This is a genomic window from Chromobacterium sp. W521 (genome assembly GCF_052805975.1).
Genome location: NZ_JBRBAF010000010.1, coordinates 1 through 55,504, shown reverse-complemented (window position 1 = coordinate 55,504; position 55,504 = coordinate 1). Strand labels below are relative to the sequence as shown.

The following is a 55,504-nucleotide window of genomic DNA, read 5'->3' as shown; positions in this document are numbered from 1 at the left end:
CGACATCAATCTGCTGACCATCCTGCCCGCCGCCAACGAACCTGGCCTGCAAGTACAGGACAAGCAAGGCGAGTGGCTGGACGTGCCCTGTGATTTCGGCACCCTGGTGGTCAATATCGGCGACATGCTGCAAGAAGCCTCCGGCGGCTACTACCCGTCCACCCAGCACCGCGTGGTCAACCCCACCGGCGAAGGCGCGACCAAGAGCCGTATCTCGCTGCCGCTGTTCCTGCACCCGCGGCCGGAAGTAGTGCTGTCCAGCCGCTACACCGCGGACAGCTATCTGAACGAGCGCCTACGCGAACTGGGCGTCAAACAGTAAGCCCCTGCCGGCGGAAGCCCCACTCTCCGCCGGCGGATTCCACAATTAAGATCAAACATTCATTAGTGTTACGCTATCGACTTGAGCAAAAGAATCAACTGGCATACAGAAATGAGAATGACTATCATTCAGTTAATTCTCACCGAGGAGCCTAGCCATGCTCAAGACCATCACCTTCGCCATCTGCCATTTCACTGTCGCCTTCAGCGTGGCCTATCTACTGACCGGCAATATCGGCGTTTCCAGCCTGCTGGCCCTGGTGGAACCGCTGGTCAACACCGTGGCTTATTACTTCCACGAAAAAGTGTGGGACCGCATCCGCGGCCGCAAGGCCCAAGCCGCCGAAACCGGCGCTGCCGGGCACAACGCCCTGTTCCATCAGCACTGACTTCTTCGACGCCGTGCCCGCTCACCGGGCACGGCCCCTTCCCCTCCGCTCCCTTTTTTTTCATCATGCCAATGAATTTCTGTGTTGACAGAAATTTCGGAAACAAATATTGTTAACCCCATGGAACTGACACCCGTATCTCAACGCTTCGTGCTGCACTGGGGCGAAATGGGCACCCGCTGGGGCGTGAACCGCACCGTTGCTCAAATACACGCGCTGCTGTTCATTACCGGACGCCCGCTGAACGCCGAGGAACTGGCCGACACCCTCAACGTGGCCCGCTCCAACATCAGCAATAGTCTGAAAGAGCTGCAAAACTGGCAACTGATCCGCACCGTGCATGTGCTGGGCGACCGCCGCGACCACTTCGAGACCTCGGGCGATGTCTGGGAACTGTTCCGCATCATCGTGGCGGAGCGGCAACGCCGCGAAATCGAACCCACGCTGCTGGTGCTGAAGGAATGCATGGACAGCCCAGACTTTCAGCAGGAAAGCCCGCTGGCGCAGGAACGCATCCGCAACACCTGGCAGTTCATGGACACGCTGACCTCCTGGACCCGTGAAATGCTGCGGCTGTCCACCGCCACCCTGAGCCGGGTATTGAAGATGGGCGCCAGTATCCAGAAGCTGCTGGGCCGGGACAAGTAAACACACGGCGCGGGTTGGATCGGCGCAGCCACAATGCCCGCCCTTTTTTTTTGCCACTATATTTCTGTTTTGACAGAAATTTCAGAAACCAAGGAGAACACCATGAGCGGATTCATCATCAGCATGATCATCATCCCCCTGTTGTGCGGCCTGCTGTGCTGGTGGCTGCTGGCCGGGCCTTTGCGGCAAGTGACCCAAGCGCTTTGCGAGCACGGCGCTGGCGGCCCGTTCTGGCAACGCGCCTTCTTGATCCTGATCCTGGCCGGCCCGCTGCTAGCCGTGCAGCTGTTCGCGCCGGACGTCCCCTCCGCCTCCTTATGGCTGGACATCCGCGGCATCCTGATGTGGGCCTTGCTGGGCGTAGTGGCGCAAATGCTGGTGCTGTTGCGTCTGGTGTGGCGACAAGTGGCGCCGCGTACCGGCGCCCATCAGGTCCAAACCGCGCCGGCCGCTCCCCGGGAGGCTGCGCAATGAAGATACTGCTCTTGGGCGGCAGCGGCTTCATCGGCCGGCCGCTGCGTCAGCGCCTGGAACGAGACGGTCATCACGTCAGCGCGCCCAGCCGTCGCCAGTTGGATCTGCGCCAGCCGCGCGCCGATTGGCGTTACTGGCTGGAAAACGTCGACGTGGTGGTCAACGCCGCCGGCCAACTGCTGGACCGCCCGACCGGCGCGCTGGAAGCCATTCATCACCTGGGGCCGCTGCAGTTGGCCAGCATGGCCTATCAGGCCGATGTCCGCCGCTGGGTGCAATTATCGGCCCTCGGCGCGGATCCGCAAGCGGACACCCTGTTCCTGGCCGGCAAGGGCCGCGGCGACGCCGCCCTGCTGGCCAGCGGCCTGGAGGCGCGCATCGCGCGCCCCTCGCTGATCTACGGTCCACAAGGCGCCAGCAGCCGTCTGCTGCTGCAACTGGCGCGGCTGCCGCTGTGGCTGCTGCCCGACGGCGGCAGCCAACGGGTGCAGCCGGTCGCGCGCGACGACGTGATCGACGGTCTGGCGAGGCTGGCCGCGGCCGATGAAGCGCCGGAGGGCGTCGTCGATTTCGTCGGCGCCGAAGCGCTGACGCTGGCTGACTATCTGCGCCAGCTGCGCCAACTGCAAGGCCTGTCCTCGCCCGCCTACATACTCAACCTGCCGCCTCAAGCCAGCCGGGCGCTGGCGACGCTGGCCGAACGCTGGCCGGCCAGCCTGATCAGCCGCGATACCCTGACCATGCTGAACCGCGGCAGCTGCGGCGACCCGGCCGCCCTCGGGGCACTGCTGCAACGCGCCCCGCTGGCCAGCAGCCAATTCCGGGAAGCGCCATGAATCCGTCCACACGCAATATTGAATACGCGCTGGCGGCGCTGTGGCTGTGGAGCGGCCTACAGCCGCTGCTCAGCGCCTGGGACGCGTCCATCGTCATGCTGCAGCGTTTGCCGCTACCCGTCGGCTGGGCAGCGCCGCTCTTCCTCGCCGCCTGCGGCCTGGACCTCGCCTTCGGTCTGCTGACCCTACTGCGCCCCTGCCGCGCCTTGTGGCGGGCCCAAGCCGCAGCGGTCGCCGGCTATAGCCTTACGCTGGCGATCTGGCTGCCGGAAAACTGGCTGCATCCGTTCGCGCCCTTAATGAAGAACCTTCCCATTCTGGCCATGCTGCTTTGGCTGGGCGCTCGCCGGGAGACTCTCTCATGAACGTCTATCTCGTGGTCAAAACCTTGCATATCCTGTCCGCCACCCTGATGGTGGGCACCGGCTTCGGCTCAGCCTTCTACATGTTCTTCGTCAACCGCGGCCGCCAGAGCGCAGCCCAGGCCGAGGTAGCGCGGCTTGTGGTGCGCGCCGACTGGTGGTTCACCACTCCAGCAGTGATTTTTCAGCCGCTGTCCGGTCTGTGGCTGGCGCGGCAGGCCGGTTGGCCTCTGGCCAGCGGCTGGCTGCTTGCCTCCATCGGACTGTTCCTGTTCGCCGGCCTATGCTGGCTGCCGGTACTACGGCTGCAAATCCGCATGGCGACGATGGCGCGCGCCGCCGTCGCCGCCGGCCAACCGCTGCCGGCGCGCTACTGGCGCTACGCCCACTATTGGGAATGCCTGGGCTATCCGGCCTTTCTGGCCATGCTTACCACATACTTCCTTATGGTGATAAAACCGGCTGGTTGAGCTGAAAAGCAGATAAAATGCCTGGTTTTTATTATTCAAGCCCGAATCACGGCTTGATCTCTCTGCAATATGTCGCTCACTCCTCATTCCTGCATCGATGCCAAAGCTTACCGGCCGGACATCGACGGCTTGCGCGCACTGGCCGTGCTCAGCGTGGTCGCCTTCCACATCGGCCTGCCTGGATTCGGCGGCGGCTTTGTCGGCGTAGACATTTTTTTCGTCATTTCCGGTTTTCTGATCAGTGGCCTGCTACGTCAGGAATTGCTGGCGCAAGGCCGCATTGACTTCAAGGCATTCTACGCGCGTCGCATCCGCAGACTGGCTCCGGCCCTAGCGCTGGTGCTGGCCGCCAGCCTGGTTCTGGCCTATTTCGTGATGCTGCCGGACGACCAGATAAAACTGGGACGAGAAGTGCGCGCGGTTGCCACGTTGTCCGCTAACCATCACTTTCTCAAACACGCCTTCGATTATTTCGACTCCGACGCCGACCTCAAAGTCTTCCTTCACACTTGGTCGCTGGCGGTGGAGGAGCAATATTATCTGGTCTGGCCCTTGCTGCTATGGGCCGTTTTCCGTCTGAGCAAGGCGGATCGCCATGTTACCGACTCGCGCATGCGCTTGGTGCTGGGTGCGGTCCTGCTTGGATCACTGTGCTTGAGCTTATGGCTAAGCTATCGCGATACGCCGCAAGCCTTTTATCTGATGCCCGCCCGCGCCTGGGAATTCGCCGCCGGCTCCTTGCTGGCTTTGCTACCACCCCCGCGCGGAGGCCGGCGTCTGGCTTTGCCCATCGCTGCTCTCGGCCTGGCGCTGTTGCTGGGATCAATCGCGCTACTGAATGAGCGTATGGTCTTTCCCGGCGTCATTGTGTTGCTGCCGGTCATCGGCAGCGTGCTATTCATTCTGGCCGGCATGCTGGACGCATCCAATCCGATAAGCCGCTGCATCGGCTCTCGTCCGTGGACCAGCATCGGTCTGCTGTCCTACGGCTTTTATCTGTGGCATTGGCCACTGCTGGCGCTGGGCCGCTACTGGGGCCTGGGCGAGCGCGACCTCACCCGCGACATGCTCTTGGGCGGAGTCCTGGCGCTGGCTCTGGCCTGGCTGAGCTACCGCTATGTGGAGCAACCACTGCGCCGAGGGCAATGGCGAAAGCTGCGCGACGTCAAATCCACGCTGCGGACCGGCCTGAGCATCACTCTCGGCCTGTGGCTGCTGGGGACTGCCGCTATGTACCTGCCCAAGCGCTTCCCTTGGCCGGGGCAGCAAAATATTCTGCAGGCCAAACGCGACGCTTTTCATTTTGTTGGCGATTGCGGCATGCCGGCCGACGGTGCCCCTTTGCCCTCACGCTCGCAATGCCTGATCGGCTCGCCCGGCGCTCCGCTTAAACTGCTGGCCTGGGGCGACTCCCATACCGATCATCTGATGCCGCTGTACGACACACTGGCCAAAGAGAGCGGCGTCGCCATCCTGCGCCGGGTCTACCACGGCTGCCCGCCCCTGGCCGACGCCATGCCCGTGGGCGAAGGCAAAAAACGTAGTTGGTGCCCCAACTTCGCCCGAGCCGTGCGCGCGGAACTACCTCAGTTGGCGGCCCAAGGCGTCACCGGGGTACTCCTCAATGCGCGCTGGAACAGCTACACCGCACAAGACTTGCCGGGCAGGCCCGCCATGACCGGGCTGGTTGCCGCAGGCCTTGACGGCACTCCCAACCTATCCGGCGGCATGAAGGCCGGCGTCGCTCCGCTAGACCGCGCCACCTCGCTGCAAGTCCTGGAACAATCGTTGAACCGCAGCGCGCAAGACATGGCCGGCCTGGGACTGAAGATCGTCCTAGTGCTGCCGGAAGCGGAGATGAGCAAGTCGCCGCCGGAATGCGTCGCCCGCTTGGGCGCTGCGGGCTGCGATGTTCCGCGTGCTGAAGTTGAGAGCCGTCGCCTGCAAATTGTTCAGCTATTGCAACGCGTCGCCGCCCGTCACGCGAATATCCGCCTGTGGGAGCCTTTGGACCAGTTCTGCGACGCCAAAACCTGCTTCGCCAGCCGTGATGGCAAAGTGCGCTATCAAGACAAGGACCACATCACCGCCAGCATGGCGCTGACCTTGACGGAAAGCTTCCGTCCCAGCTTCGACTGGGCAAGAAGCGCCGAACGCTAAACCCTCCCCTGCGAATGGCAGCCTCTTGGCTGCCATTTTCGCTTTTCCCCACGCAATGCCGACGACGTCGACGCCTAGTGTAAAATGGCGTTTTGCCTGAACCAGATAGACACCTCGCCATGACAGATCTCCTCGCCGGCCTCAATCCAGAACAACTGCGCGCCGTCACCTGGCCCGACAAGAGCGCGCTGGTGCTGGCCGGCGCGGGCAGCGGCAAAACCCGGGTGCTGACCACCCGCATCGCCTGGCTGCTGTCCACCGGGCAGACCAGTCCCAGCGGCATTTTGGCAGTGACCTTCACCAACAAGGCCGCGCGCGAGATGCAAACCCGGCTGGCGAGCATGGTTCCTGTGAACGTGCGCACCATGTGGATAGGCACCTTCCACGGCCTGTGCAACCGCTTTCTGCGCTCGCACTACCGCGACGCCGGCCTGCCGCAGACCTTCCAGATCCTGGACTCCGCCGACCAACAAGTGGCCATCAAGCGCCTGCTGAAAAGCCTGGAACTGTCCGACGAGAAATTTCCGCCGCGCGCGGTGCAAAGCTTCATCAACGGCAGCAAGGAAGCCGGCCTGCGCGCCGACAAGCTGCCGCCGGCGCTCAATCCCTACGAAGCCAAACTGGTGGAACTGTACGCCGCCTACGACGCCCAGTGTCGCCGCGAAGGCGTGGTGGACTTCGCCGAGCTACTGCTGCGCAGCTACGAACTGCTGAACGCCAATCAGGCCCTGCGCCAGCACTACTGCAGCCGCTTCCGCCACATCCTAGTGGACGAGTTTCAGGACACCAACCGTCTACAATACGCCTGGCTCAAGCTCCTGGCCGGCGACGACGGTTCCTTGTTCGCCGTCGGTGACGACGACCAGAGCATCTACGCTTTCCGCGGCGCGGAAGTGGGCAATATGCGTTCCCTTCTCAACGATTTCTCGGTCAGCGAGCCGGTGCGCCTGGAGCAAAACTACCGCTCGATGGGTAATATCCTCAACGCCGCCAACGCGCTGATTGAGCAGAATGACGGCCGGCTGGGCAAGAATCTGTGGACCGACGCCGGCGAGGGTGAAAAGATCCGTCTGTTCGAGGCCTATTCCGACGGCGAGGAAGCCGAATTCATCACCGACGAGGTGCGCAGCCTCAAGCGCGATGGTTTCAACCTCTCCGACATGGCCATTCTCTACCGCTCCAACGCCCAGTCGCGACTGCTGGAGCATGTGCTGGTCAACGCCCAGATTCCCTACCGCATCTACGGCGGCCTGCGCTTTTTCGAGCGTCAGGAAGTCAAGCACGCGCTGGCCTATCTGCGTCTGATCGCCAACCCGGAAGACGACAACGCGCTGTTGCGCGTGATCAATGTGCCGGCGCGCGGCATCGGCGCGCGCACGGTGGAAGGCCTGCAGGCGGTCAGCCGCGAGCAAGGCGTCACGCTGTGGCAGGCCGCCTGCGCCTCCGGCGGCGGCCGCACCGCCGCCAAGCTGGGCGAATTCGTACTGCTGGTGGAGCGCATGCGCGAGCGCAGCCGCGAACTGAAGCTGGCCGAGGCCGTCAGCCTGGCCATAGACGACTCCGGCCTGCGCGCAATGTACGAACAGGACAAGAAGGAAGGCGAAGAACGGCTGGCCAACCTGGACGAATTGATCAACGCCGCCGCGGGCTTCATGCCGGACGATCCAGCGCAGGCGCTGACCGAATTCCTCAGCGCCGCCAGCCTGGAAGCCGGCGAGCACCAGGCCGAAGCCGGTAGCGACGCGTTGCAGCTAATGACGGTTCACGCCGCCAAGGGGCTGGAATTCGACGCCGTATTCGTCTCCGGCCTGGAAGAAGGCCTGTTCCCGCACGAAAACAGCATGAATGACGGCAAGGGCCTGCAGGAGGAACGCCGGCTGATGTACGTGGCCATCACCCGCGCCCGCCAGCGGCTCTATCTGTCCAACGCGCAAAGCCGCATGTTGCACGGCCAGAGCCGCTATCCGATCCGCTCTCGCTTCGTCGACGAAATCCCGACGGAGCTCACCCACGACCTATCTGCTAAAGTGAAAGCGCCGGCCAAGACAAATGCATCGACAAACACATCCTGGCGCACGGTCCCCAAAGTCGGCCGCGTGGCCGCTGACAACAGCCAGGGCTTCCGCATCGGCCAATCCGTCGAGCACGCCAAGTTCGGCAGCGGCGTGGTGATCAACGCCGAAGGCGGCGGCGAGGATGTGCGTCTGCAAATCAACTTCGCCGAACACGGCGTGAAGTGGCTGGATCTGCGCTACGCCAAACTAAGCGCCGGCTGAGCCTCTTCCCGCCGCAGCCGCGGCCGCTTGAGCGATTTTTATAAGTCACACTAATGACAGTTTGCGGAGAATCGTCAAAGATAGCGAGATGAGCACAGCCAACACCAACTCGACCACGTTCCAAAGCGTCGCCGCCGCGGGCAAGAGCAGCGCCTCGCCACGAAAAGGCTACGATGACCCGTACAGCAAGCGCCTGTTCCTGATCATCGACAGCCTGCCGGAAATGCAGCGCGCGCTGGCGATGACCCTATCCTCCTTCGGCGCCGACAAGGTGGAGTACGCCAGCAAGGCCGGCGACGCGCTGGCCAAGATGGGCAAATACGAGTTCGACGTGGTGCTGTGCGACTACGATCTGGGCAACGGCTACGACGGCCTCTACCTGTTTGAAGAGGTCAAGGAACGCAACCTGATCAAACAGTCTTGCGTCTTCATGATCGTCACCGGCGAGCGCCGCTCCCAACGCGTCATCTCCGCCGCGGAACTGGGGCCGGACGACTACCTGCTCAAGCCCTTCACCGGCGAAGTGCTGCGAGAACGGCTGGAGAAGGCGATGCGCCGGCGCGAAGCCTTCCGCCTCGTGGACGAGGCCATCATGCGCCACGAATACCTGAGCGCCATCGAAGTCTGCTCGCGTCTGATCAGCGAGCGCGGCGAATTCACGCTGGACTTCATGAAACTCAAGGGCTCGCTGGCGCTGAAGATTGGCGACTTCGACAGCGCGCGCTCCTTGTACATGGACGTGCTGCGCATCAAGCCAGTGCCCTGGGCCAAGATGGGTCTGGCCAAATCGCTGACAGGGCTGAAAGCCTACGACGAAGCGAGGCTGCTGTTCGAAGAAGTGCTCACCGACAACGACCGGGTGATGGAAGCCTACGACTGGCTGGCCAAACTTTACCGCAGCAACCATAACCTAGACGAAGCCCAGGCCACCTTGAAGCAGGCCACCGACATCTCCCCGGTCGTGTTCCGCCGCCAGCAACAGCTGGCGGAAGTGGCCCTGCTCAACAATCAGTTGGAAGTCGCGGAAGACGCTTGCCAGACCACCCTGGACATTGCCAAATACACTTGGCACCGCAGCCCCACCCACTACGCCGCGCTCGCGCGGGTGCAATTGGCGCGCGGCGACACCGCCAATGTCGGCCGCACCTTGTCCAACCTCCGCCGCGACTACCGCTACAACGAAGAAGGCGAATGGATGGCTTCCGTAGTGGACAGCCAGTTGCAAAACAAGAAAGGCAACCGCGACAAGGCCCGGCAGTTGTTCAGCGACGCCGAAGCGAAATTCCGCCAACTGGCGCCCAAGCTCAGCAGCGACGCGCAGATGGAGTTCGCCCGCGCCTGCTACGCCCAGGGGCACAAGGACGCCGGCAACAATGTGATGCGCGATCTGGTGCGCAACCATCACGACGACGAGGAACTGCTCGCGCGCTTCGGGGACATGTTCGAAGAAGTGGGCCTGGGCGAAGACGGCCGCCAACTGATCGCGGACAACGTGCAATCGGTGCTGGAACTCAACAACCAGGCGGTGCGGGAAGCCCAGGCCGGCCAGTTCGACTCCGCCATCGAACGCTTCGTCAAAGCCCACGAGGAAATGCCCCAAAACATTCAGGTCATGCTCAACCTGATCAACGCCACCATGGCCTACGTCCACCGTCAAGGCTGGCACGAAAGCCATATGCGCCGCGCCCACGACATGCTGAGCAAGGTGCGCGACATCGCCCCCACCAACAACAAGTTCCAGAAAATCCTTCAAGCCTGGCGCATGCTGGTGGAAAAGCTGGGCAAGCCGCAATGGGTGCTGTAAGCCCCTGGCAAGACTGGCGCGCGCTGGTGGTGGACGACGAGCCGCTGGCCTGTGAACGACTGCGCCAGCTCTTGCGGGAACAAGGGCTGCAACACGTCTACTGCCTGACCGATAGCCGCCAGGCCATGGCCTGGCTGGCGCAGAACCTGGCCGATATCGTGCTGGCCGATATTTCCATGCCCGGTGTTTCCGGCCTGGAACTGGCCCAGCAGCTGCGCCGCCAGCCGTTGGCGCCGCAGCTGATCTTCACCACCGCCCATGAACAGTACGCGGTCAACGCCTTTGAACTGGAAGCCATAGACTACCTGCTCAAACCGGTGCGTCGCGAACGGCTGCGCCAGGCGCTGGAACGCGCCTGCCGCCAGCGCGGCGAAGCGCCGCAGCCGGAAGCCTGTTTCACCGTGCGCCAGCGCGACCGCCTGCTGCCCATCCCTTTCTCCCAGGCCCGCTATCTCAAAGCCGAACTCAAATACGTGACCCTGGTGACGCCGGACGCGGAATACCTTCTGGACGAAACCCTGATCGCGCTGGAGCAAAGACTGGGCGACGCCGCCGTGCGCATCCATCGCAATTGCCTGGTGATGCGTCACGCGCTGCGCGAACTGTTCCGCGCCAACGCCGACGGCGAAGAACAATGGCAAGTACGCCTGGCCGATATCGGCCAACCTCTGCCGGTCAGCCGGCGGCAACTGGCCGGCATCAAGCAATGCCTGAACCAGCAGGACTAGGCCCCCTCCCTCTCAATCCGCCGCAAAAATACACAGCTCACAAAAACACAGCATCTGTCATTATTTTCGACAGAATAATGCGTTCTGATTTTCAATCGCATCAAGCTTGACATTAATCATTTGTCATTATTCGGACTAAAACTATCATCCTCGCCCAAGCACATGGCCGAACTGGCGCTCCGCCGCCGGCCATGCATTCCATTTAGGGCAAGGAGCGGTCATGCGGTCATTGAAAATCATCCTGTTATCGTCGGCGTTCAACGGACTCACCCAGCGCGCCTGGCTGGAATTGCGCCAGTCCGGCCACCAAGTCAGCGTGCAACTGTTCACCAACGAGCAGGAAGTCAGCGCCAACATTCAGCAATCCGGCGCCGACATCGTCATCTGCCCCTTCCTCAAGGACCGGGTGCCGGAAACCCTGTGGCGCGACAGCAGCCGGCCGGTGGTCATCATCCACCCCGGCATCGTCGGCGACCGCGGCGCTTCAGCGCTGGATTGGGCCATCACCCTGCGAGAAAAACGCTGGGGCGTCACCGCACTGCAAGCGGTGGCGGAAATGGACGCGGGTCCGATCTGGTCCAGCTGCGAGTTCGACATGCCGCCGGAAACGCGTAAATCCGAGCTCTACAACGGCCCGGTGAGCGACGCCGCCATGTATTGCATCCGCGACGTGGTGGAAAAATTCGGCACCGGCTTCGAACCGGCGCCGCTGGACTACGGCCAAGCGCATGTGCGCGGCCGGCTGCAACCCAATATGAAGCAAAGCGACCGCGCTTTCCTGTGGCAACAGCCCGCCGTAGAGATCAAGCGCCGCATCGACGCCGCCGACGGCCAGCCCGGCGTGCTGACGCAATTGGCCGGCGGGGACTACTACGTCTACGACGCCCATCTGGACTACCGCGCCGGCCAGCCGGGTCAACTGCTGGCGGTGCACGACGACGCCGTGCTGGTGGGCGCCGGCGAGCACAGCCTGTGGCTGGGCGCGCTGCGCCGCAAACCGGAGGCCGGCGAGGAAACCTTCAAGCGCCCGGCGCGACATGTGCTGGCCGGTTTGCTGGACGGCGTGCCGCGGCTGGACTGGTCCATCAACACCCACCCTCACTGCGAGGAAAACTACCAGCCCATCCGCTACCGCGAATACGGCCGCGTAGGCGAACTGACCTTCGAGTTCTACAACGGCGCGATGAGCACCGAACAATGCCAACGGTTGAGCGAGGCGCTGCGCTGGGCGAAAGCTCAGGACACCAGCGTGCTGCTGGTGCGCGGCGGCCGCGGCAGCTTCAGCAACGGCGTCCACCTCAACGTGATCCAGGCCGCGCCCAAACCTGGCTTGGAGGCATGGGCCAATATCCAGGCCATCGACGACGTCTGCCAGGAAATGTTGACCGCGCGCCAGCTGGTGGTGTCCGGCCTGACCGGCAACGCCGGCGCCGGCGGCGTGATGCTGGCCTTGGCCGCCGACCTGGTGTTCGCCCGCGGCGGCGTGGTGCTTAACCCCCACTACAAGACCATGGGCCTGTACGGCTCGGAATACTGGACCTACAGCCTGCCGCGCGCAGTAGGCGAAGAACAGGCTCGCCTGCTCACCGACGCCTGCCTGCCGCTGAGCGCGCGCGAAGCCTGGCGCCTGGGCATGGTTCACGACATCGGCCCGCACGACCCGCACGACTTTGGCGTCTGGTTGCGGCAAGCCGCCGGGCTGGCGTTGAACGACGACCGCTTCCGCCCGCAGCGCGCGCGCAAGGCCGAGCTGGACTTGGAGCGGATGGAACGCTGCCGCCAGACCGAGCTGCTGGAAATGCGCCAGGACATGGTGGAAAACCGCGGCCAGTTTTTGGAGAAATGCCGCAATTTCGTGCTCAAGCGTAAAGCCTGCGGCACGCCGCAGCGCCTGGTCGCCGATTGGGCCCGGACGCGCTAAGAACCGGTTCATAATCTGCCGCGCGTTGGCGATACGGCGTTGAAACCGTCTTCGAAATGCTCATGTGCCACTCGTACATTCCGCTTTCTCAGCCGTTTTCGCCCTCTCCCGCCCTTGCTCGCGAGACCGTAAACAGGTTCTAAAACCCATCACGCTGTTCTCACCCTTAAAACGGCCCGCCTCAACGGGCCGTTTGATTTCAATTTCATGACGAAAAACAACAGCATTGTTTTACGTACAACTACTTAAAAACCGCTTTTTCATCAGTCAAAGCTAAAAAATAACCGCGCCTTCTTATAAAATCTGACATCCCCTCTTTCCCCCTTCCTAACGGTTGCTACATGCGGACACGGCTGGTTTATGCAGGATGCATCGCGATATGGCTGGTGCTGAGTGCGCTAGTCGCTCTGTCGATCGCCAGTCACGCGCTGCTAGGCGCCGAACAACAATTCAACCGCGACGCTCTGCTGCTGTCAGAACAGCTCAATCAAAAACTGCAAAGCCATGAAACCGTGCTGGACAGCTACGCCACCTTTAGCGCGCTGGATCGCCGCCAGGATCTGCCATCCGAAAAAAGGCTTGCCCGGCAATTACTGCGCCGCTATCCGCAAATCCAGTGGCTGGGTCACATCGAACGCATCAGCCCCGACCAGTTGCCAATGTTCGGCCAACGTCTGAAGCAACTGTACGGCCAAACGCTCCCCATGCCCGCGGCCAGCGGCGACGGCTGGGAAAGCCGCTTTGGCCTGTTCCCGCTCGCCTTCATCGAACCCATGCCCCAGCCCAACCTGCTGGCCGCGGACCTGGGTCGGCTGCAAGCCGCGCGCCAGACTCTACAGAACGCGCTGGAAAGCGGCCGGATGGAAATTTCCAGTCAGATCAAACTGCCCGGCCTCCCGGCCGGCTACCTGCTCATCCGCGCCGTGGACGATATGCTGAGCAAGCCCCTGGCCGCCTCCTTGGCACCAGCGCACTTCGCCGCCATGGCGATACGCGCCGACAGTCTGCTGCCCAGCCCGCTATCGCTGCGGGAAGGCGTGGAAGTTCGCCTGTTCCACCGCAACGATCCGCCTCCAGGCCAACCCGCCCTGCTGCGCGGCCCCGAGCGCGCCAGTGCCTTGGAAACCCTGCTGTTCCCACGCCTGGAAGCCCGCCACCCGCTGGGCGGCGCCAACCAGCCGCTCTTGCTCACCATCAACCAGCAACTGGGCTGGCGGCAGATCGGCACATTCGAATGGGGCATGCTGCTGGTCCTGTCACTGGCTCTGCTGACCGGCCTGCTGTTGGTGTCCCATCACTATCTGCAATTGGCGCATGGCCGCCGCCAGCGGGAAAACCAGCTATTCTACCTGGCCAACCACGACCGCCTGACCGGACTGGCCAACCGCAACCTGTTCTACGACCGGCTGCAGCACGCCATCTCGCGCGTGGATCGCAGCGGCAAGCGGCTGGCCCTGCTGTTCCTTGACTTGGACCGCTTCAAGCCGGTCAACGACACCTACGGCCACATCACAGGCGACCGCATCCTGCAACTGATCGCAGCCCGCATCAAGGAAGAATTGCGCAGCGAAGACACGGTGGCCCGGCTGGGCGGCGATGAATTCGTGGTATTGATGGAAGATATCGAATCCAACCGCGAGGCGGACAAAATCGTCAATCGCCTGAAGCAGGTGATCCATCAACCCTACGAGGTCAACGATCATTTAATTTCGGTGGGCGTCAGCATCGGTATCGCCTATTACCCGGAGGACGGCTTGTTGATCGATGAGCTACTGACGGTGGCGGACCGGAAGATGTATGGGAATAAGCGCGAGATCGCGGCGGCCGGCGCTGAAACCGCCTAAGAGCCTGTTTACGATCTCGCGAGCAAAGACAAGATAAGGCGAAAAACCCTGAGAAAGCGGAATGCGCACAGGGCACATTAGCATGTCGAAGCGGGTTTCAACGCCTTCTTCTATTCATCCCGATAAAGCGCAGCAGACTTTGAACAGGCTCTGAGCCCGGGCCGTCTCAACACGGCCGCTGGCATGCGGCCTCCCCAAGCTCGGCACCTTTGGACGCCGTTTCCCGTGGCCGCGCCAGGCCGTTGAACCAGACATTCAGCACCACCGCGCTGACCGTGGCCAACAGAATGCCGCTATGCAGCAAGGGCGCCAGCACTTCCGGCAAGTGCCGAAAAAATCCGGGCGACACCGTCGGAATCATGCCCAAGCCCAGGCTGATGGCCACCACCAGTAAATTATGCCGCTGCGTCTGATAATCCACCTTGCCCAGAATCTTGATCCCGGTGGCCAGCACCATGCCAAACATCACCAGGCCGGCCCCGCCCAGCACAAAGGGCGGAATCGACGCCACGATCAGCGACATCTTGGGCACCAAGCCAAATACGACCAGAATGCCGCCGGCCATCACACACACCCAGCGGCTGCTGACGCCGGTGACGCCCACCAGGCCCACGTTCTGGGAAAACGAAGTATGCGGGAAGGAATTGAATAGACCGCTTATCACCGTGCCCAACCCATCCACCCGCAAACCGCTCACCAAGGCAGCCCTGTCCACCGGACGCTCCACAATGTCCCCCAGGGCCAGGAACATGCCCATGGACTCCACAAAAATGATCAGCATCACCACGGTCAACGTCAGGATGGACCATAGCTCAAAGCGGGGCATGCCGAAATGGAAGGGCGTGATGGGCGCGAACCAGGACGCCTCGCCCAAGCCGCCCAAATTAACCTTTCCCAGCAGCAGGGCCAGGGCAAAGCCGAACAACAAACCCAGCAATACCGCGATATTGCAGAAAAAGCCTTTCAGATAACGGGTGACTAGCAGAATGAACACCAGCACCGCCACCGATACCCCAAGATAGAGCGGATGGCCGTAGTCCGGGTTGCCTCTGCCGCCGGCGGCCCAATCAATGCCGACCGGGATGATGGACAGACCGATGGCCGTGATCACCACCCCGGTGACCAGCGGCGGAAACAAGCCGATCAACCGCCCCATCAGCGGTACCGCCAACAAGCTGAGCACCCCGGCGCCGATGGTGGCGCCGAAAATGCCGGGCAGGCCCAATGCCGGATTGCTGCCGATGGCCACCATCGGCCCCACTGCGGCGAAAGTCACCGCCATGATGACCGGCAGGCGGATGCCCAGCCCGCGGACGCCCACGCACTGCAATAAGGTCACCACCCCGCAACAGAACAGGTCCGCGCTGATCAAGAGCGCGATTTGCTCCTTGGGCAAGCCCAGGGAGCTGCCGATGATCAGCGGCACCGCCACCGCACCGGCGTACATCACCAACACATGTTGCAGGCCCAGGGTGAACAGCTTGCCCAAGGGCAGGCGTTGATCCACCGGGTGCACCGACAGCTTGGAATCCATGCTCGTCTCCTTTGTAGATGTCGGGCCGCTTTTTAAAACATCGCCGCCCTGACGACTTGCTGGTATTACACAATCGACTCCTTGACCGCTAAAAAAGAGATCGACGCAGGCTAGCCCGCGCCGACCGATTGGATGAGATAGGACTGCGACAACATTGCCTCGTCGCAATTGTCGCCGGCGCCGATGCGGTCCAGCAGGATGAAATCGCCGGCCCGCTCCAGACAAGTCAGCGGGTGATGCCAAGTGCCGCGATGGTAGTTGACGCCCTGATCACCGCGCGCCAGAAAGGCTCGGATCCGGCTTTCGTCCGGCCGGTCGCCGACGCAAGCCGGCGCCACCACCACCACGCAAGGGACGCCGTTGCAAGGGATGAAAGCCTGGCTGCCCAGCGGGTGCCGCTCCAGCATGCGGATCTCCAGCGGCAGATGATGCGCGTCACCGCGCGCCATGCTGATGCCGGGCAGGCCGCCGTCGCCGGCGACATCGATCAGACCCAGCCGGTGATAGCGGCGAGTACTGCCCTGGTTGATGGGAAACCAATCGCTGCCATCGGCTTCAATCACATCGCCAAACGGGGCGAAAGCCTGTTTGGTCAAAGGCTCCAAGCTTAAAATCGTCATGCCGCGCTCCTCCGTGGGGTGGCGGACCAAGGCGGCTCAATCCGCCAACCGTCCCCAGATTCGCAGCCGGCTGACCCCGCCGTCAGGGAAAATGTTCAGGCGCACATGCGTGACAGCGCCCAGATCGCGCAGCAACTCCTTGCCGTAAAAATGCTGCCGATCCATTTCCGTTTTCTGCTCCGGCAACAAAACGTCCCAAAACATTGCTTGGGTCACGACGGACTGGTCGGTGCCATGGTGGACATAGGCGGCCTGCACCGAGATCCGGTCCGGGTAATTGCCCTTGAAGTGAGCGGTGTCGACTTCGATGCTCTCCACAAGCGCCGCATGCCCCAGCTCAACGATGCACCAATCGTTGCCCGGCTCCCGCCGACGGCGGGTTTCCCAGCCGTCGCCCATATTGACGCCGCGCCCCGGCATGATCAGCCGGAAGGGCACGCCGAAATGGGCGTCGTTATAAGCGACGACGCGGCCGCCCTTTGCCAGCGCCGACACCTCATGCAGCGCGGCCGGGTCCTGCCGCGCCCAGTCGCAGGCGGGTTGTCCGTATACGCGGAAGCGCGCCACACCGCCGTCCGGATAGATATTCAAGCGCAAATGGGTCCAATCGCGCGCATCCTCAATCGCGATGAAATGATGAGCGCTGGGGCCCAAGGACACAGCCGGCAGAATCTCCACCCACTCTGTCCGTTCGTCAGGATCGTCGGCCGATCGGCAGGCCTCCACCGAAGCCGCCGGCGGATAGTTGCCGCTGAAATGGCTGGTATCGATGTCCAGCCCTTTGATCACGCCGGGCAGGCCCAGCTTGATCACCGCGTGGTCGTAGCCTCCGTTGCGGCGGCGACGGGTTTCCCAGCCGTCCATCCATTTGCCGTGATCGTCGAACTCGCCGACGATAAACACCGGCTCGGACGCTTGCAGCATCCGCTCCGCCGCGGCGAACCACTGATCAGAACAGGTCAGGACCCTGGCGCCGAAATCGGCGGCGGCCAAGTTAGCGTAACGCCGAGCGAACTCCGGCACATCGGCCGCCGGTGCGTGCAGCACCGTTCCCGCCGGGTGATTGACAAGCGCCATCAGATTTTCTCCTTCTCAGTGCGTCGGCGCGCGCCGGCAGGCCGCGCCGTCCGCCGTTCACGCCGCTAGCCGGCCCCAAATCAGCGCCAGCCCCAAGGCGAGGAAAAACAAGGCCGAAGCCTTGAGAAACACGATGCGCAACACCGCCATACGCTGGAAGAACAACTGCGCCAACACGCCGTAAGCGGTCTTGCACGATAAATCAACCACCACCCAGCCAGCCGCCATCCACCCCAATTGCGGCGCCAGCGGCGCTTGGGCGTCGATGAACTGCGGCAGCAGCGCCACGAAAAAGGCGATGTCCTTAGGGTTGCTGATGCCCAACAGAAAGGCATGGGAAAACCATTGCGTCGGAGCGCCGCTCCGGCCGTCCTGCGCGCCCGCGGCCTGCCCTGCGCCCCGCCAGGCCTTGAGACCCAGCCACAACAGATAAGCGGCGCCCAACAACTGCAAGCCGGCGAATAGGCCGGGCGACGCCAGAATCAGCGCGCCCACGCCCAATGCGGACAAAAGCAGCAGCGACAAAGAAGCCAGCACGCCGCCGGCAAACGCCGGCCAGGCGCGCAGCAGGCCATGTTCGGCGCTAGTGGTTACCATGAACAGGGACAGCGGTCCGGGCACGGCGATCACCACCAGGATGGACAACAAATACATAACGAGAATCTGGCTGGACATGGCCGCTCCGGCTAAGCAATCAGTTGGGCCAGACGTAGGCCGGCGATCCGGTATATCTGCTGCAAACAAGCCTGCCGTTCCGCCTCCGGCTCAGCGGCCAGCCGCCGCTGAAACTCGGCGATGATGCCCGCGCGCTCATAACCGCGAACGGCCATAACGAAGGGAAAACCGAAGCGGGCCCGATAGTCGGCGTTCAAGCGCCGCAACAGTTCCAGTTCCTGCGGCGAGCATTGATCCAAGCCGGCGTCGCCTTGCTCGGCGGCGGACTCGACGGTCAAGTCACCGTGCTGCGCCGCCTTGCCGGCCAGTTCCGGATGCGCGCGGATCAGACGCAATTGCGCCTCCACCCCCGCCTCCTCCACCTGTCGCCGCATGCAGTCGTGTAAGTCAGCCATGCTGGCGAATGGCCGCTGATCGGCTACCTGCGCCGCCACCCAGGGCGAATGCTCGAAAATACCGCCCAGCGCGGCGACGAACTGCTCCGTCGGCAGCGCGTTCAGCTGCGTCAGCGTCAAGGACATGATCCGACTCCGGTGAAAGGATGCGCTTCCCGCCAATGCCGGGCGATATCCACCCGTCGGCACACCCACACTCGCGGATGCCGCTCCAGATAATCGAGAAAGCGGCATAGGCCGGCAAAGCGGCCGGGCCGGCCAATGAGACGGCAATGCAGTCCCACCGACAACATGCGCGGTTTGTCGACGCCCTCGGCGTAGAGCACGTCGAAAGCATCTTTCAGATAGCTGAAGAAGTGCTCTCCGGTATTGAAACCCTGAGCGGTGGCGAAACGCATATCGTTGGTGTCCAGCGCGTAAGGCACGATCAGATGCGGTAGCTCGCTGCCATCGCTGCGCCGCGCCAGGGTCCAGAACGGAAGATCGTCGCCGTAGTAATCCGAGTCGTAGAGAAAACCGCCGTCGTCCACCACCAGCCGGCGCGTGTTGGGGCTGTCTCGGCCGGTATACCAACCGGAAGGCCGCTGGCCGGTCAGGCGACGAATCGCCTCCACGCAGAGCCGCATATGCTCGCGTTCCACCGCCTCGTCCACCTGCTGATAATGAATCCAGCGATAGCCATGGCCGGCCACCTCATGGCCCAACTCCGCCAGCGCGCTGGCCAGCTCCGGGTGTCGCTCCAGCGCCATGCCCACGCCGAATACCGTCAGCGGCAGGCCGCGCCGTTCAAACTCGCGCAGGATGCGCCACACCCCGGCGCGCGAACCGTACTCGTAAACAGACTCCATCGACAGATGCCGCGCCGGGTACGCCTCCGCGCCGATGATTTCCGACAAGAACTGCTCTGAGCCGGCGTCGCCGTGCAGGACATTGTTCTCGCCGCCCTCCTCGTAATTCAGCACGAACTGCACCGCGATGCGCGCCGCCCCCGGCCAATTGGCCTCCGGCAGCTCCCGGCCGTAGCCGATCAAATCACGTGGATAATCCGCCTGCATGGCTATCCTTCCCTTGGTCAGCGTTTAAGGTTGAATACCGTCCACGGGTCCAGTCGGCTAGGGGCCTCCACCTTTAGCCGCCGTTCGCAGTCTTCCAGATGATGGTGCATCGCCGCCGCCGCGCCGGCGCGGTCACCCGCCTCCAGCCGCGTCAGAATCGCCTCATGCTCGTCGAAGGAGCAGGCGCTTCGGCCGGGCACATCGTACAAAGCGATGATCAGCGAAGTGCGCGAACACAGGCCGTGCATCAGCTCGGTCAACACCTCGTTGTCGGCCAGCCGCGCCAGCTGCACGTGAAAGGCGTTGGACAGGCGAATCCAGCTGACCCGGTCGCCACGCTCGAAAGCCGCGCGCTCGTCGGCCACCATGCGCCGCATAGGCTGCAAACGCTCGGCCAGATCGGGCAAGACCAGCAGTTTGTCCAGAATCGCCGCCTCAACCATGCGTCGGGCCTCGAACACATCTCGGGTTTCCTTCTCGTCCGGCTTGGCGACGAAGGCGCCGCGGTTGGGCTGGATGTCCACAATCTTGTCGTGCGCCAACTGAGCCAGCGCGCTGCGGGCGCTGCTGCGCGAACACTGGAAGGCGTCGCACAGCACCGCCTCGGTCAGCTTCACCCCCGGCAATAGCCGCTGGTCAATCACCGCATCAAAGATTTCCCAGTACAAGCGGTCGGCGTCATTGCTCGGCACGCCGTCACCCACCAAGGTAGACGCCCTGGGCGCGGCGGCGGCCTGGGTGCCGTTAGCCGAATGCAACATGTCTCCTCCCGGTATTTCCATATCCTGCTCTATGCTTTCAGAATTTTGTTGACAATTATTGTCGTGAGCAAACACTATCGTCAACACAAATTGTCGACAATTTCAAATCGCCATCGCGAATAACAAGATCGACGATAACAGGTCCGCCAGATCGGGCCCCACAACAAAGGAGAAACCACTGTGGGCAAATTGACCACCCATGTGCTGGACACCATGCACGGCAAGCCGGCGGCGTGCGTGCGCTGCCAGTTGTACCGGCTGGACGGAGAGCAACGCCTGTTGCTGGCCGATGCGACGACCAATCGCGACGGCCGCTGCGAGCGCCCGCTGCTGGAAGGCGAGCAGCTGCGCGCAGGCGTGTACGAACTGCTGTTTCATGCCGGCGATTACTTCGCCGCCCAAGGCGTGAAGCTGCCAGAACCGCGCTTTCTCGACCAAGTCGTGTTGCGCTTCGGCATCGCCAAGGCGGACGAAAACTACCATGTGCCGCTGGTCGTCACGCCTTGGAGCTACTCCACCTACCGCGGCAGTTGACGCTGTTCCCGTTCCCCACCCGGAAACCTCGCCATGGAAAACTACCTGCTGGAGCTGGGCAACCTACTGCTGCGCTGGTTGCACGTGATCGCCGCCATCGCCTGGATAGGCGAATCGATTTACTTCGTCATGCTGGACAACAGCCTGTCGCCGCCCTCCATCGCCGATGCCCGGCGCGGCCTGCACGGAGAGATGTTCGCCGTGCACGGCGGCGGCTTTTACCACAACCAGAAATACCTGGGCCAGCCGCCCTTCCCGCTGGACGACAAGCTGCACTGGTCGTTTTGGAAATCCTACGCCACCTGGCTGTCCGGCTTCGGCCTGTTCTCCCTGCTCTACCTGTTCAACGCCTCCTTCTACCTAGTCAACTCCGCCAGCCCCTGGGCCTGGGCGGCGGCCTTGTCCGGCGGCCAGGCCGCGGTGATCGCCACCGCCTTCCTGCTGGGCGGCTGGCTGGCCTACGACCAGCTCTGCCGCCGCATCAGCCCGGACATGAACCGCGACGGCCCGCTCAGCCTCGCCGTGGCGCTGCTGATGGCGCTGGTGGCCTACGCCAGCAGCCAAATCTTCCAGGGCCGCGCCGCCTTCCTGATCACCGGCGCGGTAATGGCCACCTGCATGTCGGCCAATGTCCTGTTCTGGATCATTCCCGGCCAGCGCCGCATGGTGCGCGCCATCCGGGCCGGCGAAAAACCCAATCCGCTGGACGGCCTGCGCGGCAAGCAGCGCTCGGTGCACAACACCTATTTCACACTGCCGGTAGTGTTCCTGATGATCAGCAACCACTACTCCTTCACCTACGGCAACCGCCATGCCTGGCTGATCATGGTGCTGTTCATCCTGTCCGGCGCGCTGATCCGTCAATACTTCGTGCTTCGTCATTCCGGCCGCAAGCGGCCGCTGCTGCCGGCGTTGGGCGGCCTGTTGCTGGCTGGCGTGGGCTTCTTGGCCGCGCCGCCCCCGCCCAATATCGCGCCAACCGCCCCGCAAGCCGCGGCACCGGTTGCGACGGGTTCCCTGGCGGCGTCGACAGCGCAAAAAACAGCCGACAACCTGCGTCAGATTCACGCCATCATTCAAAACCGCTGCCAGTCCTGTCACTCAGCCACGCCCAGCCAGGCCGGATTCGTGGCGCCGCCGGCCGGTTTGAAGTTTGACGATGCGCAGGAAATCCTCATCAACGCGCGCAGAATCAAGCAGGCGGTGGCGTCCAAATACATGCCGCTGGCCAATTTGACTCAGATGACCCAAGAGGAACGAGAGATCTTGTCCGCATGGGGGCCAGCGCCTAATCACTGACGCCGCGCCGACACGTTTGAAAAAGACGAGAGGCTTAAGAGCCTGTTCAAAGGCTCGCGAGCAAGGGCGAGACAAGGCGAAAACGAGCGAAAAAGCGGAATGCACAGGTGGCGCACGAACATTTCGAGGCGCGACCCACCTTGCCGCGTCTCACGACGCGTAGCCGATCGTAAACAGGCTAAGCCCGGCCCGGAATGAAAACGCGCGTCCTGTCTTTCAAGACGCGCCGCCCTGCCAACAAACCCCGCCGAGCAGCGGTTCCGCCCAGAAAGGCGGACGGGCTCCCTCATCCGGGGCTTTAGCCATTTCCACCCAGGCCTCCTGCTTGCTCCATTCATACAAGACGCCAGGCTGGATAAGATGCAGGTAGACGCGCTCGAATGCCGACGACTCCAGCAAATCATGGGTGGCGGCGGTCAGCGCCGCTTCCTGGATAAAGGCGGGAAACAGGGTGGTGGCGGCCACGCCGCCGAACTGCGGAATATTGGCCGCCAGCAGCAGGCTCAATTCATAGCCCGGCTTGGCCGCGTAACGCTTCACGCATTTGGCTTGAATCCGGTATTTGATCGCGGCGATGGGCGCGTTGGGCACGCTGATCGGCACATCCTCGCCCTGCTGCGCCTGGCGCACTTCGCGCGCGCGCAGACAGCCTTTGCCGCCGCCAAAAAGATGTTCGTCCGCATGGACTTCCGTCACTTCAAAAGCGATCCGCCGGCCGTCGCTGAGGGTGGCGCCGACATCCGGCAGCGGCGGCGGCCAGGACTGCCGGTCCACGGCGTGCAAACCCTTGCGCTGCAATAACCGCAGCACCAGCTCCAGCTCCTTCTGCGCTTTTAACGCCATCGGCCTCCCCCAGCGCACGTCCGGCGGCGTTGCGGCGCGGCGGTGGCCGAAACGCCGAGACGCGGTTATTTTGGCTATCGCTCAACCCAACCCGGCACAAGATATTTCTTTTTAGCACAAAAAATAAGCTATTCAGATTGGATTTAAAGTTTGATAAGCGATGCCGCGCTACAGGGGGGACGCTTTCAGTCCGAGGGGGCCTCTTCGCCGGGCAGCACCACAAATTCGCCATCCAGGCCGCCCACCGCTTCGCCGTCGCATTCCAGCGCCACCGCCAGCCGCAGCCGCCCCATGCGTCCGCGTCGCAAAGCACGTTCGAGCTTGTCCCAGGCGGCCGGCTCCGGCGCGGTCGCTCGTGCCAGAAAGCCTGCGGCGATGGGCTTGTCGTAACGCATGCTATTGCCGTGGATGATGACGCGGCCGGGTAAGCCGCGCTCGCGCAGGCGCATGAACACCAGGCTCCAGGCGGCGAGGATGGCCACCGCCGAAGCGCTGCCGCCAAACACGGTAGCGCGGTGATTGATATTGGGCGCCAGCGGCGCGTTCAGGATCACGCGCTCGCCGCTGGCCTCGGCCACACCGACCTTCATCGCGGCGGACAGCGGGATGTGTTGGTGGAGATAATCTTCAAGCGCCTTTGGACTCATGTTTTTCTCCTGGTTCGGCGCGGCCGGCTTCGGCGGCGCCGTCTCCATTCTGCCCCAACAGGTGGCGCTGGAAAAACCACAGACTATGCCCCAGTTGCAGGACCTGGTTTTCGCGCTTGGCCGCGCCGTGGCCCTCGTCCGGGAACAGGATCAGGCCCCCGTTCACTCCCTTGCCCGCCATGGCGCGATACATTTGCAGCGCCTCGCCCACCGGCACCCGCGGGTCGCTGACGCCCTGGATGATCAGCAGTGGATCGCGCAGCTTGTCGATGTGATTGATTGGCGACAATTGCTCCAGCGCGGCGCGGTCGCGTTCCAGGTCGCCATACTCGGCGGCGCGCAGCGCGCGTCGGTAAGGCGCGGTGTTTTGCAAGAAGCTGACCAAGTTGGCGATGCCGACATTGGACACGCCTGCATCGTAGGCTCCGGCGAAGATGGTCATCGCCGCCAACGTGGAGTAACCGCCGTAGCTGCCGCCCATCACGCCGATCTTGGGCGCCGCGCCGGCCGCGCCCCACTGGCTGCGGATGTAACGCGCGGCGTCTTCGATGTCGGACAGCACTTGCAGCCGGCGCGGGCCGTTGTCGCTGTCCAGCCAGGTTTTGCCGTAGCCGACGGAACCCCGCACATTGGGCTGCACATAGATGAAGCCGGCGTCGACGAACAATTGCGCCTGCGGAGAGAAGCCGGCGCGGCTCTGCCCTTCCGGGCCGCCGTGGAAGTTGACCACCACCGGGCAGGGCGTGGCCGCGCAGCGAGCCGGCCGACGCACAAACATCGGAATCGGCGTGCCGTCGCGCGCCGGATAGCTTTCCAGGCTGGCTTTGGCGAAGCCGCGGGTGTCCAGCTCCGGCGCGGAGGGCAGCAGCCATTGGCCGAGCTTGCCGCTCTTGCTGTCCCAAACATGGCTGCTGGCCGGAGCAGTGTCGGTTTCCACGCTGAAATTGACGTAGCGGCCGTCGCGGCTGAGATTCACCACATTAACTTGGGCCGCACCGGGGAAGGCGGGCAACTTCAGCGCGCGGTAATGGCGGCGGCCGTCCAAGGCCAGCGCTTTGCCGTAGCCGTCCTGGCTCAAGGTGTAGTACACGCGGCCCTGCTCGCGGTCGATGTTGAGGTTCTCCACATCGCCGCGCGTCTCCGGCGTCAATGGCTTGAATACGCCGGCGCGCCACAGATAGAGACGGTGGTATTCGCCGAACTTATTGGTGCGCACCAAATATTCACCATCGCGCAGGCCGAAGTCCATCCGGTAGTCGGTGGTCTCGCCCTTACCCAGCAGCGGCTGCAAGGGTTTTCCGTCCGGCGTCCACAGATAGAATTCCGCGCTGGCGTTGCTCAGCGTCTTTTGCAGCAGCAGACGGCCGTCGTCGCGATGGCCGGCGATGCTCCAGGCGCCGCGCTCGCCGAACAAGCGCTCGCGGCGGCCGTCTGCCAGCCGGTAGCGGTATAGGGTATAGCTGTCGGCCCGCTCGTCGTTGCTGCGGTAGTACAGCCATTGGCCGTCCTTGCTGAGAAACTGGAACTGGGTTTGCACGCCGGACTTGTGCTGTACTTCGCGCAGCGCGCCGCCGCTGGCGGCTTGCAGATAGAGGCCGGGGTTTTCCTCGCCCTTGCGGTCGCGGCTGAGCACCAGCCAGCGCCCATCCGGGCTGACGTCCTGAATCAGGGTGGCGTCTTCGCCGCCTGTCAGCTGCACCGGGAAGCGCTGCGGACCATCCAGTTTCCAGACCTGCGGCACGCCTGTGACGCGCCAGCTGAAATACAACGCCTTGCCGTCCGGAGCCAGCACGCCGGCGCCGGGCGCGCGCAGGTCCAGCATATTCTGCACTTTGCGGCTCAGTTCCGCCGGCAGCGGCGCGGCGCGGTAGCGCGCCACCTCCTCCGCGCTGACACTGGCGGCGCCGAGGCCGCTGTAGCCGCCGGCGGCCCAGCCATGAGTGGAAAGCATCATTAGCGTTGCCGCGGATAAAGCACGAACCATCATGACTGCTCCTGAGCGATTGGGCGGGCCGACCAGTATAGCGGCCATGACAATGACGTTACAACTTGCATTATTCTCATGCCGACTCTGCGACACTTTGTCGCACTCGGAAGCAAATGCCGCACGCTAAACTGGTGCGACTCATCATTCGCATTTGCCGACCTTGCCCGGCCATGTTCCAACCCTGATCTAAAAAAGCGCTCTCATGAAAAAACTCGCCCTGCTAGCCTTGCTAACCGCCTCCGGTTCCGCCCTCGCCCACGTCACCCTGGAAACCCCCACCGCCGCCAGCGGCAGTTATTACAAAGGCGTGCTGAAAATCGGCCATGGCTGCAACGGCAGCCCCACCACCGCCATTAGCGTGGAGCTGCCGGAAGGCGTGCGCCTGGCGCAACCGATGCCGAAAGCCGGCTGGGAGGTGGAGGTGAGCAAGAGCGCGGTCAAGCCTTTCGACAACTATGGCCGCAAGGTAAGCGAGGATGTGAGCCGCATTACCTGGAAGGGCGGCAAGCTGCCGTCCAATTTCTACGATGAGTTCGTATTCCAGGCCAAGATCGCCGCCCAGCCGGGCAAGCTCTACTTCAAGGTGAAGCAGCAATGCGAACAGGGCGAAACCAACTGGGCGGAGATTCCGGCCGCTGGTCAAGACGCGCATGACTTGAAGAGCCCGGCAGCGGAGCTGACGGTGACGGCAGGCGTCGCCGGCCATCATCATTAAGACCCGCTAACAAAACCCCTGATCCTGCGTTGAGCCTCCTGGTCGTACCACTTGTACTGCCTGCGTCGGCGCGCCTTGGCTCAGGTTCTCTGCGAGGTTTTGTTAGCGGCTCTGAGCCTTCTCCTCTTATCCCATGAAAAACGCCGGCGGCGAGTGTCTCGCGGCCGGCGTTGTTGCATGGACGGGTCAGATCAGCGGAACAGGCCCTTGAGCAGGTCCGTCCCCTGGGACAACAAATCCTCGCCTTGCGGCACCTGGCCGTTGGGGGTCAGCTTGTCCACCAGACCAGGCAAGTGCTCGGCCACCAGCTGCGACAGTTGGCTCTGATCCAGGCCAAACTTCTCGGCCAGGCCGGACAGCTGCTCCGAACCCAGCACTTGCTGAATCTGCTCGGCGGACACCGGCAAATTGCCGCCCTGTCCTACCCAGGAGGACACCAGCTCGCCCAAACCGCCTTGCTGGAATTGCTCCAACAGGCCGGACAGGCCGCCCTGCTGTTGCAGCAAGGCCTGCAAGGCTCCGCCAGCGCCGCCTTCCGCGCCGCCGGACAGCAAACCGCTCAAGGAATCGAATATAGCCATGGTGCTCTCCTGTTTGCCGCGCACTGTGCGCGAATCTCGGTAAAAACGGCAGCGCTTGCGCGCCGACTCAAGCCGCCAGCAAGCCCGCCAACCCTCGCATGGTCTGCCAGGGATCGCCGGTTTCCACGCCTTTGATCTGGCGGTCTATGCGTGCGCACTCGTCCAGCGCGGTCATCAGCTTGCGCGGGCCGATGCGGCGCAAGGCCGGCTCGGCCAAACGCTGCTTGTCGCCCCATAACCGCAGTTCGCGCGCCATGTCGCGCGCGTTGCGTCCGTCTTTCAGGCCCTGCCGCAGGCGCAGCAACATACGCACGTCTTCGGTCAGCGACCACAATACCAGCACCGGCGCCTCGCCTTCGGCCATCAGGCCGTCCAGCATGCGCAGCACCCGCGGCACATCGCCGGCCAGCCAGGATTCGGACAAATGGAACACGTCGAAGCGGGCCACATTCGCCACTGCGGCGCGCAGTTGCTCCAGCGTCAACTCTCCGGCCGGGTACAGCAGGGCCAGCTTGTCCACTTCCTGGCGCGCGGCCAGCAAATTGCCTTCGACGCGATCGACGAAGAAGGCCAGCGCCTCGCCGCCCAACACTTGGCCCTGAGCCTTGAGGCGGCGCGTGATCCAGCTTGGCAGCTCGGCGCGGCCTACCAATCGGGCCTCCACGGTTACCGCCAGCTTTTCCAGTGCCTGGAACCACTTGGACTGCTGCTGCGCGCGCTCCAGCTTGGGCAGGGTGATCAGGGTCACTGTGTCCTGCGGCGGCTGGGCCGCCAGCTGTTGCAGCGCCTCGGCGCCTTCGGTGCCGGGCTTGCCGTTGGGAATGCGGACTTCCAGCAGCTTTTGCTCGGCGAACAGCGAAACGCTGCTCATCGCGTCGCGCAGCTGCGACCAATCGAAACCCGCCTCCACCGTCAACACTTCGCGCTCCTGATAGCCTTGATCGCGCGCCGCCTGACGCAGCGCGTCGGCGGCCTCCAAGGCCAGCAGCGCTTCCTCGCCGTGGATCAGGTACAGCGGCGCCAGGCCCTTGCCCAGCGCCGCGATCAGCGCGTCAGGGCTTAGGCTGGGCATCGGCGGGCTTCAGGCTTTGCGGGCCTGTCAGCGGCGCGGCGGCCGGCTTTTTCAGGTAAGCCAGACGACGGACGATCTGCTCCGCCGCGTCGCGACGGGCGTCGGTCCAGATCAGGGCCTCCTCCTGCTCCTTACCGAGGATGGCGCTATCCGAGTAGTTCATGCTGCGGCGCACGACCACGGTCATGTCCGGCTCCACCGGCACGCCGAACAGCACGGTGCGCACCACGGCGGTATAGGTCAGCTGGTACTCGTTGATCTTGCCGCCCACGTTCAGGGTCAGGATGTCCTTGGACTGGTTTTCGCTGAGGATGGTCACCACCGCCTCGGCCTGCTTGGGATTGTCCAGCACTTGCAGGCGCGGGTCGCGCGCCAGCACGGTGCGCACATCGCCGGCCACCGCGGTGCCGCCGCCGTCGAAATACAGCGAGGCGAACGGCAGCGGCTTCATCGGGCCGCCCAGGCCGCGCAGGTGGAAGCCGCAAGCGCTCAGCGTGACGGCCAGCAGCGCCAGCCACAACCATTGCAGGGAAAGTCTCATTCACGATTCCTTATCGGGAAACAATGCTTGCCTGGCCCGGTCCAGCGCGCAGGCCGCGCCCAGGACCGGTGCCACGTCGGTTTACACCACGATGTTGACCAGGCGGCCCGGCACTACGATGATTTTTTTGGCCGGCTTGCCTTCCATGAACTTCTGCACGTTTTCATGTGCCAGCGCCGCGGCCTCGATCGCGTCCTTGGCCGCGTCCGCGGCCACGGTGACGCTGCCGCGCAGCTTGCCGCCCACCTGCACCATCAGTTCGATCTCGCTCTTGACCAGCGCGCTCTCGTCTACTTTCGGCCAGGTTTGTTGCAGCAGTTCGCTGCCCGGGCGCAGCGCGTTCCACAGCGCGTCGCAGATATGCGGCACGATGGGAGACAGCAGCAGCACGACGGTTTCCAGCGTTTCCTGCGCCACCGCGCGGCCGGCGTCGCCGGACTTGTCGGTTTTGTCGTAGGTGTTCAGCAGTTCCATCACCGCGGCGATGGCGGTGTTGAATTGCTGGCGGCGGCCGTAGTCATCGGCCACTTTCTGGATGGTGCCGTGCAGCTTGAAGCGCAGATCCTTCAGGCCGGCGGACAGATCGCCGCCGCTGTAGGCCGGAGCCAGGCCGGCGGCTACATGCTCGTTCGTCACTTTCCACAAACGCTTGAGGAAGCGGAACGCGCCTTCCACGCCCGCGTCCGACCATTCCAGGCTCTGTTCCGGCGGAGCCGCGAACATCATGAACAAACGTGCGGTGTCCGCGCCGTAGTTTTCAATGAATTCCTGCGGGTCCACGCCGTTGTTCTTGGACTTGGACATCTTCTCGATGCCGCCCACCACCACCGGCAGGCCGTCGACGCGATGCTTGGCGGCGACGATCTTGCCCTTGGCGTCGCGCTCCAGCACCACGTCCTGCGGCGCGATCCAATCGGAGGCGCCGTTGGGCAGTTCGCGGTAGAAGGTTTCGCACACCACCATGCCCTGGGTCAGCAGGCTCTTGAACGGCTCGTCGCTGGACACCAGGCCTTCGTCGCGCATCAGCTTATGGAAGAAGCGCGCGTACAGCAGGTGCAAAATGGCGTGTTCGATGCCGCCGACGTACTGGTCCACTTGCAGCCAGTAGTCGGCCGCCTTCTTGTCCACCATCGCGGTGTCGCACTTGGGCGAGGCGTAGCGCGCGTAGTACCAGCTGGACTCGACGAAGGTGTCCATGGTGTCGGTTTCGCGCTTGGCCGCGCCGCCGCATTTCGGGCAGCTGGTTTCGTAGAATTCCGGCATTTTGGCCAGCGGGGAGCCTGCGCCGTCCGGAATCACGTTTTCCGGCAACGTCACCGGCAGGTCTTTTTCCGGCACCGGCACATCGCCGCAGCTCTGGCAGTGGATGATGGGGATAGGGCAGCCCCAGTAGCGCTGGCGCGAAATGCCCCAGTCGCGCAGACGGTACTGGGTTTTCTTCTGGCCGGCTGCCTTGGCTTCCAGATCGCCGACGATGGCGTCGAAGGCGGCGGCGAAGTTCAGGCCGTCGTATTTGCCGCTGTTCACGGTGCGGATGCTGTCATCCTTGGCCGCGTACCAGTCCTGCCAAACGGCGGCGTCGAAGTTGTCGTCGCCGTTGGCCGGCGCGTAGACCTGCTGGATCGGCAGCTGGTATTTGTTGGCGAATTCGAAGTCGCGCTCGTCGTGCGCCGGCACCGCCATCACCGCGCCTTCGCCGTAGCCCCACAGCACGTAGTTGGCCACCCATACCGGCAGCTTGGCGCCGGTCAGCGGGTGGACAACGAACAAGCCGGTGTCCATGCCCTTCTTTTCCATCTTGGCCACGTCGGCCTCGGCCACGGAGCCGGCCTTGCATTCAGCGATGAAGGCTTGCAGCTCCGGCTTGCCGGCCGCGGCCTGGGTGGCCAGCGGGTGTTCGGCGGCCACGGCCACATAGGTGGCGCCCATCAGGGTGTCCGGGCGGGTGGTGTAGACCTTGAGCTGGCCTGCATGGCCGATGCTGGCTTCATCGTAGGCGAAGGCCACGTCGGAGCCAAAGCTCTTGCCTATCCAGTTGCGTTGCATGGTCTTGACCTGCTCCGGCCAGCCGTCCAGCTTGTCCAGGTCCGCCAGCAGCTGCTCGGCGTAGTCGGTGATGCGGAAGTAATACATCGGGATTTCGCGCTTTTCCACCAGCGCGCCGGAGCGCCAGCCGCGGCCGTCCACCACTTGTTCGTTGGCCAGCACGGTCTGATCCACCGGATCCCAGTTGACCACGCCGTTTTTCTTGTAGATCACGCCTTTTTCAAACAAACGGGTGAACAGCCACTGTTCCCAGCGGTAGTAGTCCGGTTTGCAGGTGGCCAGCTCGCGTTCCCAGTCCAGCGCAAAACCCAGGCTGTCCAGTTGCTGCTTCATGTACTCGATGTTGGCATAGGTCCAGGCAGCCGGCGCGCCGCCGTTTTTCATCGCGGCGTTCTCGGCCGGCAGGCCGAAGGCGTCCCAGCCCATCGGCTGCAGCACGTTGAAGCCTTGCAGGCGCTTGAAGCGGGCCAGCACGTCGGTGATGGTGTAGTTGCGCACATGGCCCATGTGCAGCTTGCCGGACGGATACGGGAACATCGACAAGGCGTAGTACTTGGGACGCGAGGCGTCTTCCACGGCTTTGAAGGCGGCAGTCTTCTGCCATTTCTGCTGGGCGGCGGCTTCAACCGCGCGCGGGCTGTATTGTTCTTGCATGGCGATCTTTGTCTGGACTCTGAAATTCAAAAGGCGGAAATACAAAAGGCGGGCTGCCCGGAGGCGCCAGTGATGAGCCGCGCTCCGGATAGCCCGTCCGCAAAAAGGTTGCCCCCATTATAACGGCGTCTTCGCTCCCGCGATAAGACCCCAAAAAAACAAATGCTTGGCCGGCTACTCAGCCTAGCGCAATCACGGGCAGAGCTTGACGCCCCAGCCTTTGCGGCCGCGCCAGCAGGAGAAGTCCTCCTTCACCGCGCGTATGGTCCAGACATTGTTCTCGCGGCTAAGCTGGAAGCGCTGGCGCGTGCCCTTGACGCTGTCGTCCATCAGGCCTTCGCGCAGCAAGGCGATGCTGGCTTTGTCGAACGCTTCCGGCTGGCTGGTCTGGATCACTTTCAGGCTGCGGTATTCGAACTGGCCGTCCTCGCCCAGGCGGTTCTTGGCAAAGCGCAGCACCACCTCAAGCGGCAGTTCGCCCGGCTGGCCGGCAAACGGCAAGCGCGCTTCGTCGCTGTAGGCAGAGGCGGCGGCGGGAATCGCGGCCAAGGCGGCGGCGCAGAGCATTATCGCTTTCATGTCCATCCTTGAGTTATCCGGGGAAAGTGGAAAGTTGGGTTCGACTCCTGCTGCGGCTAATTAGTTGCTCAGCTTAAGGGCCGCTCCCCTCCCTGATGCTGCATTGCGCCGACTGGTCGTACTCAAGCACTGCCTGAGTCGGCGCGGCTTGCCTCAGCCATGAAACTGAGTTTTGTTAGCCACTCCAAGAACCTGTTTACGATCTGCTGTGCGTCGGCGGGATGAATAGAAAGGGGCATTGAAAACCCCTTCGAAATACTCATGTACCCTATGTACACTCCGCTTTCTCAGCGGTTTTCGCCTTGTCTCACCTTAGCTAGGGAGATCGTAAACACGTTCTAAACCCGGCCGGCCAGATGGGCATCGCGGAAACGCTCCAGTTGCCGCAGCAGCGCGTCCAGGATGTCCGGCTCCCACAAAGAATGGCCGGCGGCCTCCACCAGTTCGTAGTGGGCTTGCGGCCAGGCCTGAGCCAACCGCAGCGCGGTGACCGGGGGGCAGACCACATCGTAACGGCCTTGCACAATGGCGGCGGGGATATGGCGAATGCGCGCAAGCCCGGCCAGCAAGGCGCCCTCCGGCAGAAAGACGCGGTTGACGAAGTAATGAGCTTCCAGCCGCGCCAGCGACAATGCCACGTATTCGCTGCCGGCGCGTTCGGCGGCGTCGGCGTTGGGGCGCAGCGCGACGCAAGCGCCCTCGTAACGTCCCCAGGCGCGACAAGCGGGCAGGTGCACCGCCGGGTCGGGATCGGTCAGACGCCGGTAGTACGCGGCCAGCAAGTCTCCGCGTTCAGCCTCCGGGATGGGCGCGACGAAACGCTGCCACTCCTCGGGAAAGAACTGGCCCATGCCGTGCAGGAACCAGTCGATCTCGCTGCGCTCGCCCAGGAAGATGCCGCGCAGGATCAGCCCGCTGACACGGTCCGGATGCGCCTGGGCGTAAGCCAGCGCCAGCGTGCTGCCCCAGGAGCCTCCGAACACCAGCCAGCGCTCAATGCCCAGGTGCTCGCGCAGCCGCTCGATGTCCGCCACCAGATGGGCGGTGCTGTTGTCGCGCAGCTCGCCGCGTGGCGTCGAACGGCCGCTGCCACGCTGATCGAACAGCACCGCGCGGTAAAAGCCGGGGTCGAACAACTGACGGCAGGCCGGCGCGCAGCCGTCGCCCGGTCCGCCGTGAAGATAGAGCGCCGGATAGCCCTGCGGCAAACCGCATTGCTCCCAGTACATCGCATGCAAGCCATCCAGCGGCAACATGCCGCTGGCGAACGGTGCTATAGGCGGATACAACATGGCCTCTCCATACGGGGAACAAGGGAAAACGCGCCGCGCTCAACCGCGCAGCAGGTTGTATAGCATCTCGCTGGCCATTACCGCCATCAAGGCGGCGAACACCTGCTTCAAGCGGGCCACCGGCAGCTTGTGCGCGGCGCGCGCCCCCAAGGGGGCCATCAACACCGTCATCAGCATCAGCGCCAGCATGGCCGGCAGATAAACGAAGCCCAAGGCGCCGGCCGGCAAGCCGGTCGCGCCCCAGCCGCTATAAAGGTAGCCGACGGCGCCGGATACGGCGATGGGCCAACCCAGCGCCGCGCTGGTGGCGATGGCGGTGCGCACCGGCACATTGCACCAACTCATGAAAGGGACGCTCATTGAGCCGCCGCCTATGCCCACCCAGCTGGAGATCATGCCGATCAAGCCGCCTGCGCCCCATTGCCCGGCCGGGCTCGGCATTCCGCGGCTGGCTTGCGGCTTGAGGTTGAAGAACATTTGCACCGCGACCAGGTAGGCGTAACCCACAAAGAACCATTTCAGCGCCAGCCCGGAGATCGCACCGGCCACCAGGCTGCCCAGCAAGGTGCCGATCACCATCGCCGGCGCCATCGCCCTCACAATGCGCCAATCCACCGCGCCCTTCTTATGATGGGCGCGCACGCTAGACAGGCTGGTGAACACCATGACCGCCAGCGAAGTGCCCACCGCCAGATGCTGGGCATGATCGCCGCCCAACTGCGCGGCGGACAAGACGCCCAAAACCACCGGCACAATGACCAGGCCGCCGCCGACGCCGAGCAATCCGGCCAGGAAGCCGGCCACCGCGCCGCAGGCCAGCAGCGCCAGAATCAGCGGAACGCTCAGCATGCCAGCAACTGTTCAGTGATATAGCGCCATTCGTCTTCGCTCAACGGGGTGATGGACAACCGATTACCGCGCTTGAGCACCGTCATCTCAGCCAGGGGCGGGTGTTGACGCAGCTCCACCGGCGACAGCAGCCGGGTCTTGCGCAGAAAACGCACGTCCACCGCCAGCCAACGCGGCGCGTCGGGTAAAGACTTGGGGTCGTAGTAAGGGCTTTCCGGATCAAACTGGCTGGAGTCTGGATGAGCGGCGGCGGCGATTTCCGCCAGACCGGCCACCCCCGGTTCCGGACAAGACGAATGCCAGAACAGCAGCCGGTCTCCCACTTGCATGCCGTCGCGCATGAAATTGCGCGCCTGATAATTGCGCACGCCGGTCCACTCGAACAAGCGTTCGGGCTCGGCGGCGAGATCGTCGATCGAAGTATCGTCCGGTTCGGACTTCATCAGCCAATATCGCATGGGCAATGTCTGTTAATTAGTCAGGAAAAGGGTTAACGCTTGCTCAATCTTACTGGAAAGATTGCCGTTTATGCTGACATTGGCATCCCAAGGGGATATGGCGATAACTGAAAGAAAGGATGAAGGCGATGAATACCCGTGCCAAACAATGTCTGCTGGGACTGGCGCTGGCCGCCGGCTTAAGCGCTTGCGTAGTAGAACCGCCCAGGGTGGCCGTCAGGCCGGTGGTGGTCAGGCCGGCCCCGGTGGTGGTGACGCCGGTTTACGGCTATTACTACGGCGGCCGCCACGACTGGCGCTGATCGCTCAATGTGTCCGCAAATACAGCCAGCCGCCCAGCGCGGCCAGATTCAAGGCCGCGCCGCACCAGAACAAAAGCCGAAACGGCTGCTTGACGGTTTTATGGCGGAACAGCCTGCGCGCCATCAGCCCGCCCGGCCAGCCGCACAACACGCCCAGCCACAACAACCTGGCCTCAGGCGTGCGCGGCCCGCCGCGCTCCGCCGCCCGCTTGTCCCGCCAATACAAAACAAAGCACAGCAGGCTCAGGCTCAGATACAGCCACGCCACCGCCCATTCCAAACGCCCCAGCAGAGCAAGCGCCGGCAAAACGGCCAGAAAGACGACGGCTAGGGGCATAAGGGCAGCCTGCGCAGGCCGGATTCGGTCAACAAATAATCGAGCCGGACGTCCCACGCTTCGCGCGGCACCCGCTCCACGCGTTGGCAATCATAGGCCACGCCCACCAGCAAGGGCTTGCCGAACTGGCGCGCGCGCTGGCGGAAGGCCAGCGTGGTGTCGTAGAACCCCCCGCCCTGGCCCATGCGATAGCCATCGTCGTCAATGGCCAGCAGCGGCACAAACAACACGTCCAGCCGTTCCGCGCGCAGCGCCGGGCCATCGTATTCGACGATCCGGTAACGCGGATGCAGATACCAGCGGTCCGCCGCGCCCAAGCGGCTGAACCAGAGCCGACGGCCGCGCCGCGGGATCTGCGGCAGATAGACTTCCGCGCCGCGCCACAGCGCGGCGCTCATCAGGACCTCCAGATCCAGCTCAGAACCGGCGGCCAGATAAGCGCCCACGCGCTTGCCGCGTTTGAGCAGCCGCGAGGCATGACAGGCGATCGCCCTCATCGCCTGCAAACGATAGCCAGGGCTCAGCGCCTGGCGCGCACGGCGAATCCGCCTGCGCAATGCGGGCTTGTCTAGGGAAACCGGATCGGAAACAAAGGAAAGTGCGGTCATGGCAGAGGGGGGAGCCCCCGCGAGTGTCGTTCGGGCAAAATTCGCTTGTACCCTGTTTCCAGGGAGGGCCGCCTGCCAGTCATTTCGGGCGCATCCTCAAGAGGACGCGGCACGCCCATGACTCACGCTAGCAGCCTGAAGCGAACGCATTGGTACAAAGGAATTGTGTGCCTTCACAAACACCGCAGGGGGTACTGACCTTGGTGTTCGCCAGCGGCTCTGCGTTTAAAACAGCGCTTGCTGGCTTTCGCGAAGCGCTTGGTCGGCGGCTTCGCTCATACTGCGTATTTTACGCTGAAACGCCGCCATCTCCAAGCCCTCTCCCACTTTTGTCTTCAACAAATCGTGGGCAATGTTCAGCGCGGCCATGATCGCTATCTTGTCGGCGTCCATTACCTTGCCGTGCTGCTGAATCATTTCGATCTTGCCGGCCAGCAGACGCACCGCCTCTTGCAGCGTTTCCTTTTCTTCCGCCGGGGTGCCAATGGTGAAGGAACGCCCCAGCAGTTCGATTTCAACCTGAGCCACGTCGCTCATTCCGCATCCTCCGACGCCTTGGGCAGGCGCTCGACCAGAGCCGCCACCCGCGCGCGGGTTTCGTTGACTTTGAAGTTCAGCTCCGCATTTTCCCGCAACGCTTCGGACAGCGCTTCGGCAAAACGGCCGTTTTGTGTTTCAAGTTCGCGAATGCGCGCCACCAACGCCGTCACCCTCGACTCGAGATATTCCAGTTCCTTGTCCATGGCGGCGAGGATAGCCGGCGCTCACTTGGCCGTCAAACCCAGCCGCTGCCGCGCTGTGTCCAGCGCGAGACACAAGGCCTCCGCGCCGTCCACCAGCCGCGGACCGGGCACGACCATGGCGTCGCCCGGCAGGGCGAACAGCGCGTCTTTGGCCACAGCCGGCAGCGTTTGCCAACGCCGCCACATCCGCAGGCTGGCTTCGTCTCCAGCCAGAATCACCTGCGGACGCGACGCCACCACAGTGGCGGCGGACACTTGCGGCGCGGGTTGCCGGACATCGCGAAACACATTGACCCCGCCGCACAGGCGGATCAGCGGACCCATGAAGCTCTGATCGCTGACGGTGAAGATAGGCGTCTGACTAACTTGGTAGAACACCCTCACCGGGGCGCGCTCGCCGTAACGCCTGCGTAGATCCGCCAAGCGCTGGCGATATCCCCCCGCCGCCTTGGCGGCGCTCTCGTTGACGCCGGCCAGCCGTCCCAGCGCCAGCATTTCCTTGGCCACGTCGTCCGGCTGCAAGGGATGGCTCAGATAAACGGGAATGCCCAGGCCGCGCAAACGCTCCAGTTCACGCGGCGCTCCACCGTCGCGCCAGGCCACCACCAGGTCCGGCCGCTGACGCATGACCTCCTCCAGACTGAAGCCGGTGAAGCTGCCCACCCGCGGCAAGCGCTTGGCGGCGTCCGGGTGGTCGCTATACTCCACGGTGGCCACCAGCTTGTCGCCAGCGCCGATCGCGTACAACATTTCCGTGGCGTGCGGCACCAGGGTCAAAATCCTTTGCGCCGGCTGCGCCAACGTGATGGTCTGGCCGCTGCCGTCCTGAGCGCTGACCGCCGCCGTCGCCTGCAGCGCGCTCAACAGCAGCGTCAAACCCAACAACCGTCTCATGCCTCCCCTTTCAACACCAGCGGCAAGCCGCAGGCCACCAACGTCACCCGCCGACAGGCCGCCGCCACCGCTTGGTTCAAGCGCCCCAACTCGTCGACAAAGCAACGAGTCTGGACATTGGTCGACACCACGCCCCAGCCGATTTCATTGCTGACCAGCAGCACCTCGCCCCTCGTCTGCTCCAGCGCGGCCAGCAACTTAGCTCGCTCCTGCTCGAAACCGACTGCGTCGAAACCGCCGTCCTCATCGAAAAAACGCATCAGCCACATGCCCAGACAGTCGATCAGCAGCAGGCCGCCGACCACGTCATGACGCACCAACTCAGCGGCCAGCCCACGACCGGCCTCCGCTTGTGACCACTCGGCCGGACGCCGCCGGCGATGATGCTCGACGCGGGCGGCGAACTCGGCGTCGCCGCCGCGCAGCTCCGCCGTGGCCAGATAGCAAACCGGGCCGGGATGGGCCAGGGCCAGGGTTTCGGCGTAGCGGCTCTTGCCGCTGCGCGCGCCGCCGGAGATGAGGTGGGGCATACTCCCTACTTTTCTGCGCTATTGCGCCTGATATGTCACACCGATATAACCGCCCAAACCACTAGTGTTGTAACCATAAGCCGTGGTGTAACGCTTCTCGAAGATATTGCTCAGGCGCATTGTCGCCGTCCACTCCTTGGCCAAACGATAGTTGGCGAACAAATTGGTCAATGAGTAACCTCCCAAAGTGACAGGCGCAGATGGGAAAGGCCGGTAATCTACATCCGGCCGCTTAGCGCTAGCCTGCCATTCAAGCCCAGTAATCGCTTTACCCCAATCATAGGCAGCGCTCATCTGCGCAAATGCGCGCGCACGGCGTTGCAATTGCAGATGGCTGCTCTCATCGATCGGGTCCTGATACGTGGCCGAACCGGCAAGATCCCACGCGCCGTATGTCACAGCGCCAGACAAAGTGACGCCACGAATATGAGCATCACGATTGAGGGATTGCTTTTGCTGATAAACAATCAGATTTTCGATTCGATTATCAAACAAAGACAACTCCAAGCGACGGCCTTTCCCAAGCCACTTCAGGCCCAGTTCGATATTGCGCGAAGTCTCGGGCTGCAGGAGCGGGTTGCCGTAGTTAGGCCAATACAAGTCATTGAAGGTGGGTGCCTTATAAGCTGTTCCGTAGCTTGCTCGTGCGGTCAGCTCATCGCTAAGACGGTAACCATAAGCCAATTGCCCTGTGGTCTTGCCACCAAACTGGGAATCCTTATCATTGCGCAGATTAGCCTGCACTAAATGATGACCAAACTCTCCAGAGTAACCGATAAACCCGGCATTATTGGTACGTTGGGTCACAGAGTAACCATTCGGCAAATAAGTCGACTTACCATCAACATTCTGCTGAGTATGCACCGCACCAGCCAAGAACGTACCCATACTCGTCTTGATATCGTTCTGCCAGAACCATTCATTCTGGCGAGTCTCTATCAAGCTGTCTCGGTTCACCATATCACTGCCAATCCAAGTTTCCTGGCGATCAACCGTGTGGCTGAAACGTAAAGTACTGACCCAATGCTCCATCAACGTATTTTTGGATTGGATAGTAAAACCGTTTTGACGGCTTTTCTGCAAATCCTCGCCAACAAGCGACTGGTCATAATCGAATTTGCTAAAAGTCTGGAAAGCACGCACCGTCAGATCATGACCCGGCAACAGTGTTTGGGTGACATTGGCGCTGTAAGAAAGGTTGCGATACGGATCCCGGTCTGGGTTGTAGTTGGAACTGTCTCTGTTAGTGGCGGAAATCCCTTCATTGATTTCATGGTTTAGATTCAGGCTAAACGCGGTATTCTCGACTTTACCGCTAACCCCAGCCCCAACCTTCACCAAACCATGATCGCCAATACCAAAACTGGCATTCAACTTGGGACTGCCTTTGCCCTCGCGGGTAAAGATCTGGATCACCCCTCCAATTGCATCCGCGCCATACAGACTGGAACCCGACCCTCTCAAAATCTCTACTTTCTCGATCTGTTCGAGAGGAATGTTCTCAACTGCGCTGACGCCTGTTGTGGCCGAAACAATACGCACTCCGTCCACCAACACGACAGTCTGATTGGAATTGGCCCCACGCATGAAAATACTGGATGGCGCGCCACGCGCTCCTGTACTGACAATCTCCAAGCCCCCTTGACGCGATAACAATTGAGGCAAGCTGGTTGCAGCTGATTGTTCGATCTGTTCACGCGTGATCACACTCACGTCGGACAAGGTCTTGGAAATCTCCTGCGGCTGGCGCGTGGCGGTCACCACCACCGGATCGCCGGCGAACTCGGGCACATTGGTGGCGTAGGCCTGGCCGGCACAAGCCAGCGAGACCAGCAACGCGCATTGTTGGGGCTTGAACATGAAACACACTCCACTTTTATGATCTGGCCGCCGTGGCGGCATTGTTAGGAAGAGTGCGAAGAAGGCATGAAAAGGGGGACGCCGCGGCAGAGCGCCGGGCAGTCTGTCGGATCGCCTCCCCGCGATACTCCAGTGCGGCCACCTTCCGGGCGGCCATAGCGCGTGCGCATTGTCTCCATAATCGCGCATGCCAGCAGGCCGGTCTCCGGGCTGGGCCTTGCGGCGATGCGCCTTCCCATCCCATGGACAGTGGCCATTGCATCGCCTGGGCGTTTAGGTTCAAAAGCTCGCGAATCAAACGCGACGCTATTGAACAGCCTCATACGCCAGGCCTTACCGTTGCGGGGGCAGCGCCGGTTTTTCACCGGCTTCCCGTTTCATCCGCACCATTGAGACGCGGACACCTGCTAGGCTCAGGATTATACCGGAGAGCATCCCGACGGGATGGTGCCAAAAGAAATATGTTTAGTTAGGATCAAATCGCCCATCGGCTGCGGGTTGCCCCCGTGCGCGGCTATCGCTTAAAGTCGCCGCTGAATCACTTTCTCACCCAGGCTGGAGCTGGCCATCTCATGACATTCACCGACACCTTTCGCGCACCCGACTTCGCCGCCTATCAAGCCGCCCGCGTCCGCCAGGCCACACTGACCAAGCCGGCGGGCAGCCTGGGCAGGCTGGAAGAGCTGGCCTGCCGCTTCGCCGCCTGGCAGGGCAAGACCTGCCCGGACGCGCTGCGGCCGGCCATCACGGTGTTCGCCGGCGATCACGGGGTAACGGCGGAAGGCGTATCCGCCTATCCATCGGTGGTCACCGGCGAGATGGTGCGCAATTTCGCCAATGGCGGCGCGGCCATCTGCGTGCTGGCGCAAAGTCTGGACGCGCGCCTGGAGGTGGTGGACGCCGGCGTGCTCAGCGACGTCTCCGCGCTGCCCATCGTCCACGCCAAAGTGCGGGCCGGCACCGGCAATCTGGCCAGGGAGGCCGCGATGACGCCGGCTCAGGCCGAGGCCGCGCTGGAAGCGGGCCGGCTGGCCGCGCGCCGCGCCTTGGCCGGAGGCGCCAATCTGCTGATCGCCGGCGACATGGGCATAGGCAACACCACTGCGTCCGCCGCGCTAATCTGCCGGCTGGCCGGCTTGCCGCCGGAACGCATCGTCGGCCGCGGCACCGGCCTGAACGAGGCCGGCCTGGAAACCAAGCGCCAAGTGGTGCGCGCCGCGCTGGCCCGTGTCGCCGGCCGCGAGTTGTCCGCCCTGGAAACCCTGGCCGAGCTGGGCGGCCTGGAAATCGCCGCCATGGCCGGCTTCTACCTGGAAAGCGCCGCGCAAGGCGTGCCGGCGCTGGTGGATGGCTTCATTGCCAGCGCCGCCGCGCTGTGCGCGCAGGCGCTGGAGCCGCGCGTGGGAGATTGGCTGCTGGCCAGCCACCGCTCGGAGGAAACCGGCCACCTGCTGGCGCTGCACGCGCTGAAACTGGAGCCGGTGCTGGACCTGGGCATGCATCTGGGCGAGGGCTCCGGTGCCGCGCTGTGCGTGCCCTTGCTGCAAATGGCCATCCGCCTGCATAACGAGATGGCCACCTTCGCCGAGGCGGGCATCACAGGGAAAGCGGAATGAATCCCTACACGCTGACCCTGCTGCGCCACGGCGAAATCGACCATGAGGGCCGCTTGATCGGCAGCAGCGATTTGCCGCTGAACGCTGCGGGGCACATGCAAATGGCGCAAAGCTGGCAACGCATTTGCGCGCTGGCGCCGGTCACGGCGATGGCCAGTTCACCCTTGCAGCGCTGCCGCGAATTCGCGGTCCGGCACGCCTTGCATGGCTCGTTGACGCTGAAAGTGGACCCGCGGTTCGCGGAAATGGACTTCGGCGACTGGGACGGCATGGACGTACAGGTTCTGGCGCAACGCTATCCGGACTGGCGCGCCAAGCTGGCCGCCGGCGAACTGACGCCGCCCGGAGGCGAGCCCTACGAAGCTTTCCGCACTCGGGTACTGGCCGGCCTGTCCGAATGGATGACGACGGCCAACGGCAGCCACCGGGTGCTGGTGACCCACGGCGGCGTCATCACCACCTTGCTGGCGGAACTGCTGGGCGCGGATTTCTCGGTAGCCAAGCTGATGACGGTGCAGCGCGGCGGCTTTGCCCAATTGTCCATCCTGGAAGGACATCCGGCCTACCTGATGCGTCTGGAAGCCCCGTGCGCGGACTGATTCTGGCGCTGCAATTCCTGACCCGCCTGCCCACGCCTCAACTGCGCGAATTCAAACAGGAGTGGCTGGCAGACAGCGCGCGCTGGTTCGCCGCGGTGGGCCTGATCGTCGGCGCGCTGCTGCTGGCGGCGCTAAGCCTGGGCCGCCTGAGCGACCCCTGGCTGGCGGCGCTGTTGGCGCTGTTGATGTGGACCTGGGTCACTGGCGGCCTGCACTTGGATGGCCTGGGCGATCTCGCCGACGCGCTGGGCGCGGCGCACCGCTCGCGCGAGCGTTTCTTTGAAGTGCTGAAAGACCCTCACGTCGGCAGCTTCGGCGCGCTGGCGTTGATCCTGGCCATCGTCGCCAAACTGGTCTTGCTGATGCTGCTGGCCAAACAATCGGCGCCGGCTTGGGGCCTGCTGCTGATTCCCGCCTGGTGTCGCTGTTTCGCGGTGTACTGGTCGGCCAGTCTGCCGGCGATCGCGCCCGGCAGCGGCGAACGCTTCGCCTGGCGCCGCCACTGGCCCAGCCTGGCCATCAACGCGACGCTGCTGGCAGGGCTGTCGGCCTGGCTGGCTCCATCCTTATTGCTGGCGCCGTTGGCGGCGCTGGCTTGGCGTCGCTTCCTATTGCGCAAGCTGGGCGGCATGACGGGCGATTGCCTGGGTGCGGGTATAGAGTTGTGCGAAATCGGCCTCTTGCTGCTGCTGACGGTCCGCTGGCCAACGCTCTAGCTACGCTGTAAAGATTCCGCCATTTCCCTGTCATCCGGCGGAGATGCCCAGCGTGGATACTGGCGGCGCCTTCATCGCACGGAGCCGCCATGGCCCACCTGGAGATCAGCTGCGAGCGCGGCCGGCTGGACCGCGACATGATTCTGCGCTTCCTGACCCAGACCCACTGGGCGCAAAACCTGACTCGGGCGCAGTTGGACAAGGCCATCGAGCACTCTCTGGTGTTCGGCGCCTACAGCGGGCAGCGGCAACTGGGTTTTGCCCGCATCGTCACTGACTACGTTAGCTTCGCTTATCTGTCTGATGTGTTCGTGCTGGCCGAGGCCCGCCGTCTGGGCGTCGGGCGCGCTTTGATGGAGGCGGCGCTATCCCACCCCGATCTACAGCAACTGCGCCGACTCCTGCTGGTGTCGCGCGACGCGCGCCCCTTCTACCGCCGGCTGGGCTTCACCGAGCTACGCGACGGGGAACGCTATATGGAACTGCGGCGCGAGCAGGGGACCATACCGACGCGCGCGTGGTCCTGGTGCCGCACAAGTAAAAACGCCGCTTGATGAGAGCGGCGTCCTTACATGCAGAAAAGCTTGCTTACAGCGTGCCGGCCAGCTTCTTGTTGCGCATCAGGCACAGCATGTCACAGGCCAAATGCGCGGCGGCGATGGCGGTCACTTCGCTGTTGTCATAAGCGGGCGCCACTTCCACCACATCCATGCCGACAATGTTCAAATCACCCAGATTGCGGACGATCTTCAAGGCCTGGGCGCTGCTTAGGCCGCCCGGAACCGGGGTACCGGTGCCCGGCGCAAACGCCGGGTCCAGACAGTCTATGTCAAACGTCAGGTAAACCGGGCTGTCGCCGATGACTTCCTTGATGCGCGCGATGGTGGCATCCACGCCGTTATCGTGTACCCAGGGCGCGTCCAGCACATTCATGCCCATGAAGTCGTCGTTCCAGGTACGGATGCCCACCTGCACCGATTTCTCAGGATCAACCAAACCCTCTTTCACCGCTTTGTAGAACATGGTGCCGTGGTTCAGGCTATCTGGTTCATCGTCCGGCCAAGTGTCGCAGTGAGCATCGAAATGCAGCAGCGCCAGCGGCTTGCCGTATTTCTCGGCGTGCGCGATCAGCAGCGGGTAGGTGATGAAGTGGTCGCCGCCGAAAGTCAGCATCTTGGCGCCGGAGGCCAGGATGGTGCGCGCGTGTTCGATGATGGAGGGCTTGATGGTCAACGGATTGTGCGCATCGAACCAGCAATCGCCGTAATCGATCACGGCCAGGTCGTCGAAGGGATTGAAGCCCCAGGGGAAGGGACTCAACTCGGCCAGCTGCACGCTGGCGGCGCGGATAGCCTGCGGGCCCAGACGCGCGCCGGAGCGGAACGTGGTGGACAGGTCCAGCGGAATGCCGGACACCACCACGTCGGCGCCGGTCAGGTCGCGGCTATAGTTGCGGCGCATGAAGGACAGCACGCCGGCATAAGTGTTTTCAATGGAAGAGCCGTATAGGCCCTGACGGCGGATCGCGCCGTCGCCGAAAATGGTTTCGCTCATGAATACTCTCCGCGAGAGAGTACGCCGGGCCCAGGCGTCCCGACGATTACCGTCCATCTTGCACAGCCGACGGCTTGAGGCTGCCGCCCCCCTTGGGGCGGAACCCCGGAGTTTGCCGCGATGCGCGCGCCCGCACAAGAGCCAATCGAATCAATGGCTTTCCAGCTGGATGCGCCACAACCGGAAACGCAGCCGAACGTCGTACCAGACCGGGCGCAAGCCCAGCAAAAACAAGAGCAGCGCCAGCGGCAGGGTGAAACTGTATCCCATATGCTTGAAGCCCAGCGCGCCCACCACGCCGCCGCCGAAAAACGACAGCAGGATCAGCAAATAAGTGCGCAGTTTGACGCGGTTGGCGCGCACGTCCTTGACCTTGGGCATGCTTTCCCGGCCGTAGTAGCTGAGCTTGGCCAGTTCTATGCCGATGTCGGTGGCGATGCCGGTCATGTGGGTACTGCGCAACAGGCCGCCGGACAGCTTGGTAACGATGGTGTTGTGCATGCCCATGATGAAGCAGAGCAGCATCACGGTTAATGGGGTGAAAAAACCCTTGTGCAAAGAAAGCGCGGCCCCCAGCAAGCCAAACAACAGCAGCAGGCCGGCCTCCTCCATCATGGACACACCGTAGCCGCCGCGCAGCCGCTGCCGGCGCGCCCAAAGAATCAGCCAGGAGCTGTGCATGGCGCCGGCGATGAAGCACAGCAGCATCACCAGCAGGGACAAGCCCAATGTCACCTCGCCCAGCGCGAACTCGTCGGCCATGCCGGACACGATCCCGGACATGTGCGAGGTGTAGCGGTGCACGGCGAGGAAGCCTCCGGCGTTGAGCGCGCCGGCGATGAAGGCCATGGACCATCCCAAATGCCGCAAGGTGTGGTCGTTGAAACGGCCCCGGTCCAACAGCCGGGTGATGTTGGTTCGTCTGGACATATCCTGCTGACAGAATGAACAACGGCGGCCAATGGCCGCCGCTATCTGAGAAATGAAGACACTGCGCCTGCGCCCTGCCGCGGGCGATGCTTGATAGTGCATCGCCGCGTCGGCGCTGGCAAGCAGTCAGATCAAGACTAGCCGCCTCATCCGCAGGATTTCAGGCCGATTCCCGGGGTCAGCCGCTTTTGCAGCGCCTTGAGCTTGTCGGCCTGCTGCGCGTCCAGCGTCTTGAAGCTCAGCGTGGTCTTGCTCGCCTTCTGCCCCTTTTGCTGCACCAGCGCCTTGTCGTAACCCGCCGCCTTCAGTCGCGCGGCCAAGCCCTTGGCCGCCTCTTCCTTGCCGAACAGGCCCAGCGACAGGTGGCCTTTGAAATCGTCGCTTTTGACGATGTAGTTGTCAAAACCCTTGCCTTTCAGCTCCGACGACAGCGTCGAAGTCTCCGCCTGGGTCGCCAACGGCGGGTAATAGACCCAGAAGCGCCCGCCTCCGCCGGCCTCCTCCTTGCTGGCTTCGCTCAACTGGCCGGCCTTGAGTTTGAGTTGAGGCACGCCGCCCTTGACTCTGGCCAGCAGCTTTTCATCCAGCGGCCCCCATTGCAAGCAAGCCGCTGCGGTTTCCGCCGGCTTGGCCGCTTCGGGCTTGGCGTCCGCTTTGCCCGGTTCAGGCTTGGCGGCTTCCGCTTTGGCCGCCGCTGTTTTCGGCGCGGACGCTTCCTGAGCTTTCTTGGCCGCTGCGGGCTTGTCCGCTTTGGGCGCGGAGGATTCGCGCAAAGGCTCCGCCGCAGGAGCGGAGGCGGCCGGCGCGGAGGCGGCGTTCGGCTTCCAGTTGGCCGGCAGCAGTTTGACCAACTCCGGGCTCACTTCCTGCGCCCGCACATCCGCCGGCGGACGCTGCTTGAACGAGCCATACATCGCCACCAACAAATTCAGCACCACGACCAAGGCTAGAAACCACTTCATTTTTTGTCGGCCACTCTTAATAAGCCCAATAACACCAGATTATCCACGATCTCGACCGGCCCGGCGAGCCAAGGCGCCAACTTCGCGGCGTCGCCGCCGGTCAGCAGCACCCGCACCGGGGCGCGTCCGGTGCGCGCTTGCAATTGCCGGCGCTGGGCTTCCACCGCGCCGGTCAGCGCGTATACCGCGCCGCTGGCCAAGGCGTCTTCGGTCCCTTGCGGGAACGGCGTCACCACACCGGCGGAGCGGTCCAAATTAGCGGTGTTCCGCGCCAGGCTGCTCAACATCAGATTCAATCCGGGCACAATCAACCCGCCCAGATATTCGCCCTCCGCCGTCAAGGCTTCCACGGTCAAAGCGGTGCCGGCGCAGGCAACGATCACATCACCCTGATGCAGTTGCCGCGCGGCCAGCACCGCCAGCCAGCGGTCGGCCCCCTGCTCGGCCGGATTGCGGTAAGCATTGCGCACATCGCCGAAACCCGCCTCCGCGCGCACCCAGCGCAAGGGGCAGGGCGCCGCCGCCGCCAAGGCTTTAGCCACCTCGTCGCGGGCCACCGACGCGCCCCAGGCTGCCGTAATCGGCCATTGCCGCCAGACTTCTGCCAGGCTGGCGATCTCGCAGTGCTCCACCGCGTCCTGCGCCAACCAGCCGCGTCCATCATGCACCGCCCATTTGACCCGGCTATTACCGGCGTCGATCAACAACTTCATGCCAGCTTCCTCAAACTGACCTCGCCGGCGTGATAGGTCTTCATCCCGTCGACGGTGTCCACCAGCAAGGCGCCGCTCTCAGCCACGCCTCGGGCTATGCCCTGTACCGGATCGCCATGGGAAAAACTCAAACAGACCGGCGCGTCCTGATGCGCGGACAAACTCATCCACTCCTGGCGCAAAGGCATAAAGCCATGGCGGTCAAAATCGCTCAGCACGCGGTGCAATTCGTTCAGCAGCTCCGCCAGCAGCGCGCTGCGCGGGAGCTTGACGCCAGCCTCGGCCAAAAAGGCCACCGGCTGGTCCACTTTGCCCGGATCGCTCACATTCATGCCAACGCCAATCACCACCGCGGTCGGCCCCAGCGCATCGCCGGACAGCTCGATCAGGATGCCGGCCAGCTTGCGCTCGTCCAACAACACATCGTTCGGCCACTTCAAGGCCACCGGCGCGCCCAAGCGCCGCAACGTCCGCGCCAAGGCCACCCCCACTGCCAAGGAAAGCCCGGCCAGCTGGGACAGACCTCGGTCAAAACGCCACAGCAGGGAGAAGGTCAGGCCCGAGCCCAGCCGAGCTTGCCAGCGTCGCCCCAGCCGGCCCCGGCCGGCTGTTTGCAGCTCCGTCGCCAACACCAAGCCATGCAAGCCGCCGCTGGCGGCGCGCGCCAACAGTTGGGAATTGGTGGAATCCGTACGCTCCGCCACCGCCAGCGTGAAGGTGTCCGCAGCCGCTTCGTCCAGGCCATCGCGGATAGCCGCCACGTCCAGCCATTCAAACGGCGCCGCCAAGCGATAGCCCTGGCCGCGCACGCTGAACACGGTGACGCCCAAATCCTGCTGAATGGCGTGCACCGCTTGCCAGACCAGGGTGCGGGAACATCCCAATTCGCCGGCGATGTCCTCGCCGGAATGGAAGCGACCGTCGGCGAGACGGCGCAACACCGCGAAAGCGTGCTCGCTCACTGCTTGGCCTCGTTGGCCCGGATCTTGTGCAAGGTAGCTGTGGTGGAAGTATCGAACAGGAAAGGTATGGAATGCACCGAGCCGCCTCGCGCCAGCGTCTCGGCGCTGCCGACGATTTTATCCGGTGTCCAATCGCCGCCTTTGACCAGCACGTCGGGACGCACCAGCTCGATCAATTGCGCCGGGGTGTCTTCGTCGAAACAGATCACCAGGCTCACGCTTTCCAGCGCGGCCAATACCGCCGCTCGGTCGTCCTGATGATTGATGGGCCGGTCGTCGCCCTTGCCCAGGCGACGCACCGAAGCATCGGTGTTCAGACCCAGCACCAGGCTGGCGCCCAAGGCGCGCGCCTGCGCCAGATAGGTCACATGCCCGCGGTGCAGGATATCGAAGCAGCCATTGGTAAAAACAATGGGGCGCGGCAAGGCCGCCAGCTTTTGTTGCAATTGCTCTGCACTGCAGATCTTATTTTCAAACAATGGGGCCGGATACGACATTCGTTTCCCTGAGACAATTTGGTGGGCCCGAGCAGCGTAGGTCAACACACACGCACACCCTGCGGACAGCATCCCTATAATTGAAATGCCACCAAGGATACCATTCGCGGCGCCACTTCCCCAACCGCAACACCTACTTTAACGCCAGCAATTGGCTACCGTGCCGCTGGCGGCCCCTCTATTGCCTAAATTATCTAATGTCAAATTCCCGCAAGAGTCATTTTGCAAAGTCGCGCTGGGTACTGCTGTAATGGTAAACGCAGTACCAGAAGACTGGAGGGCCGTACTGATAGTGTATGCAGAGACTCCGGACGAGATATCTACCGTTGCACTGGACTGTGAAGCGTTATAGCTATTGTTCATTGTGAACCAACGCTCCTGCTCCTGCGCCATCTGCAGCATGGTGGACTCAGCTTGAGCCCGCCTCCCGCGCATGACATAACTGCTATATGACGGATAGGCGATTGCCGCCACAATACCGAGAATAGCTACCACAATCATCATCTCAATCAAGGTAAACCCAGCCAAACGCCTCGTCGCCATCAAGAATACCCCTACCAAGTTTGAATGATTTCCCGCCAGGATAAACGGCCGAAAGAACCACTAAATGTATTGACTCGGACACAGCCGCCCTTGCCGCCTGAACCTGCTGTGCAAATCCACTCATAGCCGTTTTGATCGATCAATCTCAAAGGAGTCCCTCCCGTCACGCCACTGCTGTCTCCTGGCCGGAATCGGCCGGCAGCCTGATCACTGCTGTTGATCACGCCATCGCCATTGGTGTCGAACACAGGGGTCGAGCTCATACCTCCACTAAATATATTAACCTCGGTCACCCAGGATGTCCCGCCATTGGTACAACCGGTAGAATCCGGAATGATGCTATTAAAACGCACAGTCTTGGTACCCCTCAGCAGCGGCTTAGCCACCACTCTCTCATTGGCCGTCAATTGAATATACCAACCATTGCTACTACTACTCATTGCCGTGGACGAGGTAGCGTTGAAGGTCCCCCCTACTGTGCCGCTCAGTTGAGAGCCTATGGTCTGCTGCAACAGACTGCCGGTAATTGGATTAGTTAAGGCAAGCCCAGTATCGCGTACTCCATACAAAGCCTGAGTCCCCACAGTGCGATCGCTGTCGGATAAGAACTGGCCAGTACCAAACAACACCAAGTAGCCTTTCTGACTATCCCGGGTGACCACCGGGGCCGCCGTGATCGGCTGACGCACCCCCAATGCCTGAGTCGAACCGGAGGTGGTAACTGAATAAGCGGAGATCAGCGGCAGACATGCCGAGGAGCAGACACTGTTGTAGTTGCCCGCAGTTCCCCAAGCAGAGATGCCCCAGCTGGAAGGGGTGGCCGAATTCAGATTAAACTTCCATAAATTGCCGTTGATATCACCAGCATAAACAAAGTCCACCATGCCGTCGCCTGTAGTGTCCACTGCCGTCGGGCTGCCCATGGCATTTGGACTCACGCTCTGCCCTGACTGATTGGGAACATCAATGCGAAAATAATTGCTTCCTCTCGCCCAAGCTTCTCCTTGTGCTTTATCTAGATACAAAACGAAAATGGATGCCAAGCCACCGCTACCTGTCTGATTGTAGCCATTACCGAAGATTACCGCCGGGCGACCATTCTGTAGTTTGACGATTTGTGGATTTCCAATTGTCTGTCCCAGATTGGGATCATCTGCGCTCGTGAACTCCCACAATACGCTGGACGCCCCCATACTACCTGGCAGGGTAATATCAAGCGCATAGACACTATTGCCTCCCGCCCCAGTTGTGCCCACCACCACAGTGCGAGCCTCAGCAACAGTCAGCGCCGAGCCAGATGACGATAAAGTAAAACAGACATCCCTGGCATTTGGCGTGCCGTCGTTGTAATACTGATGCACATAAGATGGGGAGGTCAGGCTAGGTAGATTAGCGAAAATCCCACCAGGTAGATAAGCAAACCGTTCGTTGCCGCTCATATCGAAACCGTGCAGGAAGCCATCATTGGCTGCCACCATTACCATCGCTGGTCGCGAAAAGATGGCGGCACGGTCAGTCGCTTGCGTGCTGCTGTTTGCCGCAAACGCGCAGTCTGCGGGGTCCTGAGCGGGGGCAGCCATATAAACCGGGGATGAATTGACGATATCACCCAAGCGATAGTTTCGAGGACGAAACTGCGGTGATGAACCTGTCGCTTCATTCGTCTTGTCACCACGCAGGTAGCTGACTCGGGCAGCCCCTTGAGCGTCTGTGCTGTTCAATGCAAGCTTCTGTGCATTTGTCGCCGCCAAACCGCTAAACCAAGCACTGTTGAAAGTCGCACCCAAGCGTGCGGCAACGTCGTAGGTCAACACTGTGCGGCCAGCCAAATTACTGTTTAGCTGTGTCTCCAGAGTATTTTTCGCTCGCCAGCCATGACTCGAGTCCTGTACTAGCGTCGGGGCGGAAAACGCATTGGCCTGGACAATCTGATAAGCGATTAGATCGCCATGCCAGTCAGTCGAGTCAAATGATGACTGGAACACATAGGCAGAAGAAAATACTTGAGAGCCGCTGGAAGTAGTCGACAAACCAGCCAGCGTCGGATCAGTTGCCGCGGAAATCGAAGCAAACGCAGATTGCAAAGCCGTGGTCATCCGAGAGGGATCACTAGCTTGGGCGAAATTTTTAGGAACACCATTAGGGTACGCAGCGATACTGGTTGCCCCGCTAGGATCACTTGTCCATTCTGATCGGGTACCTGGTGTCTGCGTACCATCGGTGTCAGTAAAGCCACCATATTTTGCTGCCAGATAAAATGGGTTGGTAGTTTGGGTCTTTGCATTCCCATTTTCCACTACATCTATCATGAAAGCATTAACGGTTTGTTTGCCGGTCAGGTCCGGGCGCAAATCGGTGACATTTCCCCAATAGGCCAAGCCAGCGATAAATGGCGGCGAATTAGTCGAACCGGTATTGATACTGGACAGATTGCTCACACCCTCCTGATTGCCAATGGAGTTTGTCCACGCGGTAACCCCTGAGCCACTACCACTCACAGGCGGTGACCCCATATTGGACGCGGCATCGTCATTGGGTGGTCGCAAAGGTGACGTCTGATTACCACTCGGCACGGGCCAAGCGGAACCGGGCAAATCCACATCACCATGGGTATTGGTATCACCAATATAAATAATGAAATTCTGTTGACATGAATTGACAATAGGGTCATCCCAGTCCGTTATAACTGGAAAATTATCCTTCATCGCAGCAGTCAAGCTACCACTATAAGCAGAGTAATTACCTATTTTACGAAAATAACGCAAAGCAGCATAATAGAGCTCTGCGGCTGGGTCGTAGGTTTTATAGCCATTATTATCACCAAACTTATTCAAATAATTAATCACCCCGCTATTAGCAACACTACTGCCGGTAGCATCTGTAACATCAGGATTTACCGCAAACACCCCATTGACATTACTCCATTCAGCCCCTAAGGTGAAAATATTGGAGGAGGTCGTCGCAGACGTTGATGAGGAAGAAATGCCAGGATATTTCATTCGCGCTCGCAACACCCCACCATCACGATTGTAATTAGCATCAATCAAATAGCTAAATACACTAAAGCGCATATCCCCGCCGTACTGCTGAATTAAACCTTCCGGCTTATAATTACTTCCATACCCTGTGCAGTTATCTTCTATACCATTACCGTACTTCGAAGTCAGACCTAAGCTCGAGTATTGAGAATTGCTCACACCGCTAACTGTAGTGCACACCTTAGCCATCACATTGAACGTACCCAAAGTAGTCCAAGTGGTGCCATTGTTAGAGCCCTCCACCGTAGTGGACCAGTTAAGGCTGGTAAATCTCAGTTGCGAATAACTATATGGACTCAATGACGAAACATTGGTCGTTAGCTTGCGTACAGTATTGAAACCATAACCCTGGTTTTGTCCAGAAACAATCCGGGCGCCGCGCAACACGGTCAGGCTGGCCGTATCTCCCGCGGTATAATCTGTCGCTGTACCGCTGGTTCCTAAAGCTCGATTGCCCCCAGTCAAGGTCTGTCGAAAAACATCAATCGCCGACATCGTCGCCCAGTTCAAAAGGCTACCGCTCCAATTACTACCGCTACAGGTACGATTCGTCGCGTTATTCACCAGAGATACCGGATAAAAGTACCCCGGTGTAGAACCTGACCCCGCTTGATAGGCATAACACTTGTACTGATCAAAATACCCTTTATGGTCCTTGCTCAATTCCGTGCTATCAAAAGTCCGATTAGTATAAGCTTCCCCAGCTGTAGGAAACTCTACCGACAAGCCCAGCAATACATTGGGGCCATAGCGCCCCCCCACCCCCGCTAGAGGCACTTGTGACACACTAATAGCTGCGGCAGCAGGCCAAGCCAGCCAAAAACCGCAAAACCCCAGCCCTCTTAACAACTTGCCACTTAGCGCCATGCCTCATTACCCCACTATCAAAAGGGTCGGTACACGCTTTCAAGCGTGACATTAATTTGCGGGTTCATACCGAAACCGCGACTGGTAATTCGGTACTGCACACTTTGCCCACCCGTTTGAGCAGTCAGATCTTCGCCCGGCTTGATTGCGGGAAATACCTCAACCACATAACGTGGCGCCTGCAAGCTGGCACTGGGTGGGCTCCAACTACTGCTATCTATCGCCTTGGTCACCGTATCTGTCGCACTACTCAAACGGCTATTTAGCAGTACATGCATCGGGCCGCTTGCGGATGGAAGACATAGACCATTGGCGGAACTCGCCGTTGTGCAATCGACAAAACCATAACGTCCCCGGATCTGGCCTATCGTCACTTGATTTTCAGCAAACCGTAGCGCTGCCTCTGCTGATTCCGCTGCCAGAATAAAATCGCGTCCATTACGTGCAAAGCGCTCCTCCTGCACGGAAGAATAGGAGGCCGAAAGCGCCACTAGCATCAGCGCGACCAAGAACACCAAAGTCACCACAAGGGTCACTCCCCGTTGGGATTGAAGAGCTACTTGGTACTTCATGGTATTCGGTTCCGCAACGTAAAAGTCGACTCAAAAACTCGGCGCGACCAACAGGGTGTCGCAGCAACGCAAGCAACAGTAGAACTAGCCAAAGGATTGACAACAGAACCGGTATCGGTGCCCACTACATAGTTTGAACCAAACATATTAAATGCTGCGGGCTCTGCGCGCAGCTGACCATACACTGGATCGGTGCGCGCCAACAAAGCCACCCGCATGGCAACAACCTGAGTCATGTCGATACTTGCGCTTGGGGGAGAAAACTGATCCGCGACACCATCACCAGTACTGTCAACGCCAAGCAGAATCTGAATACGCTCAATATTATCGGCGACCACGCCAGTCGCCAAATTACTTCCGGAGGGAGCAACTCCATTCCAAAGCACATCACACATCAGCGATGGACGAGTCACCCCGCTAATCGTATTCACATCGATATAAAACCGATTCGACACTATTGTATTTTTTGATGTAACACTATTACCCAAACAATCAGGAGTAGCATTCCCTGTGCTGGCTTGAGGCCCCGTCATAAAGGTGATGGTAAATTGATCGGACTTGACGCCATTTAGAACCGATAAAGCATTTGACGCGTTGAATGAAGTCACGGTTACATCATTGCTGGCGGACAAAACTTGACTTGCTTGAAGGCTGGGTATAGCCCAATTGCCACTGGCATCCATTGAGACCGTCCATGTTCCGCTTGCGGAAAAAGTGCCGCCCAAAATATCATAGAAACCCGCTTGCCGAACTAGACGGCCAATCTGGGCCATAGCAAAACGACCGTTATCCTGCATTTGAGCATGACCGGCCTGAGCCTTGTTAGTCTGTTGATTAGACAAATACAAGCTGGCGACGGCCAATGACACCATCAAGCCAATCGTAATCGCAATCATCAGCTCAATCAGTGTCAGACCCAACTGTTTGGAACTTGGCACGCGGTTCGCCATTAATTTGGCCTCACAAACAATTGCAGCTGTGCCGCTTGCGCAGATGCCTGTGCTGCGCCCACCCCAGCGAAGCCGCCGCGCTCGCTCCAGCTAACTGTGATCGTAAAACCACTGGACGCTGCTGCCACCGAAACGGTCCCACTAGACAGTCCACCACGAGTCGGATCCACTGCCAATGCTTGTATCTCCGTCAAATCAAAATCTTTTCTCTGCGCTACGGTGCAGCTTGCCGTATAACAATTGGCCACAGTACCTGAGGCCGCAACACCATACGCCCCACTTGGATTGCTGCGAATGCGTTCCGCCATCTGCTCCGCCAGCAGGCTCGCCTGCGCCCGGCTAGCACTCAAGGCGGAATACCGGAGATTGTTCAATTGCAGACCCGCAATACCTAACAAACCAAAAGCCAGAATCACAATGGACACCAAAACTTCCAGCAACGTAAATCCGCGACAACGCAATCGAGACATCTCTCTTTTGGCATAATTCATGGGCAACTTTCACCACTATTCAGTGAGGCCACCATGGGGCGGCCTGACGTAGAGAAGACCAGCTTGCGAGCGATACTTGCATTTGCTGAATCATCACAGATGATCAAATTTCCCGGTGTTGTCCAACTAGCGTTGTACATCTGAACTCGGCCTGTAGGTACGTAGCGATAAGAAGTTACCGTAGAAGCACCTGACACGCTCAAGCGCAACAAAGAGCTGATATTAGATTGTCTTAATACAATCAAATCAGTCGTACCGGAAGCTGCCGTACTACCAAACGGTAATGCAGTACCGACAGCTAAAGCGTTATCTTGATTCAAGTCCACAAAAGCCACCCACCCCATATTCCAGCTACTTGCATTACAGCCACCATTGCTCTGACTAGCACAGATCACAACCGGAACCCCAGTTCTGACCGAGTTGCTCCGAGCAGAAAGAAAGGTCTGCATCAAATCGTTTGCCGCAGCAGAAATACGATTTGCGCGAACAAAATTGATAACGGACGGCACGGCGATAGCAAGCAGGATTGCGGCAACTGCAAATACCACAATCATTTCAATCAAGGTGAATCCCTTATGGGATTGGCGGGCTGACACTATCTCTCTCCTTTGCTTGTTTCATCCTACGACATCGCTATATCACCAGCAAACCCAAGCGACAAACGCATGTACCGCGGAGATGAGCGGCATGCTTACCGAAAGTTACGGGCTACCGATCTGGATCCTGAGCGCCTCGCAGACGCAAAAAAGCCTCCCATGGGGAGGCTTGGCAAG

The 55,504-nt window shown here is 61.7% G+C and carries 58 protein-coding genes, 1 other RNA gene and 1 riboswitch (1 of these 60 cut by a window edge); of the genes, 21 read left to right on the top strand and 38 right to left on the bottom strand.

Translation table 11 applies throughout. The features are described 5' to 3' along the window. The 13 genes from ACUXV1_RS16575 to ACUXV1_RS16515 form a co-directional block, all read left to right on the top strand. Positions 1-322, top strand: the 3' portion of a protein-coding gene (locus tag ACUXV1_RS16575; protein WP_446016061.1) for an isopenicillin N synthase family dioxygenase. It extends 521 nt beyond the left edge of the window; the window shows 322 of its 843 coding nt (coding positions 522-843); its start codon lies off the left edge, out of view; its stop codon occupies positions 320-322. A 157-nt stretch (positions 323-479) separates the two neighbouring features. Beyond that, positions 480-710 carry a DUF2061 domain-containing protein gene (locus ACUXV1_RS16570; RefSeq protein WP_019102374.1) on the top strand — a complete coding sequence of 77 codons (231 nt, stop codon included), beginning with the start codon at positions 480-482 and terminating at the stop codon, positions 708-710. Positions 711-830: 120 nt separating this feature from the next. Next, on the top strand, positions 831-1,358 hold the full coding sequence (locus ACUXV1_RS16565) for a GbsR/MarR family transcriptional regulator (protein WP_019102373.1): 528 nt from the start codon (positions 831-833) through the stop codon (positions 1,356-1,358). A 102-nt stretch (positions 1,359-1,460) separates the two neighbouring features. Then, positions 1,461-1,832, top strand: a complete 372-nt coding sequence (locus ACUXV1_RS16560; RefSeq protein WP_446016062.1) for a hypothetical protein — start codon at positions 1,461-1,463, stop codon at positions 1,830-1,832. Beyond that, entirely contained in the window at positions 1,829-2,668 is an 840-nt protein-coding gene (locus ACUXV1_RS16555; RefSeq protein ID WP_446016063.1) for a complex I NDUFA9 subunit family protein, read from the top strand. The genes ACUXV1_RS16560 and ACUXV1_RS16555 overlap by 4 nt, the downstream gene beginning before the upstream one ends. After that, a complete protein-coding gene (locus tag ACUXV1_RS16550; protein WP_337881990.1) occupies positions 2,665-3,033 on the top strand; it encodes a DoxX-like family protein in 369 nt (122 codons plus the stop codon). The genes ACUXV1_RS16555 and ACUXV1_RS16550 overlap by 4 nt, the downstream gene beginning before the upstream one ends. Beyond that, positions 3,030-3,500, top strand: coding sequence for a DUF2269 family protein (locus ACUXV1_RS16545; RefSeq protein ID WP_446016065.1), 471 nt, complete (start codon positions 3,030-3,032; stop codon positions 3,498-3,500). The genes ACUXV1_RS16550 and ACUXV1_RS16545 overlap by 4 nt, the downstream gene beginning before the upstream one ends. A 69-nt stretch (positions 3,501-3,569) precedes the next feature. Further along, positions 3,570-5,660, top strand: a complete 2,091-nt coding sequence (locus ACUXV1_RS16540) for an acyltransferase family protein (protein WP_081555216.1) — start codon at positions 3,570-3,572, stop codon at positions 5,658-5,660. A 119-nt stretch (positions 5,661-5,779) separates the two neighbouring features. Continuing rightward, the gene (locus ACUXV1_RS16535) at positions 5,780-7,936 is read left to right on the top strand and encodes a UvrD-helicase domain-containing protein (RefSeq protein WP_446016066.1); all 2,157 of its coding nucleotides are present in this window, start codon (positions 5,780-5,782) and stop codon (positions 7,934-7,936) included. An 88-nt stretch (positions 7,937-8,024) separates the two neighbouring features. Continuing rightward, positions 8,025-9,740 (top strand): tetratricopeptide repeat-containing response regulator, encoded by a 1,716-nt coding sequence (locus tag ACUXV1_RS16530; RefSeq protein WP_203389461.1) that lies wholly within the window; start codon positions 8,025-8,027, stop codon positions 9,738-9,740. After that, a complete protein-coding gene (locus ACUXV1_RS16525) occupies positions 9,728-10,468 on the top strand; it encodes a LytR/AlgR family response regulator transcription factor (RefSeq protein WP_446016067.1) in 741 nt (246 codons plus the stop codon). The genes ACUXV1_RS16530 and ACUXV1_RS16525 overlap by 13 nt, the downstream gene beginning before the upstream one ends. A 220-nt stretch (positions 10,469-10,688) precedes the next feature. Further along, a complete protein-coding gene (locus ACUXV1_RS16520; protein ID WP_446016068.1) occupies positions 10,689-12,389 on the top strand; it encodes a hydrogenase maturation protein in 1,701 nt (566 codons plus the stop codon). 386 nt (positions 12,390-12,775) lie between these two features. Beyond that, complete coding sequence (locus ACUXV1_RS16515) at positions 12,776-14,233, top strand: sensor domain-containing diguanylate cyclase (RefSeq protein WP_052370561.1); 1,458 nt, start codon at positions 12,776-12,778, stop codon at positions 14,231-14,233. A gap of 166 nt (positions 14,234-14,399) precedes the next feature. Here ACUXV1_RS16515 and ACUXV1_RS16510 read toward each other — a convergent pair whose 3' ends face one another. The 7 genes from ACUXV1_RS16510 to ACUXV1_RS16480 form a co-directional block, all read right to left on the bottom strand. After that, complete coding sequence (locus ACUXV1_RS16510; protein ID WP_446016069.1) at positions 14,400-15,767, bottom strand: nucleobase:cation symporter-2 family protein; 1,368 nt, start codon at positions 15,765-15,767, stop codon at positions 14,400-14,402. A 110-nt stretch (positions 15,768-15,877) separates the two neighbouring features. Beyond that, complete coding sequence (locus tag ACUXV1_RS16505; RefSeq protein WP_043638238.1) at positions 15,878-16,387, bottom strand: ureidoglycolate lyase; 510 nt, start codon at positions 16,385-16,387, stop codon at positions 15,878-15,880. A 36-nt stretch (positions 16,388-16,423) separates the two neighbouring features. Next, entirely contained in the window at positions 16,424-17,464 is a 1,041-nt protein-coding gene (gene alc, locus ACUXV1_RS16500) for an allantoicase (protein WP_052370562.1), read from the bottom strand. Positions 17,465-17,521: 57 nt separating this feature from the next. Then, positions 17,522-18,139 carry a LysE family translocator gene (locus ACUXV1_RS16495; protein WP_052370563.1) on the bottom strand — a complete coding sequence of 206 codons (618 nt, stop codon included), beginning with the start codon at positions 18,137-18,139 and terminating at the stop codon, positions 17,522-17,524. Positions 18,140-18,150: 11 nt separating this feature from the next. Beyond that, the gene (gene uraD / locus ACUXV1_RS16490; protein WP_446016070.1) at positions 18,151-18,660 is read right to left on the bottom strand and encodes a 2-oxo-4-hydroxy-4-carboxy-5-ureidoimidazoline decarboxylase; all 510 of its coding nucleotides are present in this window, start codon (positions 18,658-18,660) and stop codon (positions 18,151-18,153) included. Then, complete coding sequence (gene puuE, locus ACUXV1_RS16485) at positions 18,651-19,589, bottom strand: allantoinase PuuE (protein ID WP_179140733.1); 939 nt, start codon at positions 19,587-19,589, stop codon at positions 18,651-18,653. The genes uraD and puuE overlap by 10 nt, the downstream gene beginning before the upstream one ends. 17 nt (positions 19,590-19,606) lie before the next feature. After that, a complete protein-coding gene (locus ACUXV1_RS16480; protein WP_043638250.1) occupies positions 19,607-20,350 on the bottom strand; it encodes a GntR family transcriptional regulator in 744 nt (247 codons plus the stop codon). Positions 20,351-20,530: 180 nt separating this feature from the next. Here ACUXV1_RS16480 and uraH point away from each other — a divergent pair, with 180 nt between their 5' ends. Both uraH and ACUXV1_RS16470 read left to right on the top strand, forming a co-directional pair. Then, a complete protein-coding gene (gene uraH / locus ACUXV1_RS16475; RefSeq protein WP_081555225.1) occupies positions 20,531-20,884 on the top strand; it encodes a hydroxyisourate hydrolase in 354 nt (117 codons plus the stop codon). 33 nt (positions 20,885-20,917) lie between these two features. Next, positions 20,918-22,183, top strand: a complete 1,266-nt coding sequence (locus ACUXV1_RS16470; RefSeq protein ID WP_446016072.1) for a urate hydroxylase PuuD — start codon at positions 20,918-20,920, stop codon at positions 22,181-22,183. 216 nt (positions 22,184-22,399) lie between these two features. On the opposite strand, the gene ACUXV1_RS16465 is transcribed toward ACUXV1_RS16470, so the two are convergent. From ACUXV1_RS16465 to ACUXV1_RS16455, 3 genes are all read right to left on the bottom strand, one after another. Next, positions 22,400-23,026, bottom strand: coding sequence for a hypothetical protein (locus ACUXV1_RS16465; protein ID WP_203389453.1), 627 nt, complete (start codon positions 23,024-23,026; stop codon positions 22,400-22,402). Positions 23,027-23,211: 185 nt separating this feature from the next. After that, positions 23,212-23,673, bottom strand: a complete 462-nt coding sequence (locus tag ACUXV1_RS16460) for a YiiD C-terminal domain-containing protein (protein WP_446016073.1) — start codon at positions 23,671-23,673, stop codon at positions 23,212-23,214. Further along, positions 23,654-25,627: a S9 family peptidase gene (locus tag ACUXV1_RS16455; RefSeq protein ID WP_205208324.1), complete on the bottom strand. Its 1,974-nt coding sequence runs from the start codon at positions 25,625-25,627 to the stop codon at positions 23,654-23,656. The genes ACUXV1_RS16460 and ACUXV1_RS16455 overlap by 20 nt, the downstream gene beginning before the upstream one ends. A gap of 235 nt (positions 25,628-25,862) precedes the next feature. Between ACUXV1_RS16455 and ACUXV1_RS16450 the strand changes: the two genes are divergently transcribed. Next, complete coding sequence (locus tag ACUXV1_RS16450; RefSeq protein WP_043638268.1) at positions 25,863-26,375, top strand: YcnI family copper-binding membrane protein; 513 nt, start codon at positions 25,863-25,865, stop codon at positions 26,373-26,375. A 191-nt stretch (positions 26,376-26,566) separates the two neighbouring features. Here ACUXV1_RS16450 and ACUXV1_RS16445 read toward each other — a convergent pair whose 3' ends face one another. From ACUXV1_RS16445 to ACUXV1_RS16410, 8 genes are all read right to left on the bottom strand, one after another. Continuing rightward, entirely contained in the window at positions 26,567-26,956 is a 390-nt protein-coding gene (locus ACUXV1_RS16445; RefSeq protein ID WP_446016074.1) for a YidB family protein, read from the bottom strand. 67 nt (positions 26,957-27,023) lie between these two features. Further along, positions 27,024-28,028, bottom strand: a complete 1,005-nt coding sequence (holA, locus tag ACUXV1_RS16440; RefSeq protein ID WP_446016075.1) for a DNA polymerase III subunit delta — start codon at positions 28,026-28,028, stop codon at positions 27,024-27,026. After that, a complete protein-coding gene (locus tag ACUXV1_RS16435) occupies positions 28,009-28,569 on the bottom strand; it encodes an LPS-assembly lipoprotein LptE (RefSeq protein ID WP_081555232.1) in 561 nt (186 codons plus the stop codon). Before ACUXV1_RS16435 ends, holA begins: the two co-directional genes overlap by 20 nt. Before the next feature lie 81 nt (positions 28,570-28,650). Continuing rightward, the gene (gene leuS, locus ACUXV1_RS16430) at positions 28,651-31,269 is read right to left on the bottom strand and encodes a leucine--tRNA ligase (RefSeq protein ID WP_446016076.1); all 2,619 of its coding nucleotides are present in this window, start codon (positions 31,267-31,269) and stop codon (positions 28,651-28,653) included. A 192-nt stretch (positions 31,270-31,461) separates the two neighbouring features. Next, positions 31,462-31,848 (bottom strand): hypothetical protein, encoded by a 387-nt coding sequence (locus tag ACUXV1_RS16425; protein WP_143330216.1) that lies wholly within the window; start codon positions 31,846-31,848, stop codon positions 31,462-31,464. 338 nt (positions 31,849-32,186) lie between these two features. Then, a complete protein-coding gene (gene pip / locus ACUXV1_RS16420; RefSeq protein ID WP_446016077.1) occupies positions 32,187-33,140 on the bottom strand; it encodes a prolyl aminopeptidase in 954 nt (317 codons plus the stop codon). A 39-nt stretch (positions 33,141-33,179) separates the two neighbouring features. Next, complete coding sequence (locus tag ACUXV1_RS16415) at positions 33,180-33,989, bottom strand: sulfite exporter TauE/SafE family protein (protein ID WP_446016078.1); 810 nt, start codon at positions 33,987-33,989, stop codon at positions 33,180-33,182. Continuing rightward, the gene (locus ACUXV1_RS16410) at positions 33,983-34,447 is read right to left on the bottom strand and encodes an EVE domain-containing protein (RefSeq protein ID WP_446016079.1); all 465 of its coding nucleotides are present in this window, start codon (positions 34,445-34,447) and stop codon (positions 33,983-33,985) included. Before ACUXV1_RS16410 ends, ACUXV1_RS16415 begins: the two co-directional genes overlap by 7 nt. 128 nt (positions 34,448-34,575) lie before the next feature. Between ACUXV1_RS16410 and ACUXV1_RS16405 the strand changes: the two genes are divergently transcribed. Next, the gene (locus ACUXV1_RS16405; RefSeq protein ID WP_162835138.1) at positions 34,576-34,749 is read left to right on the top strand and encodes a hypothetical protein; all 174 of its coding nucleotides are present in this window, start codon (positions 34,576-34,578) and stop codon (positions 34,747-34,749) included. 4 nt (positions 34,750-34,753) lie between these two features. On the opposite strand, the gene ACUXV1_RS16400 is transcribed toward ACUXV1_RS16405, so the two are convergent. The 8 genes from ACUXV1_RS16400 to ACUXV1_RS16365 form a co-directional block, all read right to left on the bottom strand. Beyond that, on the bottom strand, positions 34,754-35,086 hold the full coding sequence (locus ACUXV1_RS16400) for a DUF1294 domain-containing protein (RefSeq protein ID WP_043638293.1): 333 nt from the start codon (positions 35,084-35,086) through the stop codon (positions 34,754-34,756). Next, complete coding sequence (locus ACUXV1_RS16395; protein WP_446016080.1) at positions 35,077-35,694, bottom strand: 5-formyltetrahydrofolate cyclo-ligase; 618 nt, start codon at positions 35,692-35,694, stop codon at positions 35,077-35,079. Before ACUXV1_RS16395 ends, ACUXV1_RS16400 begins: the two co-directional genes overlap by 10 nt. Before the next feature lie 10 nt (positions 35,695-35,704). Then, a non-coding RNA gene (gene ssrS, locus ACUXV1_RS16390) (6S RNA) lies at positions 35,705-35,888 on the bottom strand. A 31-nt stretch (positions 35,889-35,919) separates the two neighbouring features. Further along, positions 35,920-36,231 (bottom strand): cell division protein ZapA, encoded by a 312-nt coding sequence (locus ACUXV1_RS16385; RefSeq protein WP_019101793.1) that lies wholly within the window; start codon positions 36,229-36,231, stop codon positions 35,920-35,922. Further along, positions 36,228-36,437 carry a hypothetical protein gene (locus ACUXV1_RS16380; RefSeq protein ID WP_043638301.1) on the bottom strand — a complete coding sequence of 70 codons (210 nt, stop codon included), beginning with the start codon at positions 36,435-36,437 and terminating at the stop codon, positions 36,228-36,230. The genes ACUXV1_RS16385 and ACUXV1_RS16380 overlap by 4 nt, the downstream gene beginning before the upstream one ends. Before the next feature lie 21 nt (positions 36,438-36,458). Further along, on the bottom strand, positions 36,459-37,331 hold the full coding sequence (locus ACUXV1_RS16375) for a cobalamin-binding protein (protein WP_043638304.1): 873 nt from the start codon (positions 37,329-37,331) through the stop codon (positions 36,459-36,461). Continuing rightward, entirely contained in the window at positions 37,328-37,861 is a 534-nt protein-coding gene (gene cobU, locus ACUXV1_RS16370; protein ID WP_446016081.1) for a bifunctional adenosylcobinamide kinase/adenosylcobinamide-phosphate guanylyltransferase, read from the bottom strand. The genes ACUXV1_RS16375 and cobU overlap by 4 nt, the downstream gene beginning before the upstream one ends. Before the next feature lie 18 nt (positions 37,862-37,879). Continuing rightward, entirely contained in the window at positions 37,880-39,721 is a 1,842-nt protein-coding gene (locus ACUXV1_RS16365; RefSeq protein WP_446016082.1) for a TonB-dependent receptor domain-containing protein, read from the bottom strand. A 179-nt stretch (positions 39,722-39,900) separates the two neighbouring features. Beyond that, positions 39,901-40,144: riboswitch (cobalamin riboswitch) on the bottom strand. A 149-nt stretch (positions 40,145-40,293) separates the two neighbouring features. On the opposite strand from ACUXV1_RS16365, the gene cobT reads away from it, so the two are divergent. From cobT to ACUXV1_RS16345, 4 genes are all read left to right on the top strand, one after another. Continuing rightward, positions 40,294-41,337, top strand: a complete 1,044-nt coding sequence (gene cobT / locus ACUXV1_RS16360) for a nicotinate-nucleotide--dimethylbenzimidazole phosphoribosyltransferase (protein ID WP_446016083.1) — start codon at positions 40,294-40,296, stop codon at positions 41,335-41,337. Next, positions 41,334-41,936, top strand: coding sequence for a histidine phosphatase family protein (locus ACUXV1_RS16355; RefSeq protein ID WP_043638319.1), 603 nt, complete (start codon positions 41,334-41,336; stop codon positions 41,934-41,936). Before cobT ends, ACUXV1_RS16355 begins: the two co-directional genes overlap by 4 nt. Further along, complete coding sequence (gene cobS / locus ACUXV1_RS16350; protein WP_081555241.1) at positions 41,924-42,652, top strand: adenosylcobinamide-GDP ribazoletransferase; 729 nt, start codon at positions 41,924-41,926, stop codon at positions 42,650-42,652. The genes ACUXV1_RS16355 and cobS overlap by 13 nt, the downstream gene beginning before the upstream one ends. Positions 42,653-42,741: 89 nt before the next feature. After that, a complete protein-coding gene (locus ACUXV1_RS16345; RefSeq protein WP_446016084.1) occupies positions 42,742-43,206 on the top strand; it encodes a GNAT family N-acetyltransferase in 465 nt (154 codons plus the stop codon). Between the two features lie 34 nt (positions 43,207-43,240). Here ACUXV1_RS16345 and speB read toward each other — a convergent pair whose 3' ends face one another. From speB to ACUXV1_RS16285, 12 genes are all read right to left on the bottom strand, one after another. Further along, a complete protein-coding gene (speB, locus tag ACUXV1_RS16340) occupies positions 43,241-44,206 on the bottom strand; it encodes an agmatinase (protein ID WP_114152664.1) in 966 nt (321 codons plus the stop codon). Between the two features lie 150 nt (positions 44,207-44,356). Further along, positions 44,357-45,136, bottom strand: coding sequence for a YoaK family protein (locus tag ACUXV1_RS16335; protein ID WP_043638328.1), 780 nt, complete (start codon positions 45,134-45,136; stop codon positions 44,357-44,359). 146 nt (positions 45,137-45,282) lie between these two features. Continuing rightward, on the bottom strand, positions 45,283-46,098 hold the full coding sequence (locus ACUXV1_RS16330) for an SPOR domain-containing protein (protein ID WP_114152663.1): 816 nt from the start codon (positions 46,096-46,098) through the stop codon (positions 45,283-45,285). Next, on the bottom strand, positions 46,095-46,811 hold the full coding sequence (locus tag ACUXV1_RS16325; RefSeq protein ID WP_203389444.1) for a type III pantothenate kinase: 717 nt from the start codon (positions 46,809-46,811) through the stop codon (positions 46,095-46,097). Before ACUXV1_RS16325 ends, ACUXV1_RS16330 begins: the two co-directional genes overlap by 4 nt. Next, a complete protein-coding gene (locus ACUXV1_RS16320; RefSeq protein WP_446016085.1) occupies positions 46,808-47,773 on the bottom strand; it encodes a biotin--[acetyl-CoA-carboxylase] ligase in 966 nt (321 codons plus the stop codon). Before ACUXV1_RS16320 ends, ACUXV1_RS16325 begins: the two co-directional genes overlap by 4 nt. Further along, complete coding sequence (gene rfaE2, locus ACUXV1_RS16315; protein ID WP_194427170.1) at positions 47,770-48,270, bottom strand: D-glycero-beta-D-manno-heptose 1-phosphate adenylyltransferase; 501 nt, start codon at positions 48,268-48,270, stop codon at positions 47,770-47,772. The genes ACUXV1_RS16320 and rfaE2 overlap by 4 nt, the downstream gene beginning before the upstream one ends. Positions 48,271-48,408: 138 nt before the next feature. Further along, on the bottom strand, positions 48,409-48,813 hold the full coding sequence (locus ACUXV1_RS16310) for a type IV pilin protein (protein ID WP_194427171.1): 405 nt from the start codon (positions 48,811-48,813) through the stop codon (positions 48,409-48,411). An 11-nt stretch (positions 48,814-48,824) separates the two neighbouring features. Continuing rightward, complete coding sequence (locus ACUXV1_RS16305) at positions 48,825-52,718, bottom strand: pilus assembly protein (protein ID WP_194427172.1); 3,894 nt, start codon at positions 52,716-52,718, stop codon at positions 48,825-48,827. Between the two features lie 17 nt (positions 52,719-52,735). After that, a complete protein-coding gene (locus tag ACUXV1_RS16300; protein WP_081862664.1) occupies positions 52,736-53,290 on the bottom strand; it encodes a pilus assembly PilX family protein in 555 nt (184 codons plus the stop codon). Then, entirely contained in the window at positions 53,287-54,240 is a 954-nt protein-coding gene (locus tag ACUXV1_RS16295) for a PilW family protein (protein WP_194428025.1), read from the bottom strand. Before ACUXV1_RS16295 ends, ACUXV1_RS16300 begins: the two co-directional genes overlap by 4 nt. After that, the gene (gene pilV / locus ACUXV1_RS16290) at positions 54,240-54,731 is read right to left on the bottom strand and encodes a type IV pilus modification protein PilV (RefSeq protein WP_194427173.1); all 492 of its coding nucleotides are present in this window, start codon (positions 54,729-54,731) and stop codon (positions 54,240-54,242) included. Before pilV ends, ACUXV1_RS16295 begins: the two co-directional genes overlap by 1 nt. Further along, on the bottom strand, positions 54,728-55,327 hold the full coding sequence (locus ACUXV1_RS16285; RefSeq protein ID WP_081862667.1) for a GspH/FimT family pseudopilin: 600 nt from the start codon (positions 55,325-55,327) through the stop codon (positions 54,728-54,730). The genes pilV and ACUXV1_RS16285 overlap by 4 nt, the downstream gene beginning before the upstream one ends. Positions 55,328-55,504 lie beyond the last annotated feature (177 nt).

Excerpts from the sequence above, each read along its gene's own strand:
- ACUXV1_RS16570 (WP_019102374.1), top strand. The coding sequence starts at position 480 with ATGCTCAAGACCATCACCTTCGCCATCTGCCATTTCACTGTCGCCTTC.
- ACUXV1_RS16565 (WP_019102373.1), top strand. The coding sequence starts at position 831 with ATGGAACTGACACCCGTATCTCAACGCTTCGTGCTGCACTGGGGCGAA.
- ACUXV1_RS16560 (WP_446016062.1), top strand. The coding sequence starts at position 1,461 with ATGAGCGGATTCATCATCAGCATGATCATCATCCCCCTGTTGTGCGGC.
- ACUXV1_RS16555 (WP_446016063.1), top strand. The coding sequence starts at position 1,829 with ATGAAGATACTGCTCTTGGGCGGCAGCGGCTTCATCGGCCGGCCGCTG.
- ACUXV1_RS16550 (WP_337881990.1), top strand. The coding sequence starts at position 2,665 with ATGAATCCGTCCACACGCAATATTGAATACGCGCTGGCGGCGCTGTGG.
- ACUXV1_RS16545 (WP_446016065.1), top strand. The coding sequence starts at position 3,030 with ATGAACGTCTATCTCGTGGTCAAAACCTTGCATATCCTGTCCGCCACC.
- ACUXV1_RS16540 (WP_081555216.1), top strand. The coding sequence starts at position 3,570 with ATGTCGCTCACTCCTCATTCCTGCATCGATGCCAAAGCTTACCGGCCG.
- ACUXV1_RS16535 (WP_446016066.1), top strand. The coding sequence starts at position 5,780 with ATGACAGATCTCCTCGCCGGCCTCAATCCAGAACAACTGCGCGCCGTC.
- ACUXV1_RS16530 (WP_203389461.1), top strand. The coding sequence starts at position 8,025 with ATGAGCACAGCCAACACCAACTCGACCACGTTCCAAAGCGTCGCCGCC.
- ACUXV1_RS16525 (WP_446016067.1), top strand. The coding sequence starts at position 9,728 with ATGGGTGCTGTAAGCCCCTGGCAAGACTGGCGCGCGCTGGTGGTGGAC.
- ACUXV1_RS16520 (WP_446016068.1), top strand. The coding sequence starts at position 10,689 with ATGCGGTCATTGAAAATCATCCTGTTATCGTCGGCGTTCAACGGACTC.
- ACUXV1_RS16510 (WP_446016069.1), bottom strand. The coding sequence starts at position 15,767 with ATGGATTCCAAGCTGTCGGTGCACCCGGTGGATCAACGCCTGCCCTTG.
- ACUXV1_RS16505 (WP_043638238.1), bottom strand. The coding sequence starts at position 16,387 with ATGACGATTTTAAGCTTGGAGCCTTTGACCAAACAGGCTTTCGCCCCG.
- alc (WP_052370562.1), bottom strand. The coding sequence starts at position 17,464 with ATGGCGCTTGTCAATCACCCGGCGGGAACGGTGCTGCACGCACCGGCG.
- ACUXV1_RS16495 (WP_052370563.1), bottom strand. The coding sequence starts at position 18,139 with ATGTCCAGCCAGATTCTCGTTATGTATTTGTTGTCCATCCTGGTGGTG.
- uraD (WP_446016070.1), bottom strand. The coding sequence starts at position 18,660 with ATGTCCTTGACGCTGACGCAGCTGAACGCGCTGCCGACGGAGCAGTTC.
- puuE (WP_179140733.1), bottom strand. The coding sequence starts at position 19,589 with ATGCAGGCGGATTATCCACGTGATTTGATCGGCTACGGCCGGGAGCTG.
- ACUXV1_RS16480 (WP_043638250.1), bottom strand. The coding sequence starts at position 20,350 with ATGTTGCATTCGGCTAACGGCACCCAGGCCGCCGCCGCGCCCAGGGCG.
- ACUXV1_RS16470 (WP_446016072.1), top strand. The coding sequence starts at position 20,918 with ATGGAAAACTACCTGCTGGAGCTGGGCAACCTACTGCTGCGCTGGTTG.
- ACUXV1_RS16465 (WP_203389453.1), bottom strand. The coding sequence starts at position 23,026 with ATGGCGTTAAAAGCGCAGAAGGAGCTGGAGCTGGTGCTGCGGTTATTG.
- ACUXV1_RS16460 (WP_446016073.1), bottom strand. The coding sequence starts at position 23,673 with ATGAGTCCAAAGGCGCTTGAAGATTATCTCCACCAACACATCCCGCTG.
- ACUXV1_RS16455 (WP_205208324.1), bottom strand. The coding sequence starts at position 25,627 with ATGATGCTTTCCACTCATGGCTGGGCCGCCGGCGGCTACAGCGGCCTC.
- ACUXV1_RS16450 (WP_043638268.1), top strand. The coding sequence starts at position 25,863 with ATGAAAAAACTCGCCCTGCTAGCCTTGCTAACCGCCTCCGGTTCCGCC.
- ACUXV1_RS16445 (WP_446016074.1), bottom strand. The coding sequence starts at position 26,956 with ATGGCTATATTCGATTCCTTGAGCGGTTTGCTGTCCGGCGGCGCGGAA.
- holA (WP_446016075.1), bottom strand. The coding sequence starts at position 28,028 with ATGCCCAGCCTAAGCCCTGACGCGCTGATCGCGGCGCTGGGCAAGGGC.
- ACUXV1_RS16435 (WP_081555232.1), bottom strand. The coding sequence starts at position 28,569 with ATGAGACTTTCCCTGCAATGGTTGTGGCTGGCGCTGCTGGCCGTCACG.
- leuS (WP_446016076.1), bottom strand. The coding sequence starts at position 31,269 with ATGCAAGAACAATACAGCCCGCGCGCGGTTGAAGCCGCCGCCCAGCAG.
- ACUXV1_RS16425 (WP_143330216.1), bottom strand. The coding sequence starts at position 31,848 with ATGAAAGCGATAATGCTCTGCGCCGCCGCCTTGGCCGCGATTCCCGCC.
- pip (WP_446016077.1), bottom strand. The coding sequence starts at position 33,140 with ATGTTGTATCCGCCTATAGCACCGTTCGCCAGCGGCATGTTGCCGCTG.
- ACUXV1_RS16415 (WP_446016078.1), bottom strand. The coding sequence starts at position 33,989 with ATGCTGAGCGTTCCGCTGATTCTGGCGCTGCTGGCCTGCGGCGCGGTG.
- ACUXV1_RS16410 (WP_446016079.1), bottom strand. The coding sequence starts at position 34,447 with ATGCGATATTGGCTGATGAAGTCCGAACCGGACGATACTTCGATCGAC.
- ACUXV1_RS16405 (WP_162835138.1), top strand. The coding sequence starts at position 34,576 with ATGAATACCCGTGCCAAACAATGTCTGCTGGGACTGGCGCTGGCCGCC.
- ACUXV1_RS16400 (WP_043638293.1), bottom strand. The coding sequence starts at position 35,086 with ATGCCCCTAGCCGTCGTCTTTCTGGCCGTTTTGCCGGCGCTTGCTCTG.
- ACUXV1_RS16395 (WP_446016080.1), bottom strand. The coding sequence starts at position 35,694 with ATGACCGCACTTTCCTTTGTTTCCGATCCGGTTTCCCTAGACAAGCCC.
- ACUXV1_RS16385 (WP_019101793.1), bottom strand. The coding sequence starts at position 36,231 with ATGAGCGACGTGGCTCAGGTTGAAATCGAACTGCTGGGGCGTTCCTTC.
- ACUXV1_RS16380 (WP_043638301.1), bottom strand. The coding sequence starts at position 36,437 with ATGGACAAGGAACTGGAATATCTCGAGTCGAGGGTGACGGCGTTGGTG.
- ACUXV1_RS16375 (WP_043638304.1), bottom strand. The coding sequence starts at position 37,331 with ATGAGACGGTTGTTGGGTTTGACGCTGCTGTTGAGCGCGCTGCAGGCG.
- cobU (WP_446016081.1), bottom strand. The coding sequence starts at position 37,861 with ATGCCCCACCTCATCTCCGGCGGCGCGCGCAGCGGCAAGAGCCGCTAC.
- ACUXV1_RS16365 (WP_446016082.1), bottom strand. The coding sequence starts at position 39,721 with ATGTTCAAGCCCCAACAATGCGCGTTGCTGGTCTCGCTGGCTTGTGCC.
- cobT (WP_446016083.1), top strand. The coding sequence starts at position 40,294 with ATGACATTCACCGACACCTTTCGCGCACCCGACTTCGCCGCCTATCAA.
- ACUXV1_RS16355 (WP_043638319.1), top strand. The coding sequence starts at position 41,334 with ATGAATCCCTACACGCTGACCCTGCTGCGCCACGGCGAAATCGACCAT.
- ACUXV1_RS16345 (WP_446016084.1), top strand. The coding sequence starts at position 42,742 with ATGGCCCACCTGGAGATCAGCTGCGAGCGCGGCCGGCTGGACCGCGAC.
- speB (WP_114152664.1), bottom strand. The coding sequence starts at position 44,206 with ATGAGCGAAACCATTTTCGGCGACGGCGCGATCCGCCGTCAGGGCCTA.
- ACUXV1_RS16335 (WP_043638328.1), bottom strand. The coding sequence starts at position 45,136 with ATGTCCAGACGAACCAACATCACCCGGCTGTTGGACCGGGGCCGTTTC.
- ACUXV1_RS16330 (WP_114152663.1), bottom strand. The coding sequence starts at position 46,098 with ATGAAGTGGTTTCTAGCCTTGGTCGTGGTGCTGAATTTGTTGGTGGCG.
- ACUXV1_RS16325 (WP_203389444.1), bottom strand. The coding sequence starts at position 46,811 with ATGAAGTTGTTGATCGACGCCGGTAATAGCCGGGTCAAATGGGCGGTG.
- rfaE2 (WP_194427170.1), bottom strand. The coding sequence starts at position 48,270 with ATGTCGTATCCGGCCCCATTGTTTGAAAATAAGATCTGCAGTGCAGAG.
- ACUXV1_RS16310 (WP_194427171.1), bottom strand. The coding sequence starts at position 48,813 with ATGGCGACGAGGCGTTTGGCTGGGTTTACCTTGATTGAGATGATGATT.
- ACUXV1_RS16305 (WP_194427172.1), bottom strand. The coding sequence starts at position 52,718 with ATGGCGCTAAGTGGCAAGTTGTTAAGAGGGCTGGGGTTTTGCGGTTTT.
- ACUXV1_RS16300 (WP_081862664.1), bottom strand. The coding sequence starts at position 53,290 with ATGAAGTACCAAGTAGCTCTTCAATCCCAACGGGGAGTGACCCTTGTG.
- ACUXV1_RS16295 (WP_194428025.1), bottom strand. The coding sequence starts at position 54,240 with ATGGCGAACCGCGTGCCAAGTTCCAAACAGTTGGGTCTGACACTGATT.
- pilV (WP_194427173.1), bottom strand. The coding sequence starts at position 54,731 with ATGAATTATGCCAAAAGAGAGATGTCTCGATTGCGTTGTCGCGGATTT.